At 65.3% G+C, this 42,282-nt stretch carries 39 protein-coding genes; 15 read left to right on the forward strand and 24 right to left on the reverse strand.

The features are described from left to right. A partial coding sequence (locus tag A5777_RS25820) for an ACT domain-containing protein (protein WP_442903042.1) occupies positions 1–174 on the reverse strand: 174 nt, incomplete at its 3' end. A 22-nt stretch (positions 175–196) separates the two neighbouring features. Beyond that, entirely contained in the window at positions 197–1,975 is a 1,779-nt protein-coding gene (gene ctaD, locus A5777_RS12575; RefSeq protein WP_064862890.1) for an aa3-type cytochrome oxidase subunit I, read from the reverse strand. Between the two features lie 296 nt (positions 1,976–2,271). Between ctaD and A5777_RS12580 the strand changes: the two genes are divergently transcribed. The 3 genes from A5777_RS12580 (at position 2,272) to A5777_RS12590 (ending at position 4,641) form a co-directional block, all read left to right on the forward strand. Continuing rightward, a complete protein-coding gene (locus tag A5777_RS12580; RefSeq protein WP_442903041.1) occupies positions 2,272–3,303 on the forward strand; it encodes an ABC transporter substrate-binding protein in 1,032 nt (343 codons plus the stop codon). After that, complete coding sequence (locus A5777_RS12585; RefSeq protein WP_064862892.1) at positions 3,281–4,066, forward strand: isocitrate lyase/PEP mutase family protein; 786 nt, start codon at positions 3,281–3,283, stop codon at positions 4,064–4,066. Before A5777_RS12580 ends, A5777_RS12585 begins: the two co-directional genes overlap by 23 nt. Positions 4,067–4,152: 86 nt before the next feature. Beyond that, positions 4,153–4,641, forward strand: coding sequence for a beta-class carbonic anhydrase (locus tag A5777_RS12590; protein WP_005206013.1), 489 nt, complete (start codon positions 4,153–4,155; stop codon positions 4,639–4,641). Between the two features lie 7 nt (positions 4,642–4,648). Here A5777_RS12590 and A5777_RS12595 read toward each other — a convergent pair whose 3' ends face one another. After that, positions 4,649–6,124, reverse strand: coding sequence for a DUF2252 domain-containing protein (locus A5777_RS12595; protein WP_231895044.1), 1,476 nt, complete (start codon positions 6,122–6,124; stop codon positions 4,649–4,651). Between the two features lie 224 nt (positions 6,125–6,348). On the opposite strand from A5777_RS12595, the gene A5777_RS12600 reads away from it, so the two are divergent. Beyond that, complete coding sequence (locus tag A5777_RS12600) at positions 6,349–9,294, forward strand: DEAD/DEAH box helicase (RefSeq protein WP_064862893.1); 2,946 nt, start codon at positions 6,349–6,351, stop codon at positions 9,292–9,294. Positions 9,295–9,352: 58 nt separating this feature from the next. Then, complete coding sequence (locus A5777_RS12605; protein WP_064862914.1) at positions 9,353–10,204, forward strand: SWIM zinc finger family protein; 852 nt, start codon at positions 9,353–9,355, stop codon at positions 10,202–10,204. Between the two features lie 10 nt (positions 10,205–10,214). Here the strand turns inward: A5777_RS12605 and nrdF are convergent, their stop codons facing one another. The 5 genes from nrdF to A5777_RS12630 all read right to left on the reverse strand — a co-directional run bounded on the left by nrdF (position 10,215) and on the right by A5777_RS12630 (position 15,301). After that, positions 10,215–11,216 (reverse strand): class 1b ribonucleoside-diphosphate reductase subunit beta, encoded by a 1,002-nt coding sequence (gene nrdF, locus A5777_RS12610; protein WP_005206006.1) that lies wholly within the window; start codon positions 11,214–11,216, stop codon positions 10,215–10,217. Between the two features lie 54 nt (positions 11,217–11,270). After that, positions 11,271–13,481 carry a class 1b ribonucleoside-diphosphate reductase subunit alpha gene (gene nrdE / locus A5777_RS12615; protein WP_064862894.1) on the reverse strand — a complete coding sequence of 737 codons (2,211 nt, stop codon included), beginning with the start codon at positions 13,479–13,481 and terminating at the stop codon, positions 11,271–11,273. An 86-nt stretch (positions 13,482–13,567) separates the two neighbouring features. Further along, positions 13,568–14,095, reverse strand: coding sequence for a class Ib ribonucleoside-diphosphate reductase assembly flavoprotein NrdI (gene nrdI, locus A5777_RS12620; RefSeq protein ID WP_197502373.1), 528 nt, complete (start codon positions 14,093–14,095; stop codon positions 13,568–13,570). Between the two features lie 38 nt (positions 14,096–14,133). Continuing rightward, on the reverse strand, positions 14,134–14,367 hold the full coding sequence (nrdH, locus tag A5777_RS12625) for a glutaredoxin-like protein NrdH (protein WP_005174646.1): 234 nt from the start codon (positions 14,365–14,367) through the stop codon (positions 14,134–14,136). 340 nt (positions 14,368–14,707) lie between these two features. Then, entirely contained in the window at positions 14,708–15,301 is a 594-nt protein-coding gene (locus A5777_RS12630) for an NADPH-dependent FMN reductase (protein ID WP_082933651.1), read from the reverse strand. A gap of 114 nt (positions 15,302–15,415) precedes the next feature. On the opposite strand from A5777_RS12630, the gene A5777_RS12635 reads away from it, so the two are divergent. Continuing rightward, complete coding sequence (locus A5777_RS12635) at positions 15,416–16,045, forward strand: TetR/AcrR family transcriptional regulator (protein ID WP_064862896.1); 630 nt, start codon at positions 15,416–15,418, stop codon at positions 16,043–16,045. A gap of 86 nt (positions 16,046–16,131) precedes the next feature. Further along, a complete protein-coding gene (gene hpxO / locus A5777_RS12640; protein WP_064862897.1) occupies positions 16,132–17,289 on the forward strand; it encodes an FAD-dependent urate hydroxylase HpxO in 1,158 nt (385 codons plus the stop codon). A 42-nt stretch (positions 17,290–17,331) separates the two neighbouring features. Here the strand turns inward: hpxO and eccB are convergent, their stop codons facing one another. Further along, positions 17,332–18,867, reverse strand: coding sequence for a type VII secretion protein EccB (gene eccB, locus A5777_RS12645; protein WP_064862898.1), 1,536 nt, complete (start codon positions 18,865–18,867; stop codon positions 17,332–17,334). Between the two features lie 290 nt (positions 18,868–19,157). On the opposite strand from eccB, the gene eccE reads away from it, so the two are divergent. After that, positions 19,158–20,909, forward strand: a complete 1,752-nt coding sequence (gene eccE, locus A5777_RS12650; protein WP_064862899.1) for a type VII secretion protein EccE — start codon at positions 19,158–19,160, stop codon at positions 20,907–20,909. 40 nt (positions 20,910–20,949) lie between these two features. Here the strand turns inward: eccE and manA are convergent, their stop codons facing one another. From manA to A5777_RS12665, 3 genes are all read right to left on the reverse strand, one after another. After that, the gene (gene manA, locus A5777_RS12655) at positions 20,950–22,215 is read right to left on the reverse strand and encodes a mannose-6-phosphate isomerase, class I (protein ID WP_064862900.1); all 1,266 of its coding nucleotides are present in this window, start codon (positions 22,213–22,215) and stop codon (positions 20,950–20,952) included. Continuing rightward, positions 22,215–23,336 (reverse strand): hypothetical protein, encoded by a 1,122-nt coding sequence (locus A5777_RS12660; protein ID WP_064862901.1) that lies wholly within the window; start codon positions 23,334–23,336, stop codon positions 22,215–22,217. The genes manA and A5777_RS12660 overlap by 1 nt, the downstream gene beginning before the upstream one ends. A 75-nt stretch (positions 23,337–23,411) precedes the next feature. Then, a complete protein-coding gene (locus tag A5777_RS12665; RefSeq protein ID WP_082933652.1) occupies positions 23,412–23,915 on the reverse strand; it encodes a DUF3499 domain-containing protein in 504 nt (167 codons plus the stop codon). A 215-nt stretch (positions 23,916–24,130) separates the two neighbouring features. Between A5777_RS12665 and A5777_RS12670 the strand changes: the two genes are divergently transcribed. Beyond that, the gene (locus A5777_RS12670) at positions 24,131–24,607 is read left to right on the forward strand and encodes a metallopeptidase family protein (RefSeq protein WP_064862915.1); all 477 of its coding nucleotides are present in this window, start codon (positions 24,131–24,133) and stop codon (positions 24,605–24,607) included. A gap of 83 nt (positions 24,608–24,690) precedes the next feature. Here A5777_RS12670 and A5777_RS25040 read toward each other — a convergent pair whose 3' ends face one another. Further along, on the reverse strand, positions 24,691–24,948 hold the full coding sequence (locus A5777_RS25040) for a WhiB family transcriptional regulator (RefSeq protein WP_197501400.1): 258 nt from the start codon (positions 24,946–24,948) through the stop codon (positions 24,691–24,693). A gap of 599 nt (positions 24,949–25,547) precedes the next feature. Between A5777_RS25040 and cofD the strand changes: the two genes are divergently transcribed. The 3 genes from cofD to A5777_RS12690 are packed head-to-tail and all read left to right on the forward strand — an operon-like array spanning position 25,548 to position 28,545. Further along, positions 25,548–26,594, forward strand: a complete 1,047-nt coding sequence (gene cofD, locus A5777_RS12680) for a 2-phospho-L-lactate transferase (RefSeq protein ID WP_064862903.1) — start codon at positions 25,548–25,550, stop codon at positions 26,592–26,594. Beyond that, positions 26,591–27,970 carry a coenzyme F420-0:L-glutamate ligase gene (locus tag A5777_RS12685; protein WP_064862904.1) on the forward strand — a complete coding sequence of 460 codons (1,380 nt, stop codon included), beginning with the start codon at positions 26,591–26,593 and terminating at the stop codon, positions 27,968–27,970. Before cofD ends, A5777_RS12685 begins: the two co-directional genes overlap by 4 nt. Further along, positions 27,967–28,545, forward strand: a complete 579-nt coding sequence (locus A5777_RS12690) for an NUDIX hydrolase (protein ID WP_064862905.1) — start codon at positions 27,967–27,969, stop codon at positions 28,543–28,545. Before A5777_RS12685 ends, A5777_RS12690 begins: the two co-directional genes overlap by 4 nt. A gap of 24 nt (positions 28,546–28,569) precedes the next feature. Here A5777_RS12690 and glgC read toward each other — a convergent pair whose 3' ends face one another. After that, entirely contained in the window at positions 28,570–29,784 is a 1,215-nt protein-coding gene (gene glgC / locus A5777_RS12695) for a glucose-1-phosphate adenylyltransferase (RefSeq protein ID WP_039855631.1), read from the reverse strand. Between the two features lie 113 nt (positions 29,785–29,897). On the opposite strand from glgC, the gene glgA reads away from it, so the two are divergent. Next, positions 29,898–31,064 (forward strand): glycogen synthase, encoded by a 1,167-nt coding sequence (gene glgA, locus A5777_RS12700; protein WP_197502374.1) that lies wholly within the window; start codon positions 29,898–29,900, stop codon positions 31,062–31,064. Here the strand turns inward: glgA and A5777_RS12705 are convergent. From A5777_RS12705 to A5777_RS12750, 10 genes are all read right to left on the reverse strand, one after another. Next, positions 31,043–31,969 (reverse strand): putative RNA methyltransferase, encoded by a 927-nt coding sequence (locus A5777_RS12705; protein WP_331710595.1) that lies wholly within the window; start codon positions 31,967–31,969, stop codon positions 31,043–31,045. The two genes, glgA and A5777_RS12705, sit on opposite strands and share 22 nt — an antisense overlap. Then, entirely contained in the window at positions 31,966–32,133 is a 168-nt protein-coding gene (locus A5777_RS12710) for a DUF3117 domain-containing protein (RefSeq protein WP_004019232.1), read from the reverse strand. The genes A5777_RS12705 and A5777_RS12710 overlap by 4 nt, the downstream gene beginning before the upstream one ends. A 115-nt stretch (positions 32,134–32,248) precedes the next feature. Then, positions 32,249–32,632, reverse strand: coding sequence for a DivIVA domain-containing protein (locus A5777_RS12715; protein ID WP_064862906.1), 384 nt, complete (start codon positions 32,630–32,632; stop codon positions 32,249–32,251). Positions 32,633–32,683: 51 nt separating this feature from the next. Beyond that, entirely contained in the window at positions 32,684–33,727 is a 1,044-nt protein-coding gene (locus A5777_RS12720) for a glucosyl-3-phosphoglycerate synthase (protein WP_064862907.1), read from the reverse strand. After that, positions 33,724–34,599 (reverse strand): dihydropteroate synthase, encoded by an 876-nt coding sequence (folP, locus tag A5777_RS12725; RefSeq protein ID WP_064862908.1) that lies wholly within the window; start codon positions 34,597–34,599, stop codon positions 33,724–33,726. The genes A5777_RS12720 and folP overlap by 4 nt, the downstream gene beginning before the upstream one ends. Before the next feature lie 72 nt (positions 34,600–34,671). Beyond that, a complete protein-coding gene (locus tag A5777_RS12730; protein ID WP_064862909.1) occupies positions 34,672–36,447 on the reverse strand; it encodes a long-chain-acyl-CoA synthetase in 1,776 nt (591 codons plus the stop codon). 57 nt (positions 36,448–36,504) lie between these two features. Next, on the reverse strand, positions 36,505–37,041 hold the full coding sequence (locus A5777_RS12735; protein WP_064862910.1) for a TIGR00730 family Rossman fold protein: 537 nt from the start codon (positions 37,039–37,041) through the stop codon (positions 36,505–36,507). Continuing rightward, complete coding sequence (locus tag A5777_RS12740) at positions 37,038–37,895, reverse strand: TIGR00730 family Rossman fold protein (protein WP_285897657.1); 858 nt, start codon at positions 37,893–37,895, stop codon at positions 37,038–37,040. The genes A5777_RS12735 and A5777_RS12740 overlap by 4 nt, the downstream gene beginning before the upstream one ends. A gap of 156 nt (positions 37,896–38,051) precedes the next feature. After that, positions 38,052–39,167 carry a succinyl-diaminopimelate desuccinylase gene (dapE, locus tag A5777_RS12745; RefSeq protein ID WP_064862911.1) on the reverse strand — a complete coding sequence of 372 codons (1,116 nt, stop codon included), beginning with the start codon at positions 39,165–39,167 and terminating at the stop codon, positions 38,052–38,054. Between the two features lie 71 nt (positions 39,168–39,238). Next, a complete protein-coding gene (locus tag A5777_RS12750; protein ID WP_064862912.1) occupies positions 39,239–40,867 on the reverse strand; it encodes a sulfatase-like hydrolase/transferase in 1,629 nt (542 codons plus the stop codon). Between the two features lie 111 nt (positions 40,868–40,978). Here A5777_RS12750 and A5777_RS12755 point away from each other — a divergent pair, with 111 nt between their 5' ends. Both A5777_RS12755 and A5777_RS12760 read left to right on the forward strand, forming a co-directional pair. Next, the gene (locus tag A5777_RS12755; protein WP_082933654.1) at positions 40,979–41,656 is read left to right on the forward strand and encodes a TetR/AcrR family transcriptional regulator; all 678 of its coding nucleotides are present in this window, start codon (positions 40,979–40,981) and stop codon (positions 41,654–41,656) included. 33 nt (positions 41,657–41,689) lie between these two features. Continuing rightward, positions 41,690–42,282, forward strand: a 593-nt coding sequence (locus tag A5777_RS12760) for an alcohol dehydrogenase catalytic domain-containing protein (RefSeq protein ID WP_156529371.1), incomplete at its 3' end; no start/stop codon positions are given.

The raw sequence follows: 42,282 nt of genomic DNA on the forward strand, positions 1-42,282 counted from the left end.
AACGACCGCCTGACCCTCGGCGTGATGGTCTCGGTCGACACCGACCCCGAAGAAGTTCAGGACATCGTCGAGCAGGCTCACCTGCTGCGCCGCGAGTGCGCCCATGAGGACCGAGGTGACGCCCGGCTTGTCCGGGCCGGTGACCGTGATCAGGACCGGTGTGGATTGCTCCATCGAGGCGATGTGAGGACCGCGATCAGCGGTCGCGGTCGCCGGATGCCTCGTGGCTGCCGGTGGTCAGCGGATCGCGACGCACATCCTCGGCCACCCTGCTCTCATGCCCGTGGCCGCCACCGACGTGCGCTTCTTCACGCATTCGATCGACCATGTGCGGGTAGTGCAGTTCGAACGCAGGACGCTCGGAGCGAATGCGGGGAAGCTCGGTGAAGTTGTGGCGCGGCGGCGGGCAACTGGTCGCCCACTCGAGCGAGTTGCCGAAGCCCCACGGATCGTCGACGGTCACGACCTCGCCGTAGCGGTAGCTCTTGAAGACGTTCCACAGGAACGGCAGCGTCGACAAACCAAGGATGAACGCACCGACAGTCGAGATCTCGTTCAGGCGGGTGAATCCATCGGACGGGAGGTAGTCGGCGTAGCGGCGCGGCATGCCCTCGTTGCCCAGCCAGTGCTGGACCAAGAAGGTTGTGTGGAAACCGATGAAGGTCAGCCAGAAGTGCCACTTGCCCAGGCGCTCGTCGAGCATGCGTCCGGTCATCTTGGGGAACCAGAAGTAGATTCCCGCGTAGGTGGCGAACACGATCGTGCCGAACAACACGTAGTGGAAGTGCGCGACGACGAAGTAGCTGTCGGAGAGGTGGAAGTCCAGCGGCGGGCTGGCCAGCAGGACGCCGGTGAGACCACCGAAGAGGAACGTCACGATGAAGCCGACAGAGAAGAGCATCGGCGTCTCGAACGTGATGTTTCCCTTCCACATCGTGCCTATCCAGTTGAAGAACTTCACACCGGTCGGCACCGCGATCAGGAACGTCATGAAGGAGAAGAACGGCAGCAGAACCGCGCCCGTCACGTACATGTGGTGCGCCCACACAGCCACCGACAGTGCAGCGATGGCCAGCGTTGCGTACACCAGACCGGAGTAACCGAAGATCGGCTTACGGCTGAAGACAGGGAACACCTCCGACACGATGCCGAAGAACGGCAGCGCGATGACGTACACCTCGGGGTGTCCGAAGAACCAGAAGAGGTGCTGCCAGAGGATCACACCACCGTTGGCGGGGTCGTAGAGATGCGCGCCGAATTGTCGATCAACCTCGAGGCCGAGCAGCGCAGCGGTCAGCAGCGGGAAGATCAGCAGGATCAGGACGCTGGTCACCAGGATGTTCCAGGTGAAGATCGGCATGCGGAACATCGTCATGCCGGGGGCACGCAGACAGACGACGGTCGTGACCATGTTGACCGCACCGAGGATGGTGCCGAGACCAGACACACCGAGACCCATGATCCACAGGTCGGCGCCGACGCCGGGCGAGTGCACCGCGTCGGTCAGCGGCGTGTAGGCGGTCCAACCGAAGTCAGCAGCGCCACCCGGGGTCAGGAAGCCACCGATGGCAATCGTCGAACCGAACACGAACAGCCAGAAGCCGAAGGCGTTCAGTCGCGGGAACGCGACGTCGGGCGATCCGATCTGCAGCGGGAGAACGAAGTTGGCGAAGCCGATCACGATAGGCGTCGCGTACATCAGCAGCATCACGGTGCCGTGCATCGTGAAGAGCTGGTTGAACTGCTCCGTCGACAGGAACTGCATGCCCGGATGGGCCAGCTCGGCGCGCATGAGCAGCGCCATCAAGCCGCCGATCAGGAAGAACGCGAAGCAGGCGGTGATGTACATCATGCCGATCAACTTGTGATCGGTCGTGGTGATCAGCTTGTAGATGAAAGAACCCTTGGGCTGATAGCGCGCAGGGTACGGGCGCGCTGGCACAACCTGGGTTGTGGGCTGGTCTACCGCGGTCACAGATCCTCCTCTAACCGACCGTGAGCTCGGGACGGCAACGAACGAAAAACTACCGCTGGCAATGACACACCGAGCGCTGGTTACCGATCGTAGCCCCTTCACCCCGGCCGGGCCGAGTGGGTCCTACGATCTGTCGTACAAATTCTCCGGCACAGCCGAAAAGGGCATGTCAGTGCCCATATTGGGCCGCCGACACGACGTGTCGCGCGGTCGATTCCAGGCCCTGCAGAGACGTCACGCCAACCTCCACGGTCTGCCACGAAAGACGGCCGCGCGGCGGTGCTAGGTTGATCTGCGTGTCAGGCGGGAAGCAAAGTGCGGTCGGAAAAGGTCGCACGCGCAAGGTCAGCATCCACCTCGGCGCCCTCGTCGTGGCGGGTGCGCTCGCGATGGGCTTGTCGGGATGCTCCGACGACAACACGGCATTGACCACGCCCGACGGCAAGACCATCAGCACCTCGACGACGCGCATCGCCGACGTCAACGTGGTCTCACCCGACCGCGATTACAGCAAGACCTGCCTCGCTCCGACGGCGTCGGATGAACCCCAGTCGGACGTCAACCGCATCGTCGTCACCGATCCGTCGCTCCTCGACGCGATTTGCGCACTGGGCATCGGCTCGAAAGTCGTCGCGGTGACGTCTGCGCCCAACAGCATTCCCGCCTACCTCGGTCCACAGCTGACGTCGGTACCCACGATCGGCACCTCGCCCGACGCCGCGGCGGTCGGCGCCGCAACACCCGACGTCGTACTGACCACTCCCGACACCGCGACGGCCGCCAAGGCATTCAGGTCCACCAGGGTGACCACCATCGAGTCGGGCGACTGGCGCACTCAGTTCACCGAGGTCGCCGACGCACTCGGCAGGGCGTCGCAGGGACCGCGCCTGCTCGACGAGTTCGACACGGAAGCACGCAAGACCGGCAAACGTATGGACGCCGCCCACTCCCAGGTGTCGTTGGTCCGATTCGGCAACAACTCCGAAGTGATCGCGGGAACCGACAGCTTCGCGGGTCAGATCCTCTCGACCGTCGGGGTGCAGCGGCCGGCGTCACAACGCTCTGCAGGCACCACCGTCGTCACCGACGAGAACTTCAAGGACGCCGACGCCGATCTGATCTATGTTTCCTTCGAGGGTTCGGCAGGTCTCGCACACGGCAAAGAGGTCCTCCTCAGCGACCGCTGGCTGGACATGGGTGCGCCGACCTGGAAACGGGTCCTCATCGTCGACGACGACGTCTGGTATCGCACGTCGGGACTCGCCGCCGCGTGGCTCGTGCTGAACGACGTGAAAGGTTCACTCAATGGCAACTCCGGAAGCTACTGACTCCTCACCCGACGCTCTGGCCGCCAAGGCGCAGGCTCTGCTCGCGCTGCACCAACCCGGCAGCCCCGTCGTGCTTCCCACCGTCTGGGACGCCTGGTCGGCGACGATCGCCACCGACGCGGGATTCTCCGGCCTGACCGTGGGCAGTCATCCCGTCGCCGACTCGATCGGCAAGTCCGACAACGAGGGAATGACGTTCGACGACCTCCTGACCCGGGTCCGACAGATCACCGCGGCCACTGCCCTCCCGGTGTCGGTCGACGTCGAATCGGGGTATGGCGAAAGCGCGTCCCGGCTGATCGAGGGGCTGCTATCGGTGGGTGCCGTCGGGCTCAACATCGAGGACACCGTCCACTCCGAGGGTGGGCGCCTGCGCAGCGACTCCGAGCACGCCGCGCTCATCGGGGAGTTGCGGGCGGCCTCCGTCGCCGCAGGGGTTCCCGTGGTGATCAACGCCCGCACCGACCTGTTCCTCCGCGCCGACGGCGACGAGTCCGACCGCGTCGAACGCGCGGTGGCACGCCTGCGACTGTGCGCCGACGCCGGCGCGAGTTGCCTCTATCCCGTCGGCCGCCACACCGACGACGTCTATCGCACGCTCACCGCCGAACTCCCGCTTCCGGTCAACGCGATCGGTAACCCGGCAGCCGATTCCGGGCGGGCGCACTTCGCCGAGCTCGGCGTCGGACGCATCAGTTTCGGGCCATTCTGGCAGGCCAACCTCGCCGAACGCGCCGTCGAACTGTTGCACGCGTGGCAGTGAGCGCGGCGCTCGCATTCCCAACCGAGATCGACCCAGACTGATCGCAAGTGTTCCCGCCGGTGGGCAGCGTCGACAAGGCTCGACCCATGACTGTCACCGACGAGTACCTGGCCAACAACGACGCCTACGCCGCAACGTTCAGCGGTCCGCTGCCCCTGCCGCCGAGCAAGCACGTCGCCGTCGTCGCGTGCATGGACGCACGCCTCGACGTCTACCGCGCGCTCGGCATCAACGAGGGTGAGGCACACGTCATCCGCAACGCGGGAGGCGTCGTCACCGACGACGAGATCCGTTCGCTGACCATCAGTCAGCGGCTGCTCGGTACCACCGAGATCATCCTCATCCACCACACCGACTGCGGCATGCTGACGTTCACCGACGACGAGTTCAAACGCGAGATCCAGAATGAGATCGGTCAAAAGCCCGAGTGGGCTGCCGAATCGTTCCCCGACGTCGAGGAGGATGTCCGGCAGTCACTCGCGCGCATCCGGAACAGCCCGTTCATCACCAAGACGAGTTCACTGCGAGGATTCGTCTTCGACGTCGCGACCGGGCGGCTCACAGAGGTGAGCTGACGGCCACTCACGGCCAGCCGGGCGCCGATTCGACGGTCCCGTCATCAATTGCGGCGACCAGTTGGGCGTGGTCCCGCTCGGTCTGATCGGCATACGCCTGGGCGAAACCGACCACGGATTCCTGGGTCTTGTCCGACTTGCCGAAGTACTCGTCGATCGCCCTGGCGTCACCGCTGCGGGCATGGGCACGAGCGAGAACGTGACCGCATGCGGTGGCGAAGGTCGCGAGCCGTGGCGCAACCGATTTGCCGTCTGGAATGACCTTCCCGTCACGGAACTGCCTGACGTAGAAATCCCATTCGCGGATCGTCGACCATCCGAGAAAGCTGTCCGACGCGCTCTGGATCAGCCGTTGCCCGTTGACCACACGCTGTCCGTGATTGGGATACACGCTGGGGCCGAGGAACTTCTCGTACACCGACGGCGCGGCCTGTTTGATCTGGAAGAACAGCGGGTCACCGGTCTGGTGCTCCTCGCTGAGGGTGAGATAGACACGCATTCCGACGCTCCCGACGCCCACCACCTGCTGCACGACGTCGACGAGATCGAAGCGACGCAGCAACGCCGCGATGTTCTCCCGGATCGAGCCGTAGTAGCCCACCAGGACGTCGTTGAGTACATCGTCGATCTGTCCCAGCCCGTGCGTGCGGTAAGGCGGGTCCTCGATGATGGTCCGTCGGCCGTCGACGAGGTGGGTGAACTTCTTCGACGCTCCCCTGTTGGTTCGTTTCTCGGCGCGTTTGGTGAGGTACTTGTCCAGCTGGGCACCCTCGTCCGGTGCCAGGTACCCCACCAGGTCGTCCGCGGAGACCTTTGCCGACCACACGTCGAGGATCGGCCAACTCGCGTAGGTGGCGATCGACTCGCGGTAGCCGGTGAATCCTGCGCGAACCGCCTTGACTGCCGCCTGCTCGTCGATACCGTTGTCACGGGCGAGGACCACGAGACTCGCGACAAAGCGCAGCAGGTCCCATTCGAACGGCCCCGGCAGCGTCTCGTCGAAGTCACGGAGATCAAAGGCCAGTGTCCGCTCGGGCGTGTTCCACATCCCGAAGTTCAGCACGTGGGCGTCGCCACACATCTGGACGTGAATGTCGGTGTTCGGTCGCGACGCGAGATCGGCCGCCATGACGGCGGCGGCTCCCCGGTAGTAGGTCCACGGCGACGCCGCCATCCGCCCATGCCGGATGGGGAGCAGTCGTTGATCGCGAATCTCGTTCTGCGACAATATGGTTTCCAACGCGTCGTGACCGCGTCTGGACGGGTCCCACTCCCCCAGCCACGTCCTCGGCACCTTCTTGCGCGCCGCCTTACCCTTCGAGCCCTCTGTAGAGGCGTACTCGGTCGGTCCGGCCGCCAGCGCCGCCGACTGCGTTACCGGCCCGCTCGCGGTGGTGGGTTGGGAGGGAAAGTGCGGCGAGTCGGCGCCGGGCGATCCGGACTCCTGCATGGAAGCGTCGGCTCCATCCGTCGGAGAGGTCATGCAACCAGTGTGGCGCGTGAGACGTCACCTCGCGCAGCTTCGACCACTCTCGACCACGCCGTGTCGTGGTCGAGAGTTAATCTCGAACCATGTCCGCCGTTCCAGATGGATGCTCCGACGTGCCCGAAAACCCCGCCGTCTCGAAACCCTGCCATCTCGACCACCCTGCCGTCTCGACCACCCTGCCGCGTCTTCGCCACGCGTCCGCACCATGCTGATACTGAATGTCGATCACGCCGACAACAGGTAGCGCGCCGCAGGCGCCGGGCTGGCACACGCTGTGGCGACCGGGCATCGGTATGGCCATCTGGCTCGACAACGATGCGGACCTGCCGGACGAACTCGGACAATTGTTGGCAGGTAAGCGTTTTCGACGCGACATCGGAATGATCGCAGCGACCGGGCGCCGCGAGTTCGTCGCCGCGATCACGCTGGGAACATCATCGGCGGTCGCTGCGCTCGACGCTTCTCGCTCGACACCCGTGGCGGGCGACGTCCGGTGGTACCGAATGATGCTCGACGGCGTGCGCAGTTTCGTCGCGGCAGGTTCGGTCGCACCCGTCATCACTGATCTGGGCGGCGAGACCGTCGTTCGCTGGACACCGATTCCCACCGCGGCATGGCGCAGTTGGATGACGGTGATCACCGCCGGGGCACCGGACGCCCTCACCCACAACGGCGGAGCGGAGGCGCTCGCCGACTTCGCAGGTGAATTGGTCGACCACACATGCCGCGCCCGACTGGCCGACTCGGCGGAACGGCTGGGCCCCGTGCAGCCGTCGACGCCGGTACTCGCGGCGCTGGTCGACGACGCCGCGGCCCCCGACTCAGCACGCAGACCGGCGGCGCACACCGCGTGGAGCCAATGGGCCGGCAGCGCACCTCAGGACGAGTCGCTGCTGGTGTTCCGGCTCTTCGAACCCGCCGATCTGCCCGATCCCGACGACACCTTCGGTGCATGGGATGACGGGCCACCTCCCGATCCGCGCTGGCGACTCCAGGTGTGCCGTCGTGCACCCGACGGCCACACCGAACCCGTTGCGCCACACCGCCTCGACGCACACGAGCTCGACCAGGTGACCACCGAACTCGCATCTGCGGTCCGCGCGTTCGGCGAACTCGCCAAAGCTGATCCCGACCGCAACACGCTCGACTTCCTGTTGCCGACCGACAGCGTCGAACAGCTTCTGGAGTCCGGCACCGCGCTTCTCGCCGACGCGGGCTTCCCCGTACTCCTGCCGCGCACGATCGCCGACGTGCGGCCGTCTCTCGGTCTTCGCGCCGCCCCGGTGTCCGGCGGCGGCGCACCCGCACGCATGGTCGGGTTACGCGAGATGCGCGAGTTCGAGTGGCGCCTCGCTCTGGGCGACGGCCCCGATGCCATCACCCTCACAGATTCCGATCTCGACGAATTGTCCAGGCAGAAGGGCGATCTCGTTCGGGTGCGTGGCGTATGGATGCGTGCGGAGGGTGCCGCGTTGACGCGTGCCGCCACCTTCATCCGCACCCAACGGGCGTTGCGCGCATCCGGCGAGCCCGCCGACATGGGCGAACTGTTCGGACTCGTGACCGGCACCGCCGACTCCCTCCCCATCCCAGTGGGCTCCGTGCGCGGCCTCGGCTGGCTCGACGACGTCGCCGCCGGCTCGATGCTGCGAGCCGAGCCGGTCCCCGCGCCGCCGGAACTTCGAGCTGTGCTGCGCCCCTATCAGCAGCGCGGGCTCGAGTGGTTGGCCCACCTGAGCGCTCTGGGCATCGGAGGCGTACTCGCCGACGACATGGGACTCGGCAAGACCGTCCAGGTCATCGCACTGCTGTGTGCCGAACGCGACGGCATGCCGACCGACCACGCCCCCACACTCGTGGTGTGCCCGATGTCGTTGGTGGGCAACTGGTCTCGTGAGTTGAACCACTTCGCACCGAGCCTGCGCGTTCACGTCCACCACGGTGCGGATCGCGCACGCAGCGCCACCTTCGCGTCCACGATCGCCGATGTCGACGTGGTCATCACCACCTTCGCGATCGCCACCAGGGATCGTGAGCTGTTGGCAGGGCAGCGGTGGCGGCGCATCGTCGTCGACGAGGCGCAGCATGTGAAGAACGTCAGAACAGCTGCCGCAAAAGCGTTGCGCGCCATCCCCGCCCGTCATCGGGTTGCGTTGACCGGCACGCCCGTCGAGAACCGCCTCGAGGACCTGCGAGCCGTGATCGACCTCGTGAATCCCGGCCTACTCGGCTCGGCGTCGACGTTCCGGGCGCGGTTCGCCGAACCCATCGAACGCGACCGCGATCCCGAAGCACTTCGACGACTCAACCGCGCCACCCGACCGTTCATTCTGCGCAGGGAGAAGACCGATCCCTCGATCATCAGCGATCTCCCGGAGAAGACCGAGATCACCGTGCGCGCGAACCTCACCGTCGAACAGGCGGCGCTTTACCGCGCGATCATCGACGATCTGATGGTCGCGCTACGCGACAAACAGCAGCGCGCCATGCGCAGGCGGACCGTGCTCGCCGCGCTGACGCGACTCAAGCAGGTGTGCAACCATCCGGCGCACTATCTCGGCGACGGTTCACCCATGATGCGGCGAGACCGGCACCGCTCGGGGAAGCTCGAACTACTCGGCGACATCGCGACCACACTCGTCGACGATGGCGACAAAGCGCTCGTCTTCACGCAGTTCGCGGCGTTCGGCGAGATGTTGGCGACATGGTTGTCCGACCAGCTCGACACTCCGATCCCGTTGTTGCACGGTGGTATCGGCCGCACCGAACGCGACCGGATGGTCGCGCAGTTCCAAGGGCAAGACGCCGGTCGCACACAGGAGTCGACTGGCTCTCCCCCGATCCTCGTCGCAACGCTGAAGGCAGGTGGTACCGGATTGAACCTCACCGCCGCAACCCACGTCGTGCATGTCGACCGCTGGTGGAACCCCGCCGTCGAGGATCAGGCAACCGATCGCGCCTATCGCATCGGTCAACACCAACGAGTCCATGTCCGACGATTCGTCTGCGTCGGCACCCTGGAGGAACGCATCGACGACATGGTCGCCAAGAAGCGCGAGCTGTCGCGACTGACGGTGTCGGCAGGCGAGAACTGGATCGGCGACCTCGGCGACGACGAACTGTTCGACCTCTTCCGACTACGCGACGAGGCGGTCAGCGAATGACCGAGCACACCTACGCATGCACGAGACGCGGGCGGTCGAGTCACGTGAGGCACACGAGATGAGGCGCGGGACGGTTCCGGTGCGCGGCTACGCGGTGACCCGCTGGTCGCGTGCCTTCGTCGACGTTGTCGAGGGCAGAACCGACATCGCCGACGCCACCGGCGCACAGCGCGCGGGCTCGGTCACCGAGTCAGTAGACAGCCGACGAATCAGCAAGGCGCGACGATACTTTCGCGACCGCCACGTGCATCGCCTGTCCATCCGACCCGGCCAGGTGACCGCATCGGTGGAGGGCAGCCAACTCGAACCGTTCGACGTGATCCTCTCGATGCGCACGGTCGACGTCGACACCGTCGCCACGCTGCTCCGCAGCCGCGCCGGTGTCGCGGAGGTGATGTCGGTCGCGCGTGGTGAACAACCACCGATCGTCGGCGAGCTGCTCGGGCCGACGGAGTCGGCCGACGTCGCCTCGCAGTGCACGTGTCCCGACGAGTCGGTCCGGTGCATTCATGTGCTGGCCGTCGCCTACGAGGTTGCCGCCGAGATCGACCGCTCCCCACTCACGCTGTTCACGGTCATGGGCACCGACCTGCCGTCTCTGCTCGACGCTCTGGGCAATGACAGCGGCACAGCTCCGGACGAGTCCGCCGAGCCGAACAAGTCGGGCGCCAACGGCCAGAGCAAAGTCCGCGATGGGAGCGCCGAGCACGACGACCTCGGCGCCGTCGACTTCTTCGGAACACGTGCACCGCTGCCACCGCTGCCTCGGCCGCCACGCGGCAACCCGCTCACAGACCTCGACGGAACGGCGCTGCGCGCGGCCCTGCGGGCGTCCGGGGTCGCGCCCGGCGACATCGCCGAAGCCGTCGACGAACTCGGCGATCTCTACGACAGGCTGGTGCAGGAGTAGCTGCGGCCGATCAGAAGTCCCAGTCCTCGTCCTCGGTGTTGACGGCCTTGCCGATGACATAGGAACTGCCCGAACCGGAGAAGAAGTCGTGGTTCTCGTCGGCGTTGGGCGACAGCGCCGACAGGATCGCGGGGTTCACGTCGATGTCGTCGCGCGGGAACATCGCCTCGTAGCCGAGGTTCATCAACGCCTTGTTCGCGTTGTAGCGCAGGAACTTTTTGACGTCCTCGGTCAGTCCGACCTCGTCGTAGAGCGCCTCGGTGTAGTCGGATTCGTTGTCGTACAGGTCGAACAGCAACTCGAAGGTGTAGTCCTTGAGTTCCTGGCGACGCTCCGGGGTCTGCGTCTCCAACCCGCGCTGATACTTGTAGCCGATGTAGTAGCCGTGCACGGCCTCGTCGCGGATGATCAGCCGGATCAGATCGGCTGTGTTGGTGAGCTTCGCCCGACTCGACCAGTACATCGGGAGGTAGAAGCCGGAGTAGAAGAGGAACGACTCGAGCAGCGTCGAGGCGACCTTACGCTTGAGCGGATCGTCGCCACGGTAGTAGTCCATGACGATCTGCGCTTTGCGCTGCAGTTGCTCGTTCTCCTCTGACCACCGGAACGCCTCGTCGATCTCCTTGGTGGAACACAGCGTGGAGAAGATCGAACTGTAGCTCTTCGCGTGCACCGACTCCATGAACGCGATGTTGGTCAGCACCGCCTCTTCATGCGGCGTGGTCGCATCCGGGATCAGCGACACTGCACCGACGGTGCCCTGGATGGTGTCGAGCAGCGTGAGGCCCGTGAAGACACGCATCGTGAGCTGTTTCTCGTACTCGGTCAACGTGTTCCACGATGGGATGTCGTTGGAAACAGGAACCTTCTCGGGCAACCAGAAATTGCCTGTCAGGCGGTCCCACACCTCCGCGTCCTTCTCGTCGGGCACTCGGTTCCAGTTGATGGCCGAGACCCGGCTCACCAGCTTGATGGGTGCGCCGTCTGCGGGACTGTGCGTGCCTGCGGTCATGGTGGTCGCCTCCTGGGGCGGTGTTGACGGTTGGGAGGTGTGCGGTGTGGTGGTTTACAGCATGCAGCTGACGCAGCCCTCTACCTCGGTACCCTCCAGTGCGATCTGACGCAGGCGGATGTAGTAGAGCGTCTTGATCCCCTTGCGCCAAGCGTAGATCTGCGCCTTGTTGACGTCGCGCGTGGTCGCGGTGTCCTTGAAGAACAGCGTGAGACTCAACCCCTGGTCGACGTGCTGGGTCGCGGCGGCGTAGGTGTCGATGATCTTCTCGTAGCCGATCTCGTACGCATCCTGGTAGTAGTCCAGGTTGTCGTTCGTCATGTACGGCGCCGGGTAGTAGACACGGCCGATCTTGCCTTCCTTGCGGATCTCGATCTTCGCCGCGACCGGGTGGATCGAGCTCGTCGAGTGGTTGATGTAGCTGATCGATCCGGTCGGGGGCACCGCCTGCAGGTTCTGGTTGTAGATGCCGTCGCGCTGCACGGCAGCCTTCAGCTCACGCCAGTCGTCCTGCGTAGGGATGTCGATCTCGGCGTCGGCGAACAGTTCTCGTACCCGCTCGGTCGCGGGCTCCCACACCTGATCGGTGTACTTGTCGAAGAACTCGCCGCTGGCATACGTGGACTTCTCGAAGCCCGCGAACGACCTACCGCGTTCGCGCGCAATCGCATTCGACGCCCGCAGTGCGTGGAACAGCACCGTGTAGAAGTACATGTTCGTGAAATCGATGCCCTCGTCGCTGCCGTAGAAGATGCGCTCGCGTGCCAGATAACCGTGCAGGTTCATCTGGCCGAGGCCGATGGCATGCGAATCGTTGTTGCCCTTCTCGATCGAGGGCACCGAGGTGATCGCCGTCTGGTCACTCACCGCGGTCAGGCCGCGGATGGCCGTGTCGATCGTCTGCCCGATATCGGGAGAATCCATGGTCTTGGCGATGTTGAGTGAACCCAGGTTGCACGAGATGTCTTTGCCCACATGGGAATACGAGAGGTCGTCGTTGTAAGTCGACGGCGTCGAGACCTGCAGGATCTCCGAGCACAGGTTGGAGTGGGTGATCTTTCCGTCGATCGGGTTCGCCCGGTTCACCGTGTCCTCGAACATGATGTAGGGGTAACCCGACTCGAACTGCAGCTCGGCGAGAGTCTGGAAGAACTCACGCGCCTTGATCTTGGTCTTGCGAATCCGCCGGTCCTCGACCATCTCGTGGTACTTGTCCGTCACGTTGATGTCGGCGAACGGCACCCCGTAGACACGCTCGACGTCGTACGGACTGAACAGGTACATGTCGTCGTTGTTCTTGGCGAGCTGGAAGGTGATGTCGGGGATGACCACACCGAGGCTCAGCGTCTTGATGCGGATCTTCTCGTCGGCGTTCTCGCGCTTGGTGTCGAGGAAGCGGTAGATGTCGGGGTGGTGTGCGTGCAGGTACACCGCGCCCGCACCCTGCCGTGCGCCGAGCTGATTGGCATACGAGAACGAGTCCTCGAGCAGCTTCATGATCGGAATGACACCCGAGCTCTGGTTCTCGATCTTCTTGATCGGCGCGCCGTGCTCACGGATATTGCTGAGCAACAGCGCGACACCACCCCCCCGCTTGGACAGTTGCAGCGCCGAATTGATCGCTCGCCCAATGGATTCCATGTTGTCTTCGATGCGAAGCAGGAAGCAACTCACCGGCTCACCGCGCTGCTTCTTTCCCGAGTTGAGGAACGTGGGTGTCGCAGGCTGGAATCGGCCCTCGATGATCTCGTCGACCAGCGCACGTGCCAGCGACGTATCGCCGTCGGCGAGCGTCAGCGCGACCATGCACACACGATCCTCGAAACGCTCGAGGTAGCGCTTTCCGTCAAAGGTCTTCAGTGTGTAGCTGGTGTAGTACTTGAACGCTCCGAGGAACGTCGGGAAACGGAACTTCTTGCCGTAGGCGTGACCGAAGAGCAGCTTCACGAACTCACGGTCGTACTTGGCGAGAACCTCCGGCTCGTAGTAGTTCTCCTCGAGGAGATAGTCGAGCTTCTCGTCGAGATCGTGGAAGAACACCGTGTTCTGGTTGACGTGCTGCAGGAAGTACTGATGTGCAGCCTCGCGATCCTTCTCGAACTGGATCTTCCCGTCGATGTCGTACAGGTTCAACATCGCGTTGAGCGCGTGGTAGTCGAGCTCACCCGGATCGTGATCGGCCGGGCCGGCGTGCACGCCTGACACACTCGCCGACGTGGTGGTGTCCGGGACTGTGGATTCCGAGACGGATGCGGTAGGCGACACGAAGAGACTCCTCGGAGTGTGGGATGCGTGTGAAGGTGATGGAAGGGTTGCCGGATGGTCGAGACGATAGCGGGCGGTACCGACACTCAGGCTCGGACGTTGGCTGCCGTCTCGGGATCGACGAAGGCGTCGCTGCGCGAGAAGTCGGCCAGACCGCTGCGGACGCGGTCGACGTCGTCAGAAGTGCCCATGAGCTCGAATCGGTAGAGATACGGAACCGAGCACTTACGCGAGATGATGTCGCCGGCGAGACAGTACTCCTCGCCGAAGTTCGTGTTCCCCGCGGCAATGACGCCACGGATCAGCGAACGGTTGTGTGTGTTGTTCAGGAACTTGATGACCTGCTTCGGCACGAAACCGTTGCCTCCCGTCGACGACGGTTTGCCGCCGCCGTAGGTAGGACAGATCAGGACGTAGGGTTCGTCGACCTCGAATACCGCACCTCCGGACCGCTCGCCGTCGAGAACCGGGATACGCGCCGCGCGCATTCCCAGCTTCTCGACGAACCGATGAGTGTTCTCCGACACCGATGAGAAATAAACGATCAGCGGTGACTCGAGAGACGGATGTGACGTGAGAGATGGTGCTTCAAGAGACGATGTTGTGAGAGACATTCGATCCGGCTTCCCCTTCGGATCGTGATGCGAAGGCTTCAGGCTGCGCGTGTTGCCAACGCTTTGATGCGGTCGAGACGGAAGCCCGACCAGTGCTCATCGTCGGCGACGACGACGGGCGCCTGCAGGTACCCGAGAGCCATGACGTAATCGCGAGCGTCTGCATCCTGGGTGATGTCGACGACCTCGTACTCGATGCCCTGCTTGTCGAGAGCTTTGTAGGTGGCATTGCACTGCACGCAGGCCGGCTTGGTGTAGACGGTGATGGCCATCAGATTGCTCCTCGGTCGTGGTGACGTCGTACTGCCTCAGGTGATTCTCCAGAGTGAAGATAGTGATCTGGGTCACCGACCCCACCGCCGTCTCGGAGGGTTACAAGCGATCCTCGTCGTCGGCCTTGCTGGTGTTCCAAACACTACACCTTGTGTCTGACATTTGGTTGCACCACTAGAACTTGTAATGACATCGATGAAAGTCGCAGGTCGCGGGCCTACGCGATCGTGAACTCCGGCGTGTCGCCTTGCGAAACGCGACGACCGCCCGGGTCGGAACTCACATTTTTGTGATTCTTCCGACACGGGCGGCCGCAACAGACCCTCACCGATCACTACCTCATACCGATACCGCGACCTCGGATCCCAGTACGCGCACGGCGTCGACGGCACCGTCGATGACCTCGGCGGGAAGTCGGCCCGAGTCGTCGAGCTGGCTTCCGGACACTCCGAACTCCACCTCCTCGACGACCTGTCCACCCGCGATCTTCACCGACTTGCGGATGTCCTCACGCGACCACGTCCCTCCGAAACGGCCAAGCGCGACCCCGATGACACCGACCGGCTTGCCGGTCAGAGCGCCGGCTCCGTACGGGCGGGACAACCAGTCGATGGCGTTCTTCAACACCGCAGGGGCCGAACCGTTGTACTCGGGCGTGACGATCAACACGGCATCAGCCGCGGCGACCAGCTCCCGAAGCGCGACGACCTCGGGATCGAGTACGCCGTCCGTCGAACCCGGCGCGTAGTCGACGTCTTCGTTGTAGAACGGCACACGACCGATGTTCTCGACCACCGAGAACTCGATACCGGCGGGGGCATTGCGAACCACGGATTCGGCGAGCTGCTTGTTGATCGATGCCGACCTCAGGCTGCCGACCAATACGGCGACGGTGACCTTGGCGTTCTGTGCTGTGATGTCGTGATCTGGCACGAGACTTCTCCTTTTCATGGCGCTACACTTGGTTGGTAAAACCGGACCGCGGTCCGATTTGTTCCACCGAGATTCGCTCCGCAGCGCGGATCCGTCAACCGTTAGGCTCATCACATGCGTAAAGAGGTCGAGGGAGGACCACGGTCACTGCAGTTGACCCAACCCGACAGCGTCGAACGCGCTGACGCGGCACGTAATCGGCGATTGCTGCTGGCCGCAGCGAAAAACCTGATCGACAATCACGGCGCCGCCGCGGTCACCATGGATGCGGTCGCGCGCGAGGCAGGCGTCGGTAAGGGCACCGTGTTCCGACGGTTCGGTAGCCGAACCGGGTTGATGTTCGCCCTCCTCGACCACTCCGAATCGGAATTACAGCAGTCCTATCTTTCGGGCCCCGCCCCGCTCGGACCGGGCGCCGACCCCCTCGAACGACTCCTCGCCTACGGCGCCGCGCGGTTGAAGATGAACGCGGCGCACCTCGACATCCTGCTCGAGGCAGACCTGCCGGGCACCGAGTTCTGGAGCCATCCCGTGTCCCGCGCATCGAGTATGCATATCCAGATCCTGCTGCGGCAGTTGGGTTTCCCGGATCCAGTCGAGGTGACGGCGATCGCACTGCTCACGCCGCTCGGCGCCACCGCCGTCAAGCACCTGACCGAGGTCGTCGGGCTCGACCTCGAGACGATCATCACGCAATGGCGCACCATGGTGACCTCGATGGTCGACGGCTTGCCACGCAACTGACGATCGCACGCGCAGTGCACAATCGACCTCGCCGCGCGCGACGCCACGATCGGCCCTAGCCTGTTCATGGTGGAAGGGAAGACAACGTGAAGGCAGTCATCATCGGTGCGGGCATGGGCGGCATGAGCGCGGCTATCGCTCTGAAACAACTCGGATTCGACGTCGCGGTCTATGAGCAGGTGACCGAGAACAAGCCGGTCGGTGCCGCGATCTCGGTGTGGTCCAACGGCGTCAAATGCCTCAATCACCTCGGACTCGAGGAAGAGACCGCAGCGCTCGGAGGCATCGTCGACACCATGAGCTACGTTGACGGCCACACGAGCGAGACCATGTGCCGGTTCAGCATGCAGCCGCTGATCGACGAGGTCGGCCAACGCCCCTACCCCATCGCGCGGGCCGAGTTGCAGCTCATGCTCATGAACGCCTACGGATTCGACGACATCAACTTCGGTATGAAGATGGTCTCCGTCGAGGACGGACCCGACGCTGCCACAGTGCAATTCGCCGACGGCACCAGCGTCAGCGGCGACATCGTGATCGGCGCCGACGGCGCGAAATCACTGACCCGCGAATACGTTCTGGGCGGCCCGGTCACCCGACGCTACGCGGGCTACGTCAACTTCAACGGCCTCGTCGCCACCGATCCGGCCATCGGTCCGTCGACCGAATGGACGACGTATGTCGGTGACGGCAAACGGGTTTCGGTCATGCCGGTGGCGGGCGACCGCTTCTACTTCTTCTTCGACGTCCCAATGCCCGAGGGACAGCCCTTCGAGCGGGGAACCGCCCGCGAGGTGCTCACCAAGGAGTTCGACGGCTGGGCGCCCGGGGTGCAGACGCTCATCGAGAAGCTCGATCCCGCAACGACGAACCGCGTCGAGATCCTCGACCTCGACCCGTTCGACACCTGGGTCAAGGGCCGCGTGGCGGTACTCGGCGACGCCGCGCACAACACCACTCCCGACATCGGGCAGGGCGGCTGTTCGGCGATGGAAGACGCTGTGGCACTGCAGTTCGCCTTCCGCGACCACCCCGACGACGTGTACGCCGCGCTCGCCGAATACCAGGCCGCGCGCGCCGAGCGCGCGGGCGACCTCGTTCTACGTGCGCGCAAACGCTGCGACGTGACACACGCGAAAGACCCCGAGAAGACTGCGCAGTGGTACTCCGAACTCCGAGAAGAGGACGGCACCAACATCATTCGGGGCATCGTCGGCAACATCGTCGGCGGTCCGGTCACCTGAGCAGCGGCCGGTACCGGGCCGCAAGGTGGCCGCTGCGCACACCTAACCCCCGGTCTGCTGCGCGCTCTCCGGAGGGTTGACAGCGATACCTGCCGGATCGGCACCCATGCCGTCGTGCGCGACGAGCGCGTTCTCGCGCGAGAGCGTCGGCCCCGCGACGAGCAGCGAGATCACATCCCACGGAGCGGGAGTCGGCGATGCGCCGAGTCGCAGGACCGACCCCGTCTTCGCGTCCGGCACTCCGTACCGCACACCGGTATCGGCGACGTAGAATCTCGATTCCGCACGCGCGCTATCTGATTCATTTCCGGTCACCTGAACATAGGCGCCCGAGCCCGGTCGCACGTACACCTGGTCGACGCCGGGGCCGGACCCGTCGGCACTCGCGACACGGACCGGTCTCGCACCGCCGGGCAGCGGCAGGGTATCGCCGACGAGCAGCGTTGTCCGAGCCGCGTCGGCGCCGCGCGCCCACGCCCGGCACACCGTACCCTCACCGGCCGTGACGAGATGCGGTGTCGTCGTGGGGAAGTCGGCAATGGGCAGCTCGTCACGCATCGGACTAGCGGCGACTACGCCGGGCGCGACGGTCGCCACGGGCGCGGCGTCGTCACGCTCCGCGAGACGCAGAATCTCGGCCGTGGCCGCGCTGATGGGTTGAACACCGCTGCGCAGCACCACGTAATAGCCTGCGACGCCATTGGCCGCAGTCGTCTTGATGACCGAGCCGACACGTGCGCCGCCGCCGGCCGGTGAACCACCCGCCAGTGAACTAACGCCACCCTCACCCGCAATGTCCGGCAACGTCAACGGGTCGACCTCGGGAAAAGTGTTGAGCAACCCGCGACTGATCGACCGCGGCGTCCGACCCTCGAGTCCCAGCGCCCGCAGCACCGGAACGCTGGTCGTATCCACCTGCGCGCGCACAGGTGTCGGGTGTCCGTCACGGTCGAGTTGGTAGATCAGGAACACCCCGGCACCATCGGTCACGTACAGGGCATCGTCGGCATTCGCGGCACGGATGTCTGCCCCGAGTTCCGGTGCGCCTGCGACGACCGTCAGCACTCCGGTGCGCGCGCCGACCGAACCCGCACCGATCCCCGACGCACCATCGGCCGCAGAGGCATCGGTACTGTCGCACACCGTCCACGCGGAAACACTCGAGACCGGCAGCGCCGACGGCGCACCGGGGATACCGAGGAGAGGACCGCGCGGGTATCGTGCAAGCTTCTTCTCCGACGCCGACGCAGGCTTCTCGTCGCTACCTGTGATGAGTCGTGCCGACGCCAGGTTGAGCACGGGGTGCATGGTGCCGTCGATGACGACGTAGGTGCCACCGGTCTTCGCCGCCACGATGGTCGACTTGCCCACGGAGCCTTGCGGACTGACAAGGCCCCACACCGCGAAACCTGCGAGCACGAGTACGCCGAGCACCGCCCCGACCGCGAGGGCACGCCCCTGTGAGCGCATCGGATCATGCAACATCCGCACGTCTCGACGGATCAGCGCGTGATCGAGACGCCGCAGCAGAAATCTGTAGCCGTTGACCTGCGCTCGGGTCGTCAGTTGACGCGCCATGTTCCCCCTCCCCTAACGTCGTTCCCCCACGCGCTTTCATGGCACCGCCTGTGTCAGGGCACTTCTCGCGTGACACCCGGCCTGCGCAACATCACAACGGCTGACCGACGCGGTAGTAGCCTAACCGAACCAGACATGCACAAAACCGGCATTCCGGCATCACGTCTTCGGCTGTGGACAACATCCGATTCGACGCGCGCGGGTTCGGAAGACGCTCTACTACTGGGTGATATGTGTGCGGGGCGGCCGGCACACAGGCCGGTACAGGTTCGGGGAGAGGGAGCTACCACATGGCGTTCGACACGGGGCCGTCCACACGCTCACGGCTACCCGGATTCGCGACGCTGGTCGGGATCGAGGCGCTGGTGGCCGCCGGGTTCATCGGCTGGTGGGCCGCGGGCGGCCGAGCGGGGGTCGTCGCACTCGGCGCGGCGGCGCTCATGGCGGTGACACTTGTACCGATCGCCGGTCGACATTCTCTGGCGGACAACATGATCCGTCGACTCGGCTTCTACTGGTCCCGGGCACGGCGTAGTCTCGCCGAACTCGCGCCCGCACCATTCGACGTCCCGACATCAGGTCGCAGGCAGCGCACCTCCTCGTTGGGTGCGCGCGCAGAGGATGGCCCCATCGGTGTCCGCTGGGCAGGCGGCACGATGATCACCGTCCTGAGGGTCTCACCCACACGCTGCACCCCGACGTTCCTCTCCCCATTCGGATGCGAGACGACCGAACCGGAACTACCGCTGGCGACCCTCGCCGGGTGCATCGACCCCTTCGACATTCCGCTCTCGTCGATCGACGTGATCAGCCACGGCGTACGGGTTGGTGGCGTCGGACAGGCGGCCGCGATCTACGAACGCACTCTCGGCCCACTTCCCGCGACAACGCACCGCAGTACCTTCGTCGTCCTACGACTCGATCCGACGCAATGCCCGAACGCGGTTGCCCGCCGCGGCGGAGGCGCGACCGGCGCCCTGCGCACCGCGACCATCACCACGCGCCGGGTTGCGCGCCGACTCCGCGAATGCGGGCTCGTCGCCACCCCGCTCACCGCCACCGAGATGCGTTCGCTCACAGAGCAATTGACTCACGGCTCGGATCTGGACTCGATGAGAGAAGAGTGGTCGCAGGTCACAGCGGGACGAGTCCGTTTCCGCACCGCGGCCATCGACCCCCGCCACCTACCGCGACTGTTCGGCACCGCCTGCCCCGGGGCGCTCGCGACGACGCTCACCCTCACCCTGTCCCACGGACAGGACGGCAAGCTCCAGGTGCGCGCACTGATGCGCGTCGACGATGCCCCGGACGCCGGACGCGTCGTCGACACCTGGCCAACGGGTACCACACCGCTCGATGGTCGGCAGTTCGACGCCCTCGCGGCGTCACTCCCCTATGCCGCCACGCATCGAGTGCACCGCGGACTGCACGCGACGTCGGGCGCACAGGCCAACACATTGCTCGACACTCTCCGGATACAGGTCAGCGGCTGCGGTCAGTTGATCGGCGCCGATCACACCGGTCGTGCGGTCACGTCGCGACTGTTCGGCCCCGGCATATCAGAGGTCGCCCTGATCGGTGATGCGCGCCTTGCCGTACAGATCGTGCTGCGGATCATCGCGACCGGCGGCGCAGTCACGGTGCACACCTCGCGTCCGGGTGGGTGGCAACACCTCGTGTCGCGCGTCGGCGATCATCACGTACTGAAGTTCGCCGACCCCCACGGCGACCTCGAGGGCGGCCGGCGGATTCACCTCTTCGACGGTGTCGCACCGCGCCCCGTCTCAGCACGTGCGACACGAATCGTCGTCACCAACAATCAGGCGACAGACGACGAATCCTCCACCACTGCAATGGAAGTGACTGCGGTCGAAGTGAGACAAGATCCCACACGGCCGCACGACGTGACGCTGCGAACGGCTGATGCCCGCATCCGGGTCACGATGGTCGCGACTCCGGAGGAGTCGCGGTTCAGCGACCAGTCGGCAGGGCAGCCGATGCCCTACCCCGGGCGTCCCGACCGATCTGGACTACTCGTCTGACAACAGCTCGTGTGTGAGACAGATCTATTTCTCTGACGCGCTAGTTCTCTGACGCCGACTCTGCGGGATCGTTGACCGGAACTCGTGCGCGAAAGAACAGTGCCCGACTCGACGACGCACGCACGACGACATCCGGGTCACCATCGGGAATCCACGCCGCGTAACCAGACGAGACCGACAGCGGCGTATCGCCCGGTAGCCGCGCCTCGATGGTTCCACCGAGCGCGGCAAGGATCTGCGGACCGGGCATGTCGAAGCAGATCGACGACGGCTGGTGCAAACCCGTGCCCTCCAACTCGACACGCGAGAGCCGGAATTCGGGCGCAGGCGTCAGGTAGATCCGTTCGGTGCCGACCGTGCGGATGCGCGGCTTGAGACTGTCGGCATCGACCGGGGTGAAGTCGAGAACACGCAACAGCTCGGGCACGTCGATGTGCTTGGGGGTCAGGCCACCGCGGAGCACATTGTCGGAGTTGGCCATGATCTCGACTCCGGTGCCGCTCAGGTAGGCGTGGAGTACCCCGGCAGGCAGGTACAGCCCTTCGGTTGGCGACAGGTGAATCCTGTTGAGCAACAACGACGCGAGTACCCCCGGGTCGTTGGGGTAGATCTCGCCGAGCTCGAGCGCCGTGCGCAGCTCCGGGCCGAACCGCGATCCCGCGTTCAGCGCGTCGACCGCTCCGGTGAGGACGGCGGGAACGAGGGTGCGCAACCGCGATTCCGGCAAGGTGAGCCACGTGGTGAACACCGCGCGCAGCCCTTCGGCATCCGGTTGGCCCGCCAGCATCCCGAGATAGGGGTCGAGTTCTGAGACCTGCAGTTCGCGTAGCAAGTCGATCGTCTGCGCGGGGTCACGAAAACCCGCCAACGCGTCGAACTCGGAGATCGCGACAATCAGCTCCGGCTTGTGCGAGGCGTCCTTGTAGTTGCGCGTCGGCGCATCGATGGGAATCCCTGCGGCCTCTTCGCGCGCGAACCCTTCACGGGCCTGCTCGGCACTGGGATGAGCCTGCAGCGACAACGGTTCGTCAGCGGCAAGTACCTTGAGCAAGAAGGGAAGTCGATCGCCGAACCGATCGGTTGTCGCAGCTCCGAGTGCCTGCTGCGGATCGGCGTCGATCACGTCGAGCAGCGTGCCTTCCGGCTCGCCGTCGCTGCCGAGGACCGTCGCAGGTCCCTCGGTGTGTGCGCCGAACCAGAGTTCGGCCTCCGGGTGCGGCGAGGGAACCGGCTTCTGCCGCAGCGACGCGATAGCCGTTCGCGATCCCCAGGCGTACGGGCGGACCACTCCGTCCAGCAGTTTCATCAGTCTCCGATTCCGGTCAGGCGCAGATACACCGCGGCGATGTCGACGCGTAACGCGAGAAGCACATAGCCGACGAGGTCGGCGGGCCCGTCTGCGAGGTCCTCCGGCCCGGCGGGCCCAGCCGGGTGCGCCGCGGGATCGGCGTCGTCGACCTCGCCGAACACCGCTTCCGCATCCGGAATACCGACGACCCTGCGATCGGCAAACCACTGCCTCGACGCCGTCGTGACCGCGAGCACGCGCGGAGGTTCGGCTGCCAATGGACCGTCGATCTGGGGGTCGTGGAAGATCGAGTCGACGGCGGACGCGCCCGAAGCACTCCACGACTGCAGCGAAATACTCGCGACGGCATCGATATCGGCTGTGGCGCAGACCTTTCCGGACAACGCGAGAAGTGAGTTGGCGTTCCGTGTGGCGACCACCGACGCAGCCGGACTGTCGCCCGTCCACACGACTCGACGATCTGACAGTCGAGCTGCCAGCAGTTTGGCGCGGTTTTGAAACGTCTCGCGGGCGGGATGATCTGTCGCGGCCTCGTCGTCGAGTGCGTCGGCAATGTCGCCCACGAGCGGCACCGGACCGGTGAACCGCACATCGGAGAGTGATGCGAATACCGCCAACAGCGCCGCGACGTACGCCGCGAATCGGAAACGTGGATCGACGCGAAGACGAGGCGAGAGGTCAATTCCACTGCCGCCCAGAGCATCTCGCAGCGGCCCCTCGATGGGCGCTGCGACGACGACCTCTGCGCGTCGACGCCGCGCCCGTGCCGCGGCATCCGCGAGTGCCATGTCGGCCGCGTCGTCGCCCGCGACGACAACCACATCGAGTGGACCCACCCAGCCCGGCAGGGCGGGCGCGGAGACGATCGGCACATCGACGCGGGTGGCGACGCAGGCCACGACGAGCGCTACGGCGTCGCGGGCGACGCTCGACACGCCGTGCACGATGACAACACTTCGGGGCCGCAGCGCCGCCAACGGTTCGAGGACGCCCTCACGCATGGCCTCGGCAACGGCACGCACCTGCGCACCCGTCAACGCCGCCGCCTGCAGCAGACCCTCGGAGTCGCCTGCAATCAGATCGTCGACATCATCGAGGTCGGCGGTATCTGTACGCATAGGGTCAGCCTAGCGACGCATGGCGTCGCTGCCCACACACAGCCATATTCTGATCCACCAGATCTCGCGGGCGTGTCAGTCGACCGGGTCGGGCAACACACGAAGATGCCCACGCCTGCCGGGGCGCGGCTTCACCGCGCCGCTTCGGCGAGCAGCGTCGGCCCCAGAACGCACATCGGGACCCGAACGCACATCGGTCGTCGACGTACCCGCACGATGACGGCCCGCGTGAACGTCGTCGAACGCCTCCTGGTCGAAACCGGGCGCGCGTCCCACAGCACCTGCGATTCCGCGTGCACCGACCTCACGCCCACCGATCTCACGCACGGCCTCGGCGAGGGCGGTCAGTTCGTAGTCTTCGGCGACCGGCGCCGAGAATCCCCGCTCACTGCGCAGCATCTCCCACCCGCGCGGCACCGTGATGCGGCGCGCGTGCTCGTCACACAGATCCCATGAGTGCGGCTCATCCGACGTGGCGAGAGGACCGATGACCGCCGTCGACTCGGCGTACACAAAGGTCAGGGTCGCCACCGCCGACCGGGAGCAAGCCGGGCGGCAGCATTGTCGGGGAAGCTTCACAGCAGAAAGGTTAGTCCCACGCCCCGGCGAACGGTGAGGCGACACGCGGCGCGGGGTCGGACACGCGGCCCGGGCCCGACACGCGGCACCCATCTCCGACGCGACAGCGGACGGTGGAGACTTACAATCTCGGCATGCGTATCGAACGGCGGCGCGCCACGCGCGATCGAAGCCAGGCTTCGCCGGTGCGCTCCTCGGAGAACCGGGTGTCCGATATGCGGCTCTCGGCCGTCCGCGCGGCGCGTCGAGCACGTCGCGACCGACGAGGCCGGGGTCTGCGCTCACCGCTGCTGCCGCAGGGAGTGCCGGCGTGGCGCAGCAAGTCGGACGAATTCGACACGGTCGTCCTCGAGGCGTTCGCGGAGATAGATGCACGTTGGCACGATCAACTCTCGGGACTCGACATCGCTGTCGACGAGATTCCGCGTCTTCTCCCGCGTGACCCGGAAACCGTGCAGTGGCCCGACGAGGTGACAGCCGACGGCGCCGTTCCGCTTGCGCGGTTGATGCCCGCAGGGGTCGATGTACACGGAGCGCCGACCAGGGCGCAGATCATCCTCTTCCGCCGGCCACTGGAGAGCAGGGCGAAGAAGGGCGAGGACCTACTCGACCTCGTTCACGAAGTCTTGGTACAGCAGGTCGCGACACACCTCGGACTCGACGAGGACATCATCGACCGAGGACCCGAGTAACCGAACTCGACCGGTCTACCGGCAGACGGTGTCACCAAAGACCGGGCCACCAGAGGACGGGGCCACCGGGGTGCGACCGATCGTCAGATGATGCCGCGCTTGAGGCGTCGACGCTCACGCTCGGAGAGTCCGCCCCAGATTCCGAAACGCTCGTCATTGTTCAAGGCGTACTCGAGGCACTCGGCCTTCACCTCGCAGCCCTGGCAGATGCGCTTCGCCTCACGAGTGGAGCCACCCTTCTCCGGGAAGAAGGCCTCCGGATCGGTCTGCGCGCACAGCGCGCGATCTTGCCACTGATCTTCGATCTCGTCGAACAAGCCCTCGAAGTCGTTGGGCACCAAGGAAAGATGGCGCCGCTGCGAGTCCTCCTCAGCGCCGAGTGACACCTCAGGTGTCCCGATGAATGAATCATCAACGGGCCCAAGGGTTGTGTAATTCGCATCCCCACTCAACGGGGACGCGATCTCTGAATGACCGTGTGGTTCAAGGGGATTGCCGATCGCGTTGTCGAATGCCATCGTCGGCGCCTCCTGCCTGGGAAGTCGTTGTTCTCTGTCGTCACGGCGGCGCGGCATCGGTGCCACACCACCACTCATACCCGTACATTCTCGATCTTCACCAAGTGTCCGGCGCGACCTGGCACCACCACGGTGTCGGATCAACCTTTCCGAATTCGAACACGTGATCGAACTTCGTTGCGATGCACCGATTCTCGATCTCGATCTCGAACCAGAAATGACACTGATGTGATTAGACACGCAAGAGACGTGTCCGGTCAAGTTGAATCGAAATATTCCTTAATACCATCGACTGACAAAACTCCCCGTAAGACACGAGTTGTGTTGCGGGGACACATCAATGTCACATCGGACGCGAATGGCGGGCGCAGCGTCGTGGTCCATGATATCGATTCGATCCGGACTCACTAGAGTGGGTCGTTGTGAAGGTGACGGTACTCGTCGGCGGTGTCGGCGGCGCACGATTTTTGTCCGGAGTTCGCGAACTGCTCGGTCCGACGCCGTTTCCCGACGCCACGGGCGACGCGGCGTCGAGCAGCGGAAACGAGATCACCGCGGTGGTCAACGTCGGTGACGACGCGTGGATGCACGGCGTGCGCATCTGCCCCGATCTCGACACCTGTATGTACACGCTCGGCGGCGGAATCGACCCGGAGCGCAGTTGGGGTCGAGCCGACGAGTCGTGGCACGCCAAGGAGGAACTGGCCGCCTACGGCGCAGATCCCGACTGGTTCGGACTCGGCGACCGCGACCTTGCGACGCATCTGATCCGCACCCAGATGCTCGACGCCGGATACCGGCTCTCCGATGTCACCGCCGCGCTGTGTCGGCGTTGGCAGCCCGGCGTGCGACTGCTTCCGGCCACCGACGAACGTCACGAGACACACGTCGTCGTCTCCAAACCCGATGGGCGCGAAGGCGAGCGCGTCGCGATCCACTTCCAGGAGTGGTGGGTTCGTCATCGTGCGCAGATCCCGACGTTCGGGTTCGCGCAGGTCGGGTCCGACGACACCGCGCCCGCACCGGGTGTGGCCGAAGCGATTGCAGACGCCGACATCGTCCTGCTCGCACCGAGCAATCCCGTCGTCAGCATCGGCGCGATCGTCAGCGTCCCCGGCATCCGAAGCGCGTTGCGCACAACGTCGGCACCCGTGGTCGGCATCTCCCCGGTGATCGACAATCGACCGCTGCGGGGAATGGCCGACGAGTGCCTGTCGGTCATCGGCGTCGAGTCCTCCGCAGAGGCGATCGCCGCCCACTACGGGGCCCGCAGTGGCAACGGAATCCTCGACGGATGGCTGATCGCCGAGGGCGACACCGCACACGTCGACGGCATCGCCATCGGAACGGCACCACTGCTGATGAGCGACCCACAGACGACCGCCGTGATGGTCCGTGACGCATGCGCCCTCGTCGGCGTCGACATTCCGCACCCCGCCCGCCCCGACGCCACCGGAGACGCCCGATGACGGCCGACGACAGCGCGGCATCGCAAGTCGGGGTCCTCCGCGACCACCGCGCCCCCGCGGCTCTGGAGATCATCCCGGTCACCGGTCTGCCCGAGTTCGACGCCACCACCGACCTCGCAGCGGAGATCACACGCCGCGCCCCGTGGTTGCGCAACGACGACGTCGTCGTCGTCACCAGCAAGGTCTTCTCCAAGACCGAGGGTCGGATGATTCCGGCACCCACCGATCCCGACGAGCGTGATGCCCTGCGGCGCAGGCTCATCGACGCCGAGTCGGTGCGCGTCCTCGCCCGCAAGAACCGCACGTTGATCACCGAGAACAAACTCGGCCTCGTGCAAGCCGCTGCGGGCGTCGACGGCTCCAATGTGCCCACCGACCAGATCGCCCTGCTCCCCGAGGACCCCGACGGCAGCGCACGACTGTTGCGCGAAGCCATCGCGAGACTCACGGGTCACCACGTCGCGGTCATCGTCACCGACACGATGGGCCGCGCGTGGCGTACCGGTCAGACCGACGTCGCCATCGGCGCGTCGGGAATCGCCGTGAGCCACCCCTACGAGGGAGGCGAGGATTCGTACGGCAACCCGTTGATCGTCACCGACATCGCCGTTGCCGACGAGATCGCCTCTGCCGCAGACCTGGTGAAGGGAAAGCTCGACGGCGTACCGGTCGCGGTGGTGCGGGGGCTTCGCGTGCACGACGACGGCTCATCGGCGGCCCAGCTCGTCCGACCGGCCGACGAGGACCTGTTCCGCCTCGGGACCGCCGAGGCGATCGACCAGGGCAGGATCGAGGCGATCAGAACCCGGCGATCGATCCGGTCGTTCTCAGAAGAACCCGTTGCGCCCGAAGATCTCCGAGCCGCATTCGCCGACGCGTTGACCGCGCCTGCGCCCCACCACACGCATCCGTTCCGCTTCGTCTGGGTACGTTCACGCGAGCGTCGTGTCCGCCTCCTCGATGCGATGGGTGACGCGTGGCGGGCCGACCTCTCGTCGGACGACAAGTCACCGGAGTCGATTGCCAAGCGCGTGGGGCGCGGCCAGATACTCTACGACGCACCGGAACTGGTGATCCCGATGCTCACCGGCGACGGAGCGCACACCTACCCCGACTCACGTCGCAACGCCGCAGAGCACACGATGTTCACCGTCGCCGCGGGCGGCGCGGTCGCGAGCCTGCTCGTCGCGCTGTCTGCCCGCGGACTCGGCAGTTGCTGGGTCGGGTCGACGATCTTCGCGCCGGATGTGGTGCGTCGCGAGCTCGACGTCGACCCGTCGTGGGAACCGTTGGGCGCCATCGCCATCGGGCACCCCGCCGAGCCACAGCAGCTACGCGAGCCGGCCCCGACCGACGAGTGGGTGATCGAGCGATGAGCGCTGATTCCCTGCACTCGTCGGCCGTTGAACTTCTTCGGTCATGGAATACCCAGGCGCCCGAACAGGATTCGCTGCGCCACGCCTATCTCGCATTTCTCGACGCGCAGCCGGACGCGTGTCTACGACGCAGCGTGCCCGGACATGTCACCGCGTCGACGATCGTGTTCGACGCCACGCACACCCACGTCCTGCTGACGCTGCATCCGCGTGTGGGCAAATGGATTCAGCTCGGTGGGCACTGCGAGGAATCCGACAACTCGATCGCCGACGCCGCACTGCGCGAAGCACGCGAGGAGTCGGGAATCGACGACCTCACGCTCGGCGCATTGGCGCAACTCCACACCCACCCCATCACCTGCTCGCTCGGCGTGCCGACCCGACACCTCGACGTCCGCTTCGCCGCGGTGGCGCCGCCGCAACCGGGTGGCAAGCTGCCGCACTTCGACATCAGCTCGGAGTCGGACGACCTGCGCTGGTGGCCCGTGGACGCGCTGCCCCACGACGACGGCACCGAGATCGAATCCCTCGTCACCGCCGCGCTGGCTCAGCTCGCTGCCCGACAGCAGGGTTGAGAGCGCCCTGCCGCGGGCGTGCGCTCAGATGCGGATGCCCTTGCCGACGGTGACCACCTCGCCGTTGCTGACGGCGAAGCGGTCGCGGTCGGCCGCGAGGTCGACGCCGACCTGCCCGCCGTCGGAGACGACGACGTTCTTGTCGAGAATCGCATGCCGCACAACGGCGCCCTTGCCGATCCGCACGCCGGGCATCAACACACTGCCCTCGACGATCGCGCCGTCTTCGACGTGCACGTTCGCAGAGATGACCGACTGCGAGACCGTCCCACCCGAGATGATGCTGCCGCCGCCGACGACGGAATCCTGCGCGGAGCCACCCTGTACGAACTTGGCGGGCGGAACGTTCAGCGACTCGGCACGTATCGGCCAGTTCTGGTTGTAGAGATTGAAGACCGGGTGCACCGACACGAGATCCATGTGGGCGTCGTAGAACGCGTCGAGCGTTCCGACGTCACGCCAGTAGCCCTTGTCGCGTTCGGTGGCCCCGGGAACCTCGTTGTCCTTGAAGTCGTAGACATAGGCCGCCTTGCGGTCGACGAAGCTCGGGATGATGTCGCCACCCATGTCGTGATCGGAGTCGGCATCGGCCGCGTCCTTGATGATCGCCTCGACGAGCGCATCCGTCGTGAACACGTAGTTGCCCATCGACGCAAAGGTGACGTCCGGATCGTCAGGCGTCCCAGGCGGATCGCTCGGCTTCTCCAGGAAGCGCGTGATCTTGCCCGAGTCGTCGGAGTCGATGACACCGAAGGCCGACGCCTCGACGCGCGGCACCCGAATGCCTGCGACGGTCACCTCGGCACCGGACGCGATGTGCGCCTCGACCATCTGCGACGGATCCATCCGGTACACGTGATCGGCACCGAACACGACGATGTACTCCGGCTGTTCGTCGAAGATCAGGTTCAGCGACTGGTAGATCGCGTCGGCACTGCCCGTGTACCACCTCGGACCGAGACGCTGCTGCGCCGGGACGGGCGTGATGTACTCGCCATGAAATCCTGATGTCCACCAGGTTTGCGAGATGTGACGGTCGAGCGAGTGCGACTTGTACTGTGTCAGCACACAGATTCGCTCATACCCCGCGTTGACCAGATTCGAGAGCACGAAGTCGATCAGCCGGTACGCGCCGCCGAACGGTACGGCGGGTTTGGCGCGGTCCTTGGTCAACGGGTACAGGCGTTTTCCCTCGCCACCGGCGAGGACGATTCCGAGAACGTGCGGCTGCGATCTCACACTCCCAACTTAACCGCCAACCACCAGTGGGGCCATACGAATCGCGGGTCCGTTCTCGAGCGATTCCACATGTGAATGGCGAACTCCGACACATGGCGCTAGCGTCAGGACCCATGAGGGTGGCGATGATGACGCGGGAGTATCCACCCGAGGTCTACGGCGGTGCGGGAGTTCATGTCACCGAACTGGTCCGGCATCTCCGAAGTCTCGTCACCGTCGACGTGCACTGCATGGGCGTCCCCCGAGACGACGCCTTCGTCTACTCCCCCGACCCCGCACTGGCCGACGCCAATCCGGCGCTGTCGATGCTCTCGACGGATCTTCGGATGACGCAGGGAGCGGCAGGCGCCGACATCGCGCACTCGCACACCTGGTACACCGGTACCGCCGGGCATCTCGCCGCTCGCCTGTACGACATTCCACACATCCTGACCGCCCACTCCCTCGAACCGTTGCGGCCCTGGAAGGCCGAGCAACTCGGCGGTGGCTATCAGGTGTCGAGTTGGTCGGAACGCAACGCCGTCGAGTACGCCGATGCCGTCATCGCAGTGAGTTCGGGCATGCGCGCCGACGTGGTGAACGCCTACCCGCGGTTGGATCCTGAGCGAGTTCACGTGGTGCGCAACGGAATCGACACGACGCTGTGGTATCCGGTCGAAGAGCCGTACAACCAGGAGTCGACGCTGGTGCGCCTGGGAATCGACCCGTCGCGTCCCGTCGTCGCGTTCGTCGGGCGCATCACGCGCCAGAAGGGCGTCGGACATCTCATCGCCGCCGCACATCATTTCGATCCGGCGATCCAGCTCGTCTTATGTGCAGGCGCGCCCGACACCCCAGAGATCGCAGCGCAGACCGAGGCCGCCGTGGCCGAGCTCGCCGCCGCGCGAGACGGAGTCCATTGGGTGCGAGAGATGCTGCCGCTACCTCGTATCCGCGAGATCCTCACCGCGGCAGATGTTTTCGTGTGCCCATCGGTGTACGAGCCGCTCGGAATCGTCAACCTCGAGGCGATGGCGTGCCAGACGGCTGTTGTCGCGTCGGCCGTCGGCGGAATCCCGGAAGTGGTGCGCGACAACGTCACCGGACAACTCGTTCCCTACGACCCCACCGATGCCGTCGGCTTCGAACGCGGAATCGCCGAGGCCGTCAACGACGTCGTGGGCGATCCGGCGGCAGCCAGCGCGATGGGTAGCGCAGGACGCGAGCGCGCCGAATCCGAGTTCTCGTGGGACTCCATCGCCGAACAGACACTCGACGTCTACCGGTCGACGCTGGCCTGACACACCGTGACCGTCACGGCGACGGTGACCGGGGTGGTCGACGATCCCGGCGCGAATGCGTGTGCGGCACGCTCGATCTCGTCACGATCGCGATGGAAGGCCGTCGGACCCATGGCCACGAGGTCGGCGATCGTCGACGCCGACACGTCACGGCGGTCGCGAATCACCGTGTGCTCGACGATATCGAAACGCTCACCGACTGCGGCGGAGACGGCGTCGGACTTGTCGGCAGCGACCGACAGCATCGACATCGGCTCGATCAGCTCGCCGAGGTGATCGGGTTGCGGCGTGACGATGATCCACCGCCCACCTCGGCGCAGAATGCGCGCGGTCTCATCGACGTTGCGCGGCGCGAACACCGACAGCACGACGTCGGCGCAGTCGTCGACGAACGGGAGATCGCGCCAGACGTCGGCGACGACGGCACCAGCGCCGGGAATCCTGCGCGTCAACGCGCGGGCACAGTATTTCGAGAGATCGACACCAACACGGCGAGAGTGCTCGACGCCGCCCAGCGCGGCCGAGAGGTAGTGTCCCGGTCCGGCACCCAGATCGATGATCACCGGTGCATCCGTGTGCACCTGCATGCCGGGAACTAATGCTGCTGCGGCCTGGGCGACCGCGTTCACGACAGGATCGAGAACACCTGCGTCGTGGACTCGCAGGCGTGCCGACACCATGTCGGCGGTGTCGGACTTGAGCGAACCGGATCGGCCGCCGAGCAACGATACGTAGCCCTGCTTGGCGATGTCGAACGAGTGTCGGAGCGGGCAGAACAGGCGCCTGCCGGGTTCGTCGACGGTGAGACGCTCTCCGCAGACCGGGCAGCGGAGCAGGTCGGCGACGTCGGCGATGTCGGCGACGGATCCCGCACGTCCTGGCTGCGCCCGTGGCTCCTGAGTCAGCCGGTGACCCCGCGCAGCTCTTCACCCAGCGCCGCGGCTTCGTCTGCGGTCAGTTCGACGACGAGACGGCCGCCACCCTCGATAGGAATGCGGACAACGATCCCACGCCCCTCCTTGGCTGCTTCCAGGGGTCCATCCCCAGTACGTGGCTTCATCGCCGCCATTTCGCAAACTCCCTTCAGAGTTCTCCTCGCCGTGGTGGATCCGACGACAGCGCACGGCTGCCGTGTCAATGATACGTGTTCACTGAATCGGCCCGACCGACGGACGCGCAAACGGTTAGTCGAGGTCGTCCTGCGACGTCGAATCCCCCGCACGCGCGGCGTGCGTGGAGTCGTAGACCGACCCGCTCTCGGCCGACACCGGTTCGGCGGCGTCGCGCGCCTGCAGGGTGAGCACCACTGCACGCAGCTCGTCGATCTCCGCGGCAAGCCGCTCGAGAGCCCAGTCCACCTCGCGCGGCTTGTAGCCGCGCACCGTCTGAGCGAAGACAAGGGACCGCACATCGTCGCCTGCGATACCCGCGGCGGGCAGGCGGGTCAGGGTTGTGTCGTCGTCGATCGGGGGCAATTCTTCTCCCCGACCGAACACGAACCACACGACAGCGAACACGGCGGCCACGACCACCACCATGATCAGCAGGTAGAGCAACAGCGTCTGCATGGAGAGAAGTCTATGACCGCCGTGCGTGACTTGACGGCGCCCGGGCTCAGATCAGCTGGCCATCTCCTCGGCCGTCGCGTCGGCGCCGCGAACGGTGTTCATCGGCGGACGATCCTCGAGATAGAGGTCGGTGGTGTGCGGGGTGAAGGTGCCGTCCGGCTCTGCGGTGAACTGGGTGAGCCCGGCCCCCGAGTCCTCGATGCCGCATCGTCGCATCAACGTGCCGACGATCTGCCTGCTCATCACGCCCAACTCGATCAGCGGGCGGTTGCGATGTGTGCGGACACCCAGATTCACCTGGCCGATGCCGGACAGTCCATAGCGGTCGTAGGTGTCGATCAGCAGTCCGATCTCAACTCCGTAGCCCGGCGCGAACGGAACGGCCGAGAGCAACTCCCGCGTGCCCGCGTACTCGCCGCCCAGCGGCTGGAGCACTGCGGTCAGCTCGGGTTTCTGCGATGCGAGCAACGGCCTTGCCACCAGTTCGGTGACTCGCCCGCCACCGTTGGCGTCCTGGGTTGCTCCGGTCCGCAGCGGACGCCGGTAGTAGCCCTTGACGAGGTGGATCTGCGGGTTGACGAGGAGTGGTCCGAGCATCTTGGGCACGAACATCGGGTCGGGGTCGATGAGGTCGGAGTCAACGAAGGCGATGAGATCGCCGGTGACCGCCGCGATGGACCGCCACAGCACCTCCCCCTTACCCTTCACCGGCTCGAGTTCCGGTACGGCCTCCTCGCGGGTGATGACCCGGGCACCCGCGGCGATTGCTCGCTCCGCGGTGGCGTCGGTGGACCCGGAGTCCAGGACGACGAGTTCGTCGACGAGCGTGCCGACGAGGGGCCTGATCGTCGCGATCACATCGGCGACGGTCTCCTCCTCGTTGAGCGCGGGCAGGACGACCGACACCGTGCGTCCCTGTTTGGCTGCCACGAGTTCTTCGATGGTCCAGTCCGGCTGTTCCCACGTGTGCGTACTCGACCACGACTGTTCCTCGCCGATGGCGTCGGCGGGGGTCGGCCACATGGCTGTGCGGTCGCGGTTGTTTGAAGCGGTCGCCCTGTGGCGAGCTTGGGTTCGACGTACCTGTTCGGTCATGCGAGTCCCCTGACTGTTCGGGCGGGTGGCCGTGTTCCCGCTATTGCAGCGACCATGTCGACCACGCGACGCGTGGCGGCGACCTCATGGACGCGAAAGATCCGAGCTCCGGATGCGGCGCTCAACGCTGTCGCGGCCAGTGTCCCCTCCACTCGTTCGTCGAGGTCCACACCCAGAGTCTCCCCCACGAAATCCTTGTTGCTCAGTGCCATCAGCACTGGCCAGCCTGTATTAACAAGATCTTTTACGTGGCGTAACAGGAGCAGCCCGTGATGAGTGTTTTTGCCGAAGTCGTGTGTCGGGTCGATAACGATTGAGTCGCGGGCCACGCCCTGGGCTTCGGCCGCTTCGGCCGCCCGGGTCACCTGGGCGATCACCTCCGTCACCACATCGGTCGGCTTTTCGCCGTAGGCGACGCGATGTGGACGCGTGCGGACCTCCATGCCGCCGGTGTGTGAACACACGATCCCGGCACGCCGTGCCGCGGCGACCTTCACCAGATCAGGATCGACACCCGCCCAGGTGTCGTTGATGAGGTCGGCTCCCACCGCGCATGCCCGATCGGCCACTTCCGCACGCCAGGTGTCGACACTGATCAGCAGATCCGGATAGCGCTCGCGGATCCACTCGACCATCGGCACGACCCGCTCGGTCTCGGTCGCGGCGTCGACCTCTTCACCGGGCCCCGCCTTCACCCCACCGATGTCGACGATGTCGGCACCCTCGGCCACGACCTGCCGGATGCGCGTCTTCGCCGCGTCGTCGGAGAACGACGATCCGCGGTCGTAGAACGAATCGGGCGTGCGATTGACGATGGCCATCACCAGGGCCCGATCGGCAGGCACGGGCCTGCCGCACAGGGTCGCGTTCATGGGAGCCAGCGTAGCGATCGCCGCGGATCACAGACCGTCGACGACCACCCGCGCCGGCAGTTCACTGTGTGTTCAGTTCTTGGGCACCTTGGCATTCGCCACGTCGTCGGCGTAGCCGTCGTAGTACTCGACGTAGCCCTCCGAGCGACCCTTGAGCACGTAGAGCGGATCGTCGCCGGTGTCGGTGTAGCCCTCGTCACGGAGTTCGACCTTGCGATTCTTGAACGTCGACGTGGCCTCGAGATGGTCGACGACGCGCACGAACAGCGGGATCGCGTACGACGGCAGTGCGTCGTAGAGATGTGCCGCGAGCTCCTTGCCGTCGAGCTCACCTTCGTCGCGGAGGGTGATAGCCCCCATGCCCGCCTTGCCGTCGGCTCCGGAGACCTCGACCCCGAACACGACGGACTGGCCGACCTGACCGAACCCGTCGAGTCCCGCCTCGACCTGCGTTGTCGCAACGTTCTCGCCCTTCCAGCGGAACGTGTCACCGAGGCGATCGACGAAGGCGATGTGGAAGAAGCCCTGATCGCGGACGAGGTCGCCCGAGTTGAACCACTCGTCGCCGTCCTTGAACGCGTCGCGGACGATCTTCTTCTCGGTCTCTGACGGATCGGTGTAGCCGTCGATCGGGACGCGGTCATTGATGCCGGAGATCAGCAATCCGATGCCGCCGCGCTTGACCTTGGTCAGTCGGCCGTCGGCGTTGCGCTGAGGCTTGCCCTCGTCGTCGTACTCGACGATCGCGTACGGCAGTGGGCAGAACCCGGCGGTGCGCTCGACGCTGAAGGCATTGACGAAGACCAGGTTGAGTTCGCTCGCGCCGTAGAACTCGACGATGCGCTCGATACCGAAGCGTCGCTGGAACTCGTCCCAGATGTCGGGGCGCATGCCGTTGCCGACGATGAGCCGTACGTCGTGTGCGCGGTCGGTCGGCTTCTCGGGCTGAGCGAGCAGGTACCGGCAGAGCTCCCCGATGTAGCAGAACGCCGTGGCGCGATTGCGGATGACGTCATCCCAGAATTTCGACGCCGAGAAGTGTTTGCCGATCGCGATGCAGGCACCCGCCGCGAGGACAGACGAGAGCGAAACGCTCAGCGCGTTGTTGTGATAGAGCGGCAGCGGAACGTACATGGTGTCGCTGTGCTTGAGGCGGACGGCGAGCCCACCGATTCCGGAAAGGCTCGCCAGCCAACGGTTGTGGCTCATCACGCTCGCCTTGGGCATGCCCGTCGTGCCCGAGGTGAAGATATAGAACGCCTCGGTGGAGGCCGGCAGGTCCGCGGTGACCGAGGGGTTGGTTTCCGGTTTCCCGTCGGCTTCCTTCTCGAACTGCTCGAAGTCGTAGACGTGCGTCGGCAGCGCGTCGGCATCGATGGACTCGAGGGCCTCGCTGCAGTCGGGATCGAAGACCAGGACACGTGCGCCGAGCAGCTTCACACTGTGTTCGAGAACGTCGCCGCGCTGGTTGTAGTTCAGCATTCCGGCGATCGCACCGAGTTTGACCGTCGCGAGCATGAGCAACAGGTCGGTCGGGCAGTTCTTCGACAGGATGGCGACGACGTCGCCCTTGGTCACGCCGTCTTCTTGGAGCACCCCGGCGAACCTGTTCACATGTCGGTTGGCTTCGCCGTAGGTGATGGTCTTGCCCTCGAAGCGGATGAACGGGCGCTCGGGGTGATCGGCAGCCCGCTTGGCGAAAATCGACCCGATGGTGCGCTTGGCATCGGGCGGACGCCGGATCAGCCCCGGCGCGTTCTTGATCATGCCGACGGCGTCGGGGGCCATCTTGACGACACCCTTCAACACGTCTGAGATTCCGACGACCTTGGTGGCGTCACCTGACATCTATTTCCACCCTCCGCTACGTGTGCCAACACGCGTCAAAACGTGTTCTTCGACACCTTACCGTTCAGTAGCAAACGCGAGGGCGGCCGGCACTGTGTCCGCCACTTTCAGCCGCGCAAGTGACCGCTCCGACACGAACCCCTGACCGTGCAAGTCTTGCAGCCAGTCGAGCAGCGGCGAGTAAAAACCGAATGGATCGCAGATGATGACCGGTTTGTCATGCATCCCGAGGTAGCCGCCGGTCCAGGTCTCGAAGAACTCCTCGAGTGTGCCTATCCCTCCGGGCAAGGTGATGAATGCGTCGGCGCGGTCGTCCATCAGTTGCTTGCGCTGGCGCATGGTCTCGGTCACGACGAGTTCGTCGGCGTCGAGGTCGGCGACCTCGCGCTCCATCAGCGCGCGCGGGATGATCCCGACGGTCGTGCCGCCCGCCGCGCGTGTTGCCGACGCGACCGCCCCCATCATCGACACGTTGCCGCCACCCGAGACCAGCGTGTGCCCCGCGGCACCGATCGCGGTTCCGAGCTCTGCCGCGAGGTCGAGGTAGCGCGTGTCGACCGGACCCGACGCGCAGTACACGCAGATCGCGGTCATCGGGCGGGAGTCGCGTCGACGATGATCTGCACCGCTTCCTCGGGCGTGTCGACGACGTGGAAGAGGTCGAGGTCGTCGGAGGAGATCATTCCGCCCGCGAGGAGACGGTCGCGCATCCAGTCGACGAGGCCCGCCCAGTGCTCACGTCCGAGCAACACGATCGGGAAGCGCACCACCTTCTTGGTCTGCACCAGGGTGAGTGCCTCGAAGAGTTCGTCGAGCGTCCCGAACCCGCCGGGCAGACAGACGAATGCCTGCGCGTACTTGACGAACATCGTCTTGCGGACGAAGAAGTAGCGGAAGTTCATCCCGAGATCGACCCACGGGTTGAGGTGCTGCTCGAACGGCAGCTCGATGTTCAGGCCGATCGAGCGCGAATCCGTATGCGCGGCACCGCGATTGGCCGCCTCCATGACACCCGGTCCGCCCCCGGTGATGACCGCGTAACCCGCCTCCCCGAGTGCCTTGCCCAAGCGGACGCCGAGGTCGTACTCGGGGGTTCCCTCCCGGGTGCGCGCCGACCCGAACACCGTCACCGCCTCGGCCACGTCATTCATCGCGTCGAAGCCCGCAACGAACTCGGATTGGATGCGCAGCACCCGCCACGAGTCGCGCATGGTGCGTTCGGCGCGCCGCGTCTGGTCACGTGGGTCCACCCACTGCAGCAGCCGCCGGTCGGTGGTCTCGGGCCGCTGCAGGTCTCGCCGGATGCGCATCGGCCCGACGTAGCAGGCACCCTCCTCGTCGATCACCACCTCGCCGCCTGTCAGGTCGTCGTTCGCGTCGGAGTCGGTGGCGCGTTGCGGCGTGCTCGGCACAGCGTCGGACGAGGCATCTTCAGGTACGGATGACATGCAGGTCACGCTAGCAAGCCTTCGGGTGGCGCAGATGGACGCTCGCGCGCACACTCCGGGCGTCGCGCTGCCGCCGCGAGCGCCGATCAGTGCGGATCGACGTCGTCGTGGGTCGAGAGCCCGCAGTCCTGCAGACCGACCGCCGTCAGAGCACGGTCAGGACAGATACGCCCTGAGGAGTTCGGTGACCTCGGCGATCTGAGCCACAGGCACTCGCTCGTCGACGCGGTGGGCGAGATTCGGGTCACCCGGTCCGAGGTTGACGGCCGGGATTCCGAGAGCCGAGAACCGCGACACGTCGGTCCAGCCGTACTTCGCACGGAACCGTCCGTGCGCGGCGTCGACCAGCGCGGCTGCGGCGGGATGACCGAGGCCCGGTAGCGCGCCCGATGCGGCGTCGGTCAGTTCGAGCGTGATCATGTCGGTGTCGAGATCCTCGGCGAACACGTCGCGGACGTGGTCGAGTGCGTCGTCGCTGCTGCGGTCGGGGGCGAACCGGAAGTTGATGGTCACCCATGCGCTGTCGGGGATCACATTGCCCGCCACTCCCCCGCCGATGCCGACCGCTGACAGCCCCTCGCGATACTCACAACCGTCGATGTTGACGTAACGCGGCTGATAATTCGCAAGCGTGGTGAGGACTCCGGCGAGTTTGTGAATTGCGTTGTCGCCCATCCACGATCGCGCCGAATGTGCACGGGCGCCCGAGGCCGTCAACGTGACGCGCAGCGTCCCCTGGCATCCGGCTTCGATCTGCCCGGCAGTTGGTTCACCGAGAATCGCAACGTCGCCTGAAAGCCATTCCGGCAGTTCGCGTTCGAGAAATCCGAGCCCGTTGTACTCGGCCGCGATCTCTTCGCAATCGTAGAAGATGAGCGTGAGGTCGTGCGACGGATCGTCGAGGGTGGCGGCGAGATGGAGGAAGACCGCGTCGCCCGATTTCATGTCGACGGTTCCGCAGCCGTGCAGCACGTCACCCTCGGCATCGTCGACGGTGCGTCGGCTCGGCAGGTTGCCCGCGACAGGCACGGTGTCGAGGTGTCCCGCGAGGATGACTCGGCTCGGCTTACCGCGATTTGTACGCGCGAGAACGCGATTGCCGTGCCGGAGCACCTCGAACCCGACCGTCTGTTCGCGGAGCGCCTTCTCGACGGCGTCGGCGATCGCCGATTCGTTGTGCGACTCGCTCTCGATGTCGACGAGTGCGGCGGTCAACTCGACGGGGTCGGCATGCAGGTCGAGTTCGGCGACGGTGTTCTCGGTGGTGCTCACCTCTCCAACTTATCGCGCGTGTGCCAACCCATTGCCCCTTGTGCACCGCGGGATGGCGCAGGCCGACGGCCTCAGAGGTCGATCTTGTCCAGATGCCACTCCACGGACTCGAACGCGGGCATCTCGCGACCGTCGTCGACGCCGATCTCGCGTGCGATAGCGGCTTCGAGTGCGTTGCTCATCGCCATGACCAGGTCGTCGTTACTGCCCTTGACGGCGCCGAGGTTGTTCATCTCGCCGGGATCGGTGCGCAGATCGTAGAGTTCGACATCGTTGTGCTCGTAGAGTTCGTCGATGTCGGCCGGAACGTGCCGTTGAATCGGCGCGAAGTACCGGGTGAACTTGTACCTGCCGTCGAAGACGGTGCGCAGGCTGCCACGCTTGGTGAAGTCGGGTTGCCAGCCCGATGCAAACAACTCGGCCTGGGGATCCTTGCCAGCCGCCTTGAGTTCGACGACGGCACGAATCGTCTCAGCATCGTTGGTCGCGATCCCGCTATAGGTGTAGAGGATCGCATCGCGCAGGCTGTGCAGTTCGGCAGCCGCCGGGTCCGATAGCGCGTCGGAGAAGTCGCATCCGGGTAGGTCACGCCCGGCGAACTCAGATGCGTTGGTCGACGAGATGCCTGCCATCGACAACAGGCTGGGCACCAGATCGATGTGACCGGTGAGCGCATTCATGCTCTGCCCACCGGCGACGTCCGGATGGCGGACGTGCATCGGCAGATGAATGCACTCCTCGTAGGCGAACGGCCCTTTGCCCCGGAGTCCGTGCGCACCACCCATTTCACCGTGATCGGAGGTGAAGACCACGATCGTGTTGTCGCCGAGACCGAGGTTGTCGAGCTCGGTGAGCAAGAGTTCGAGTTGGCGGTCGACAGATCGGATGCTGTTGAGGTAGAAGTCCGAATGCCGTTGCCAGCGTTCCTCTTCCAGCGGGATGTGACCGAGCGTATACGCCCATGCACGGTCGAACTCGCCGTGTGCTGCCGGTCGACCCGACTCGTCGAATCGCTGCCCGAGGCTCGACGGAAGTGTTGTGTTCCACGACTTCTCGTAGAGAACGTTGGTCGGTGCGGGCGCCGCCTCCATGAGAAGACGCCCGGTGTCCTGCACCGGTTCGCCGGGAAGATCGGTGTTGAAGTACATGATGTCGTGCGGGTTCACCAGCGACACGAACAATGCCCACGGTCGCTGCTCGTCGGTGAGGGGACGGCCCCTGTTGCGCAGCCACGCAAGCGCGGTTCCGCCGATGACGTCGTCGAACTTGTAGCCACCCAACGTCTTTCCCACCACGTCGCCCGGCCACATGTAGTCAGAGAACCCGTAGTTGTTCGTTTCCGCGGTGAACAGGTGCTCGGGGTTCTCGACGTCGAACGCGGCGTTGAGATGCCACTTGCCCTTGTAGGCGGTGTAGTAGCCGCCCATCCGGAGCATGTCGCCGACGGTCGGGATCTCATGGCTCATCGGCGCCACGTAACGCATGTCGGAGTTGTCGAACATCTTGGTGTCCGGAGTCTGCAGTCCGGTGACAATCACCGATCGCGAACTCGTGCACATCGATGCCGGCGCGTAGTGCTTCTCGAAGCTGACCCCCTCGGACTGCAGTCGTTCTCGTCCCGGCAGGTCCATGCCCTGCGGCCACGAGTCGAAGTACCGCTCTTGATCGGTGAAGACGAAGACGATGTTGGGCTGAGTCATCGGTTACCTCGAGGGGTCGAGAAGCATTCTCTGTATGCTTCACTACAGAGAATGTAGCTGTTCGTATATTGGATGTCCATGAATGCACAGAGTTCTGGGTAGGCTGGCCTGGTGAGCTCCTCGTCAGAACAGCCGTCTGTACCGTCGACGCGTCAGAGGCCGTCGGCCGCGCAGACAGGGCGTCGGCGCTCACCCGGTTCGCGCGAGCGAATCCTCGATGCCGCAACCGAAGTCGCGTCGGAGCTCGGCTACGACGGCACCACGATCGCCCAGGTGAGCAAGCGCGCAGGACTCCCGCCGACATCGATCTACTGGCAGTTCGCCGACAAAGACGAGATGATCGCGGCGGTCATCGAGCGCAGCTTCCAGCGTTGGGTGACGACCATCGATCTACCGACGAATCAGGCGAGAATCCGGGCGCTGGAGATCGGGCGACATGTGGCGAGTGCGCTGACACGAAGTCCCGATTTCCTCCGACTCGGACTCAAACTCGCTCTCCAACGTCGGGAGAAGCAGCCGAGCGGCCGCGAGATCTACCTGAACGCCCGCACCGTCACCCACGGCCAGTTCGCCACTCTGGTCCGCGACGCCGCGCCCGAGTTGAGCGACCGCGGGGTCGACCTGATCGCCACCTACGCCATCTCCGGCGCGGACGGCATCTTCGTCGCACGCGAGATCGACGGCGATGCAGTCGATTTCGTCGCGCTCTTCGAACTGCACGCACGGATCGTCTTCGGGGCCGCGATCGAGATCGTGTTGGCCGACGAGGCGGCGGCGACGGCCCGGTAGCAGTCGCCGAGCACCGGTGGCATGGTGGAACGCATGCTGGGAACCGTCATCCACGCGCCATTCGACGTGCGCTTCGAAGAGCTTGATCGACCCGCGGTCGTCGAACCGACCGACGCGATAATCCGGCTGTCGGCGACCTGCGTGTGCGGGTCGGATCTGTGGACCTATCGCGGCATCAACGAGATCACCCACCCCGTGTCGATGGGACACGAATACGTCGGCGTCGTCGAGGAGGTCGGATCCGCGGTCACCGGGGTGGCACCCGGTCAGTTCGTGATCGGCTCGTTCTTCGCATCCGACAACACCTGCGACATCTGTCGGGCCGGATACCAGACCGGCTGCGTACACCGCGCACCCGTACGCGGCGCCCAGGCCGAGTACCTCCGCGTCCCGCTTGCCGACGGCACGCTGGTCGCGACACCCGAGGTTCCCGACGACGAGATCGTGCCCGACCTTCTCAGTGCGTCCGACGTCCTCGGGACCGGTTGGTTCGGTGCCACCGCAGCCCAGGTGGGGCCGGGCAAGACCGTCGTCGTGGTCGGCGACGGCGCCGTCGGACTGTTGGCCGTGCTCGCCTCTGCCCAACTCGGCGCCGAGCGGATCATCGCGATGAGCAGGCATGAGCA

Origin of the sequence: Gordonia sp. 852002-10350_SCH5691597 (assembly GCF_001665715.1) — a bacterium.
In the GTDB taxonomy this organism is placed as follows: domain Bacteria; phylum Actinomycetota; class Actinomycetes; order Mycobacteriales; family Mycobacteriaceae; genus Gordonia; species Gordonia sputi.

Coding starts and splice junctions, on each gene's coding strand:
- A5777_RS12585 (WP_064862892.1), top strand. CDS start 3,281: ATGGCAACTCCGGAAGCTACTGACTCCTCACCCGACGCTCTGGCCGCC.
- A5777_RS12590 (WP_005206013.1), top strand. CDS start 4,153: ATGACTGTCACCGACGAGTACCTGGCCAACAACGACGCCTACGCCGCA.
- A5777_RS12595 (WP_231895044.1), bottom strand. CDS start 6,124: ATGACCTCTCCGACGGATGGAGCCGACGCTTCCATGCAGGAGTCCGGA.
- A5777_RS12600 (WP_064862893.1), top strand. CDS start 6,349: ATGTCGATCACGCCGACAACAGGTAGCGCGCCGCAGGCGCCGGGCTGG.
- A5777_RS12605 (WP_064862914.1), top strand. CDS start 9,353: ATGAGGCGCGGGACGGTTCCGGTGCGCGGCTACGCGGTGACCCGCTGG.
- nrdF (WP_005206006.1), bottom strand. CDS start 11,216: ATGACCGCAGGCACGCACAGTCCCGCAGACGGCGCACCCATCAAGCTG.
- nrdI (WP_197502373.1), bottom strand. CDS start 14,095: ATGTCTCTCACAACATCGTCTCTTGAAGCACCATCTCTCACGTCACAT.
- nrdH (WP_005174646.1), bottom strand. CDS start 14,367: ATGGCCATCACCGTCTACACCAAGCCGGCCTGCGTGCAGTGCAATGCC.
- A5777_RS12635 (WP_064862896.1), top strand. CDS start 15,416: ATGCGTAAAGAGGTCGAGGGAGGACCACGGTCACTGCAGTTGACCCAA.
- eccB (WP_064862898.1), bottom strand. CDS start 18,867: ATGGCGCGTCAACTGACGACCCGAGCGCAGGTCAACGGCTACAGATTT.
- eccE (WP_064862899.1), top strand. CDS start 19,158: ATGGCGTTCGACACGGGGCCGTCCACACGCTCACGGCTACCCGGATTC.
- manA (WP_064862900.1), bottom strand. CDS start 22,215: ATGAAACTGCTGGACGGAGTGGTCCGCCCGTACGCCTGGGGATCGCGA.
- A5777_RS12660 (WP_064862901.1), bottom strand. CDS start 23,336: ATGCGTACAGATACCGCCGACCTCGATGATGTCGACGATCTGATTGCA.
- A5777_RS12670 (WP_064862915.1), top strand. CDS start 24,131: ATGCGGCTCTCGGCCGTCCGCGCGGCGCGTCGAGCACGTCGCGACCGA.
- A5777_RS12685 (WP_064862904.1), top strand. CDS start 26,591: ATGACGGCCGACGACAGCGCGGCATCGCAAGTCGGGGTCCTCCGCGAC.
- A5777_RS12690 (WP_064862905.1), top strand. CDS start 27,967: ATGAGCGCTGATTCCCTGCACTCGTCGGCCGTTGAACTTCTTCGGTCA.
- glgA (WP_197502374.1), top strand. CDS start 29,898: ATGAGGGTGGCGATGATGACGCGGGAGTATCCACCCGAGGTCTACGGC.
- A5777_RS12710 (WP_004019232.1), bottom strand. CDS start 32,133: ATGGCGGCGATGAAGCCACGTACTGGGGATGGACCCCTGGAAGCAGCC.
- A5777_RS12715 (WP_064862906.1), bottom strand. CDS start 32,632: ATGCAGACGCTGTTGCTCTACCTGCTGATCATGGTGGTGGTCGTGGCC.
- A5777_RS12720 (WP_064862907.1), bottom strand. CDS start 33,727: ATGACCGAACAGGTACGTCGAACCCAAGCTCGCCACAGGGCGACCGCT.
- folP (WP_064862908.1), bottom strand. CDS start 34,599: ATGAACGCGACCCTGTGCGGCAGGCCCGTGCCTGCCGATCGGGCCCTG.
- A5777_RS12730 (WP_064862909.1), bottom strand. CDS start 36,447: ATGTCAGGTGACGCCACCAAGGTCGTCGGAATCTCAGACGTGTTGAAG.
- A5777_RS12735 (WP_064862910.1), bottom strand. CDS start 37,041: ATGACCGCGATCTGCGTGTACTGCGCGTCGGGTCCGGTCGACACGCGC.
- A5777_RS12740 (WP_285897657.1), bottom strand. CDS start 37,895: ATGTCATCCGTACCTGAAGATGCCTCGTCCGACGCTGTGCCGAGCACG.
- A5777_RS12750 (WP_064862912.1), bottom strand. CDS start 40,867: ATGACTCAGCCCAACATCGTCTTCGTCTTCACCGATCAAGAGCGGTAC.